Consider the following 57,671-nt stretch of genomic DNA (forward strand, 5'->3'; position numbering starts at 1 on the left):
CCGCATGAACTTCTCCTTCCTACATTCAAGGTGTCTGCGATAACAGACAGAAGTTCAATATAAGAGTGTTCTTCGTCAAATCTTTCTCATTTCCAAGGTTGTCACTAAATGCTCACTCCCTTTATGAAGAATTAAATCAGCACGATTTCTAGTTGGGAGTATGTTTTCATTAAGGTTTGGCTTATTTATAGAATTCCAGATTCCCTCTGCCGTTCTGACAGCTTCATCCTCACTTAAATCAGCGTACATATGGAAATAGGAATTTGGATTTTGAAATGAAGTTTCCCGCAAAAGCTTAAAGCGCTCTACGTACCAAGAAAAGATGTCCTCTTCTTTTGCATCTATATAAATGGAAAAATCAAAGAAATCGGAAACATGAACTTTTCCCAGGTCTTCTTTCGTTGGAGGCTGGAGAACGTTGATTCCCTCAATAATAACAATATCCGGCTGTTTAATTTTTTGTTTTTGAAATGGGACGATATCATAAGTGACATGGGAATACATAGGCGCATCGATTTCGTTTATGCCTGATTTAATGTTAGAAAGAAAGTGAAGAAGCTCACTAACATTATAACTTTCAGGAAAGCCTTTTTTGTTCATTAATCCTTTTTCTATTAACGTAGCATTTGAATATAAAAAACCATCTGTCGTTACTAAATCGACAGTTGGGTGATTTGGCCAAAGGGAAAGCAGTGCTTTTAAAACCCTGGCTATCGTGCTTTTTCCCACAGCAACACTTCCTGCGATTCCGATAATAAAGGGAACTTTCTTTACTTCAGAATGTAAGAATGAGTTCGTGGCTTTATGAAGGTCTTGAGAAGCTGTGGCATGAAGGCTCAGCAGCCTGGAAAGGGGTAAATAGATATCTATCACTTCCTGAGGCGTCATTACCTCATTAAGACCTTGCATATTTTCAATTTCACTTTCCGATAGCGGTAACGTTGCATTATTTTTAAGCTGAGACCATTCTTGTCTGGTAAACGTTGTATAGGGTGTAATCATATGAGGATTCTTTAACATTTTGCACCTCTTTGCTTCATGGGTATCGTTTCTTTTAACTATGTACAATTTTATAACAAACATCATGGAAATGTGAATGGATTTTGACAAACTGTTTGGTTAATTTACCTAATTATCTGTAATTTTACCACTTTTTCACTGTTTTATTTAGTTATTTTGAAATAAATGGAATTGGAATTCAGCGGATAATTGATAGAAAGGTTGGCACACTACAATTATAAACTGCAATAACAAGGAGGAATATTTGAAATGGATAAAAAGATATTAGCAGCTGGTGCATCCGCGTTACTTGCCTTTAGTGTACTTACAGCTTGTGGTCCTGCTGAAGAAGAACCAATGGAGCAAGACCCTGGAATGGAAGAGGGAGAAATGGATCAGGAGATGGAGGAACCAGCTGACGACATGGAAGAAGCAGAAGATGATGAGCTTGACGATGAGGAGTTAGACGAGCTGGAAGATGAAGATGATGATTTAGACGATGAGATGGAAGATATGGAAGATGAAGAAGAAGATGAGGACGAAGAAGAATAATTTACATGAGGACAAGGAACATATTTCCCTTGTCCTTTACCCATGACTATAAAAAGGTGCATTTTTCCTAAGAAAAGAAAACTTCTCATAAAAAAGCCTCTATAGGAGAGGATACTTTACGAACCATTGATTTTATTTTTAAAAGGAGGAACCAACTATGGATGAATTCTCTGAAAAGCAAGTGGAAGCTGTTTCTAAAGCGGTAGCTGACGAGGAAGTTGCAAAAGAAATAGCATCCTTTCAAAGTCAGTTAGGAAATATTCAACAGCAAGTTCAACAGCAGCAGCCTGGACAGCAACAACAGCAGCCAGGGGGTCAACAAGCTGCAATGCAGGGTCAACAAGCGGCACAGCAAACGGAACAACAGTATAACCAGCTGTTAAACCAGATTCAACAGTTTAATCAGCAAGCGAATCAACAGCAGCAGCAGGCTGACCAACAGCTTCAGCAGTCACTGCAGCAAGCGATTCAAAGCTTAAATCAGGGGATGCAGTACATTGAGTCTAACCGTGCATTAAGCCAAATGACTCAAGCTATCAATCAGGCACAGCAGCAGTTAAGCCAAATGGCTTCTCAGCAGTCTCAGCAGCAATCTCCTCAGCAGCAGTCAGGCCAGCAGGGACAACAATATTCATAATGAAAAAGGGCGCCCGATAAGGGTGCCCTTATTTCTTTTTCTTTGATTTTTGTTCTTCAAGCCTGCTTTCCAATAATCTGTACTCTTCCTCTGAAAGTTCGGCGCTTCTTTCGGTAATCACAGCTTCTAATAAGTTTTTATTTTTATAATACTGTTCTTTTTCAGCGTTATAATAGTATTTAACTGCGTCTTCTTCTTTAAAAATTCCTTGCCGATTTTCAACAGAAATGTAACGGGAAAGCCATTTACGTTGAGGTTCTCTTTCGTTCTTACGTTTTGTTCGCTCTTATCTGAAGAGGCAAATTTCTCATAAAAAGCTTTCTTTAATGCTTTTTGCCTCGCTCGCTTTTTCTTCGAGCGTATACTGGATTTTTTTAGCAGCTGTTCTGAGTATTCTTGAAAGGTGACCCCTTTTTGTTCAAGGACTTTTTCAACTTCAGGATAGCGCTGAACTAATTCTTGCTCCATTGATGAAAACTCCAATCTCTATTGTTAATTATGTATACATCTTGCAGCACAAAAAAGCACATACAAAGGATATAGTAACATATTCATTCTTTTTTTGCAGTGGTTGGGAGCTGGAAATAAAGGTGAGCGTGACGTTTACACCCAGGATTAAAAGCTGAATGACAGGATGGGCATCGAGAGCCGCTCGCTAAATACTCATTTGTGCTCATCTCTCTCCCGCAAGCACCGCACATCACTGACTGATGGTCAAACTTTGCTTTTGGCCATCTTTTAAATTGATGATCTTCGTGTTCATGATGACATAGAAAGCAGGAAAAATAGCGAAGGCATTTGAAGCATTTTAAGGCAATGATATCTATTTCTGAACGGTAGTGGGAACACCTTGTTTCGTGGTCAATTCCAGTACCCGTCACATATTTTCCATGGATAAGGCGGTTCACAATCATTCCTCCTTGTGCCTCACACTATTTTACGTGGGGTATTCTTACTTCATATAATTGTGAAAGTTAAGTGAAACAAGTTTATATATTGAGACACCGGGAATAGTTGCTTGTACTTATGAGGCAGAGAAGCCTGATAAGAATGGTGAACAGAAAGGAGCGAAATATTTACAAAAAATTCACGGAAGTGTAATAAGTCTCTGCCTATTTTACACTATTTTTATGTTACCCTGTTAACACATGCTCAGGAGAGTAGCTCTTTGATTTTAATTATAGCAAAGGTTGAAGATATTAAGGGTAAAATCCTTGCTGCAATATACTTGTGTAATAAAGCCTGTTATATCAAAAGACCTATTAAATAAATAGGGAATTGTGACAAAAAGAAGAATTTCCTGCGGGAAGCTCGACACTATGCATCTTCTTGTGCTATAGTGAATAATATAAGATTATTCTGAATTTTCTACATCTTATCAAGGACTGAATCCTGAGTACAATGTAGAGTATCTAATCTAAGGAGGGATATTTCATGCAAGTGAAAGAGAGCATGGAAACGTTAGTTAAACGCAAGGCGCGAGAGCTCTGCAGCTCAATGCAATTAAGAGGTTGGGCGAGTACTCAGTTTATTCCTACAAAGCCTTTGGCCTGACAATGATTAGTACTACAGGCTGCCGAGCATGGTTTGGAAAACGCTGGGGTATGATCTGCGATGATTCTGATACTCACCTTAAGGTCGTATTAGATCTTCCGAAAGGGAAAATTGACCATAATTATGCAGCTGAACGCCTTGGTCTTCCTAAGGTAGAGGAACAGCCGACCAAAGCGGTGTAAGCATGATTGATAATCGTGATCGGGATACCGTTGTATTGTATCTATATGGTCGTGAATTAGAGAATGTTGAGTTTAAGCATTCTGAAATTCTTGATTTTATTAGTGATGTACGCAGATGGTCCTGCTTATAATCATGGACTGTAGTAAAAGCCAAAGAGCGTAACCCTTAGGGGTGCGCTTTATTTTTTTGCTTTTTTTCACTCTAAACAGAACCAGGGAAGGTTGTTTGTGCAAAAAGTTTTGCTGTTAAACCGTTTAGGGAATAAACTATTGGGTTTAGAAAGGGAGGCAGAACGATGTGAATGAATACAGAATGTAAAGATTAACCAGCCAATACAATGAAGAATATATACTTGCTGCAAAACGGCTAGAGTCATTACTCAAAGAAAAAGTTAAACCAATGAGCATTGAACAAATTGGCATCCTCAGTCAGTTGTTTATTCCCGGTCCAATGCTTGCTAATGAAATTGCAAAGGCTCTTGGTGTACATAAAAGCGCATATTCGCCTAAAGGAGACCGATAGATTTTCAATCGGTGGAGTGTCTCGCAAGAAAGATGATATATTTTTCTATATCTTACCAGAATAGGTGAAGAAATTATATACAGGTACAGAAAAAGTAATGACCAAATTTTTTTACGTACTGCTTTCCGGCATTGAACCCAGCTGAAGTGGAAGTATTTCTTAGCGGTTATAGAAAATCTCACTATAAATCAATGAGGGGGAAGGATGATGGAAATGAGAAAAAAATACAGGTGGCTCTACATATTGCCTTTCATTTGGATCGCCTTAAGTATCTTGCTTTTTATTACGGCACCGGATCTGGATCAGCTTGTCAGAGAAGAAGGCCAGGCACCTGTTCCAGAGGCTATCCTTCTTCCATAGCTGATCACATGATTGAACGGAACGAAGGCGGAGCAGGGGAAGAAGTGATTGCCCTTTATTTTGATGAGGACGGGCTTTCTCCTGGTCAAATAAATGAAATACAAGTCACTCTTAATGATGTAGAAGATGAAATAGGAGGAGTGGAGGTGAAACAGCTGATCACTCCTTTTGACTCCCAGGAACAGGAAGAACTTCTTTCCAGCGATGATGGAACAGCCATGATCGCTGTTGTTGAATTAAATATGGAAATGAGTGATACAACGAATATTCGTTCCTCTTTAGAGGAAAGCATGGAAGCCAGTGGCGTTCCTACATTGCTTACAGGATCATCTATTATAGAGGAAGATGTGATCGTCAGTTCGGAACAGGGACTGGCCACGACAGAAATGATTACCGTTATTTTTGTTATGTTCATCTTGCTATTAGTATTTCGATCAATCGCTGCCCCGCTGGTTCCTTTGATCACGGTTGGGGCTTCTTACATCTTGGCAGTGTCACTTGTCGCTTTCCTTGTTGAATATTGGAACTTTCCAGTTTCGAATTTCACACAAATATTTATTGTTGCTGTTTTGTTTGGAATCGGTACAGATTATTGTATATTGCTTCTAACACGATTTAAAGAGGAACTGATTAGACGAAAAGACCGGGTTCTTGCTATGAAGGCAACCTTTAAAGCGGTTGGACCTACTGTTTTTTACAGTGGAATCACTGGTTTTATTGGTTTTGCAGCTATAGGATTTGCTGACTTTTCTCTATACAGATCTGCAGTCGGTGTTTCCGTAGGAATATTGATTCTTCTTGTTGCACTATGGGTGTGGGTACCTGCGCTATGCTGCTTCTTGGCGAAAAGCTGTTTTGGCCAGTGAGAGGAGAATTAAAAATCACCACCTCGCGGACGTGGACCTACTTAGGACGGTTTTCGGTATATAAGCCAGGCTGGACAATTTTAATTCTTGCTCTGATCCTTATCCCTGCAATTTTTACTTATGATAATGAAACTTCTTTTGATTCATTGGATGAAATAAGTGACGAATATGATTCAGTCAGAGCTTTTGATTTGATTGCTGAAAAATTTGGCGAAGGAGAGGCTTTTCCTGCAACAGTTGTGGTCGAACATGACGAGCCGTGGGATGCCCAGAGCTTGGTCCCCTATATTCAACTCATCACCCAGGAAATTGAAAAAATAGAAGGAATCGAGGAAGTAAGAAGTGTAACTCAGCCGGAGGGAAATCTTGTTAATGAATTTAGGATTCCATTCTTGGCAGGGGAAATCGGTGATGGCATAAGGGAAGCTGTTGATGGACTAGAAGAGATTGCCGAAAACCTTTTTGAATTAGAGGAAAGTTTAAGCAGCTATCAAGGGGAATTTGAAGAAGCCGCAATCAATGCGGGAGAGCTTGCTGAAGGGACAGAGTCGATAGAGGAAGGTGCAGTGTCTCTTGAAAATGAGATGGCAGAGGTGAGTGAGGCAGTTGAAGAAACCGCTTCCTCAACAGAACAAATGAGCAGCAGTCTGGGAGAAATCCAAACACAGCTTACCCCTCTAGCAGAAGAAGGAGTCTTGCCGCAAGATACAATCAATGGGTTGAATGAAATTACCATGGGACTTGAGGAAGTAGCAGCCGTCTTGTACGAGATTGCAGGAGGACAGGCAGCCATTGGAGAAGAGACAGGAAATCTTGCAGAGGGAGCAGGTGAAAGTGGAGAAGGACAGGCTGAAATACAAATATCCTTCGAAGAAGTTGCCCTCGTTTTCGGCGACATAGCAAATGGTCTAGGAGAACTTGGTGAAGGGACCGTAGAAGCTGGCGAGGGTCTGGCAGGGGCTGAAGATATAGTAACAGAAATTGAAGAGCAGGAAAGGAATCCGTTGGAAGGGTTTTTCGTTGCAAATGAAATACTAGAAGATGAGGAACTTGAAGAAGCGTGGGATTCCTTTAGCACACCAAACCGTCAAGCTGCTATATTTAATGTTGTTTTTGAAATGAATCCTTATAGTAATGAAGCGATGGATTTGGTAGATGTGATAAACGAGAGAGTAGGGATTGCCCTTGAAGGGACAGAACTCGAGGGGAACGAATATTCTATTGGCGGTTTGTCAAGTATGAACCGGGATTTAGGTGAAGTGTCGGACGAGGACTTTGTCAGAACAGCAGTGATCATGCTTTCAGGGATCTTTCTTGTTCTAGTGTTTCTGCTTCGCTCCTTAGTGATGCCGCTATATATTTTGGCCTCTTTAATTTTAACGTATCTTGTATCCGTGTCTTTAACTGAATTTATATTTGTGACTATTCTTGGGTATTCAGGAATTAGCTGGGCAGTGCCATTTTTTGGTTTTGTTATGCTTATGGCGCTAGGTGTTGACTACTCTATTTTTTTAATGGCTCGATTTGCAGAAGATGTAGAGAAATTGCCTGTAAAAGAAGCATGGTTCATGCGATGGGACAAATTGGCACTGTTATTTTGTCTGCTGCAGTTATCCTTGCGGGCACATTTGGGGCCATGATGCCTTCTGGTGTATTGTCACTTATGCAAATAGGAACCCTCGTTTTGACTGGATTGCTGATGTATGCTGTTATTATGCTGCCGTTGTTTGTTCCTGTTATGGCAAATTTATTTGGAAATCACAACTGGTGGCCATTTAAAAATCGCGGCGGAAGGCAGAAGCAAGAAAAGGTTTAGGGAAATTTGGCCGGGGGAAAAGTTGTTACGAATCTTTACAAAAGTAAGTTATGGAAGGGGAGATTCCAGTGGCTAAGATTTTGATGGTTACTACTAGCAGCTACGAATTAAATGAGTATCAGAAAACAGGGTTATGGGTCTCTGAATTTACAGAGCCATATTTAGAATTTAAGAATGCAGGTCATGAGGTGACCGTTGCGAGTGCTGAGGGAGGGAATGTGCCTCTTGATCCCAATAGTCTGGAAGAGGATGCCCCTGAAGAATGGCGGGAAGTTATGAAGTTGTTAAGTGACACACCGTCTGTAAGTGAATTTAATGCTAAAGATTTTGACGGGGTCTTTCTTCCTGGAGGGCACGGGACAATGCTGGACCTCCCGGATAATGAATCTCTGCAGTCACTGCTTAAGGAAACGGCTGAAGAAGATAAAGCAATCGGTGCTGTGTGCCACGGACTGCAGGATTAGTGGGAGTAACATTATCAGATGGAACTCCGTTAGTGAAAGGCAAACGTGTCACATCTTTTAAAAACGATGAAAGAAAAAGAAATGAAAGTTTATGAAAAGGTACCATTTCTACTTGAAAGCCGGCTTGAAGAGCTAGGGGCGACTTTCACGTCAGGGGAAAACTTCACTGATCATGTGGAAGTGGATGGAAACCTTGTCACAGGCAGAACCCCCAATCAAGCATACAAACTGCGAAAGAATTTTTAAACGTACTGTCGTAAGATAGAGGGGGGAGGGGATGTTTCCCTCCCCCCTTTGTGGTGCGGTGCCTGGCAGCTTTTAGGTGATGTTAGTAGAATAGGCAGTATGTAAAGATTTAATATGACAAATGTTACAAATTTGTAAAGGGTGCCAGGCACCGCAATGCCACAGTAATAATATTGTGAGTTTGTGATAAAAATATAAAGGAGCTTGTTCTAATTCGTTAGAAAAAGTGTAGGCATGCAGTATAGATGATGTTACAATATTTTAAAGTAATCAGACAAAGAGGAAAGACGGGGTGTAGCATGAAATCATATCAGCGCAAATTCTTTTACTTAGGAAGTCATCATGGTATTTTGGAACCGATGACAATGGACAGGGTTCGTGAAGCAGGTTTTGATTTACAGGTTGAAAAAGATGATTTTCCTTACTTTATAAGTTTTTGCAGAGAATGGCATTCATTTTTTGAAGAAAAGGCCAGGGAAGTCAATCCACTGTACCGTCCGTATATTAAAGAAGCAGCCTTGTTTTTTGACGAACAGGTAGAACAAATCACGCTTTGTACTGCTCCTCACTATGATTCAACCTCTTATCAAGTACCATTTACAGATTTAGTGTATTCTTTAATGCTTGCCTACGATGCATTTGACCATGTTTTGGAAGCGTATAACCATATGCCGGCCCATTTTGAGACAGGGCTTAAATATTACCGCACTTTTGCATTTTTATCGGATCCTGTGAAAGCTCAATTTATCCTAAACCACTTACCTGATTTAAGGTTAAGTGTTGAATAATATAATACAGGGAAAAGCCCTTCATTTAAGCAGGGTTTTTCTTTTTTTATGTGCTTTTTTTACTAAAAGTGGGTAAGGTAACAAGAAGACAGATCTTTTCTACGTGTCATCCTTTACATCCAGCTGTTGCTTTGGTAAATTACGAAGGTCTTATTTTTTAGAAGTTGATAAAAAGGAAAATATAAGAAAAGAGTGGTGAATTTAAAATGCTGAATGTATTATGGGGGCTTATGGGGATTGTATTTGTTCTCTTCCTGGCATTTCTCGTTTCAGCAAGAAAACGTGCAATTCGTCCGAGAACAATACTTGGCGGCCTGGCTATTCAAATAGGATTTGCATTTATCGTTTTACAATGGCAGACAGGGCGGGAGTTCCTACAGTGGTTAACAGTTGTTGTTTCAAGTATAGTGGATTATACGAACGAAGGTATTGATTTTCTATTTGGAGGATTGTTTGAGGTGGAAGGGGTAGGTCACGTATTTGCCTTTCAAGTCCTTCCGATTATCATCTTTTTCTCCTCTTTAATTGCAGTACTGTACTACATAGGCGTCATGCAGTGGTTTATTAAGCTGTTAGGAGGAGCCCTTTCTTTCTTATTGGGAACCAGTAAGGCAGAGTCAATGTCGGCTGCAGCCAACATCTTTGTGGGGCAGACAGAAGCACCTCTTGTCGTTCGTCCTTATTTGCCGCGCATGACTAAATCTGAACTCTTTACAGTCATGACCGGAGGACTGGCTTCTGTTGCCGGCTCTGTTTTATTTGGTTATTACGCCTTGGGTGTCAGGCTTGATTATCTCCTGGCGGCAAGCTTTATGGCAGCACCCGCGGGTTTAATTATGGCAAAAATGATTATGCCTGAAACAGAAGTCTCTGAAACCACCGATGAGATAAAAATTGAAAAAGACAAAGAGTCTCAAAATGTTATCGATGCTGCTGCCCGGGGAGCATCTACGGGTCTTCAGCTTGCATTAAATGTAGGGGCAATGCTTCTTGCCTTTATTGCATTGATTGCTCTGGCTAATGGAATCCTTGGATTTATCGGAGGCTTGTTCGGGGCGGAGAACCTGACTCTTGAAATGATACTCGGATTTATATTTGCGCCGGTTGCGTTTATGATAGGTGTACCTTGGGGGGAAGCCTTGCAGGCAGGAAGCTTTATTGGACAAAAGCTTGTTTTGAATGAATTTGTCGCTTACGCTAATTTTGCCCCAGAGATTGAGAATTTTTCTGAAAAAGCAGAAGCGATCATCACCTTTGCTCTTTGTGGATTCGCTAATATTGCCTCACTGGCTATACTGTTAGGTGGAATTGGCGGATTAGCTCCTAACAGGCGCAGTGAAATTGCCCAGCTTGGTGTGCGGGCGATTATTGCTGGTACTCTCGCATCATTATTAAGCGCTTCAATTGCAGGGATGTTTATTTAAGAAGCTCTCTAATTGAGAGCTTTTTCATACCTTATTATAAAATTTCACGTACCGTATTATATATATTAAATAAATATATACTTAAAAGAAATTCTAATCTTGAATTCAGTTTTTGAAAATCTTAATAGCAAAATTTATTAAAAATATTTTGCGGATAGATTGGTATTAAGTAAGATAGTAGTAATTAAGCACTTGATTTTAAAAGCTGATGGAGGTTACCATATGAGCTTAAAAAAAATTATTGAAAATACACCTTCCCCAAGAACAGTGTCAAGCTTAACAGACGACCTTAAGCAACTAGGAGTGAAACGGGGAGATATGATTATAGTCCATTCTGCACTTTCATCCTTAGGGTGGGTTTGCGGCGGAGCTCAAGCTGTAGTAGAGGCTTTAATTAAAACAGTGGGTGAAGAAGGTACCCTTATTATGCCAGCTCAATCACCAGACTGGTCTGATCCAGAAGAGTGGTGTGAGCCGGAAATCCCGCAAGAATGGTGGTCTATTATTAAAAAGGAAATGCCTGCCTTTGATCCAGCTGTCACCCCAACCCAGGAGATGGGGGCCGTTGCTGAATATTTTCGTACTTATCCTGGTGTAATAAGAAGCAGCCACCCTTTAGAATCTTTTTGTGCCTGGGGAAAACATAAAGAGTTCGTTACGAAAGAGCAGCCTCTGGATTTTGCCATGGGAGAGAATTCTCCACTTGAAAAAATTTATTCACAAGACGGCAAGGTTCTATTAATAGGTGTTGGTTATAATTCAAATACCTCCATGCATTTAAGTGAGCATCGGGTCCCCTTTATACCTATCGTGCAAGATGCTGTGCCATGATCATAAATGGAGAAAGAGTTTGGAAAACATACAAAAGCATTGAATATGGGGATGAGTTATTTGATGAAATTGGTGAACATTTTGAAAAAGAATATCCAGCGCTTGTTACACAGGGAAAAGTAGGATCGGCTTTTTCCAGGTTAATGCTTCAGCGAGATATTGTTGACTATGCCGAGAAGTGGTTTAAAAATAACAAAGACAAACTACCGTTTATAAGGGATAGTAATGACGAAAGGTAAGTAAGAAATTTTTAAATTTGATCTTGATCTCCAAAAAAAATAAAAAAATATCTGTGAGCCTACCCAATATTTAATCTCCCACATACATTATTGAGAAAGGTTTTGGGGGAGGTGAGAAAATGGGATACGGATATTCCAGCAGCTTTGCTTTATTAGTTGTTTTGTTTATCCTGCTAGTGATTATCGGAGCTTCCTATGCAGGAAAAGGTTATGGAGGATACGGAGCAGGAGGCTACTGGATGGTAGAGGCAGAAGCTTTATCTGGCCTGAAAATTGCCAGGTGAAGCTTCTTTTCTTTTGTGGAATTGTTGATTCCTTCTTTATAAGAGAGTAATATGGCGTTAGGATACATACGAGGAGGATTGTAAATGATACATCATACATGGCATGAAGCAGAGACAATTAAAGAGCTAAAGTGCGTTCATGCAGATGCAAAAAAGTATAAAGTAAACAATGTATTGACACCTGGTAAAGTTTACTCATTAAAAAATGAAACAGATGAATTTTATTTTGTTATTGATAACACGGGTAAAATCGGTGGTTTCAAAAAAGAATATTTTGAAGAAATATAATTCTGTTATTTGTTTTGGAAGACTGTTGAGAATCTCTCAATAGTCTTTTTTAGAGGAGTGGGACCTCTGCATAAACAACTATGTTAAAAATTTTCACTATAGTGGACAAAAGGGTGAGAATGAGGCAATATAAAGTTATGAAATGATCTCATACCAATTTTATTTAGGAAGAAGGGAAAAAATGAAGAGGATGGTAAGAACGTCATTTGCAATTTTGTTAACGTTTCTTTTCTTTGCCTTCCTGCCGGATAAAGGGCAAGCACAAGCAGTCCTTGAAGAAGGTAGTGAGGGATATGAAGTCACTGTGCTTCAGCAGGACTTACACAGGCTTGGTTATTTGCCAGTTGCAGCAACAGGTTATTTCGGACCTTTAACAACAGAGGCAGTTCGTAATTTTCAATATGACTTTAATCTAACTGTTGACGGCATTGCAGGTCCAGGAACCAAGCATAGAATACAGGAAGTACATAAAATGGCTAGAATCGTTTATGGTGAAGCAAGAGGGGAGTCATTTGAAGGACAGGTAGCTGTAGCAGCAGTAATGAAAAATCGTCTTTATTCCACTCAATTTCCTTCTAGTGTAAGTGAAGTAATCTTTCAAAGAAATGCTTTTACTGCTGTCCAGGATGGCCAGTATTATTTAACCCCTGATGCCACGGCATACCGCGCAGTCGTCGAAGCATGGAGAGGATGGGACCCTTCTGCAGGATCACTTTATTATTTTAACCCGGATATTGCAACTTCTGAATGGATAAAAACCAGAACACCAGAATTTCGTATAGGAAAACATGTATTTGCGTATTAATAAATCCCAGAAAAGAATGCAGGCATTAAGCAGCCTGCATTTTTTTCTATTCTTCTGTGCGTGGAGAAGCCGGGTTACAATCTGGAGCAGAAATGCTGCTTGATTCTGCCAGCTTCATTAAATAGTAGCATTCTTCTCTTGCCATATGGTCTGCCATGAGCGGTGAAAGGTTGAAAGCATCTCATCAGTCAGTCCTAATTCTTCAATTTCATTAAGAAATGCTTTAAACAACGTTATTTCAAGCTCTACTTGATGGTTAAACCTTGATAGAGCGGGGAATTGTGTAACATTGGAACGAAGGTAGCCCGTCATTTCAACGGCTTTAATATAGAATTCTTCAAAGGTTTTCGTGAAGGATTCTGACGTCCGTTTCAGTTTTTTTTCTACCATATCCAATGATCCTGTTATCCCATCGGCATGGCCGGCAGCATCGAGAAGCCAAACTAAATGATGATGAAGCGCATGTGCAGGGGGAGCTTTTTCCCCTTGGATTAAATAACCGAGTATTCGAATATATTCCTCAACCTCATTGACCATGTGATTAAGGAAGGTAGGCGTTAACTCAATCGTTATTTGGCCTACCAAGTGCTCTTTAATTATAGCAAGCTTAAAAGTTCTTATTTTTTGGGAGGCTTCAAACGCTTCTCTTGAAAGAGTGATAAGCTCATCATCAAGCAGTGCTTCTCTGGATCGTTCAAGCAACGCGTCAAATACAGAAACAAATTCACGAGCTTGCTTTACCTTTTCCTCTTCTTCTGGGGATAACGTATCTCTAATAAACCGGGCATGGTCTCCAAGGACCTGAAGCCAGAATTGATGTTCAAATATTGTTTCCTCGTACCAATTTTTCACATCGTGCACCTCCTGCCATAATCAAAACCTTTACTACTTTATGAAAAGAGGTGCCGGATAATTAATTCAGTTCCTTAAAAAAAATGTTTGAAAACCTATTAAATTTGGTATGTTAATTAAGAAAGCAATAAAAACATGCTGCCAATCTTATCCGCTAAATACGAAATATGATAAAGGCAAGTTTAAATAATTTAGAAGGAGAGATCATTTATGGGCCGTTTAATTGGGAATTTCTTTCGCTCCATTTTGTTGGGGATCATCTTAAAATACGTTTCGAGGTTCTTTAGAAGACTTCTTGCTCCAAAATAAACGATATCCACCTAAGGCGGTGGATTCTTTATTGTATGGAAGCTATGATAGAGGGAGGAGCTGAGCTTTCTATAACATTAAGCAGGACAGCCTCTATGATTCATAATTTGCAGCTTTCACAAAGCGTATTTCATCTTCAATTACTCCACAGCTGCCACATTGTACTCGTTTTTCCGGTCCATTGTATGGTAAATGATAAGGCTCAAGGGTTTCAATTAACAGGTATTGATTTGTGTCAGGATTAAATTTAACTGACTTGGCAACTTGTTCAATAACATTGAATCTGCTTTTAGCCTTACAGGAAGGACACCGGTAGGCTTTCAACATCGATCACTCCTTTATCCTTTACTTGTTTGTATATTCTTTTTTTCAAAGTGGCACTGGGGACACTGATAAATTACATTCTGGTTAGATTGGGCGGTAAGGACCTCATTCATAGGCTTTTCATTTTCGCACTTTGGACATTTTACATTGGGAACCATTTTTTCCTCCTTATTACCGGGATTTATCATGCTGGTTTTCCAGCCATTCAAGGATCTCATTTTGACTCTGAAATACTTTGTCTCCTTGTACATAGTTTTCATCCTGGACAGAAAGAAACTTGCCATCAGATTTAAAATCCCATCCAATTTCTTTGGCGTCTTGAGTCAGCAGAATAATTTGTTTGATTTCATCAAAAGTCATAATGACCACCTCCAGCATCCAAGCTTTTTATTTAGTCTCACCAGCTTGGATGCTTGCTATTCCAGGGATTGAAAGAAAGGGGGAGGGAGACTGTGCGTGAAAAAGAATTAGATGGAGACTTATACGATGAGAAATATGAAGATCCTTCTCCTGAAGATTTTCTTACAGACGAGGAAGAAAGGAAAAAGGAATATAACCCCAAAAAGAAAAAAGGAAATAAGCCTTTATAAAAGGGATTGCTGTCTTGATTGCTGCTATGCTTATTTTTCAAGTAACAGCTACTTTTTTTCAAACATTTAATTTAGATGCGCTTCAGTTCCTTCGTACGTCTTACCAGCTCTCTCAACAGGAGGATGTTCAGGAATGGAGACAATCTGTTGTCACTATTCATGGGGAAGGCTTTTTTTGAACGTTCTCAAGGAACTGGGTTTCTGATCTCCTCAGACGGTTTGGTTGTCACGAACCATCACGTTGTTGAACATCATGAAACCATAGGAGTAAGTTTAGAAAATGGAGATGTTTTTGAAGGAGAAGTTCTTACCAGTGACTCCAATGTGGATATTGCACTCATTCAGATAGAAGCAGACGATGATCTCCCGTCGCTTTCCTTACGTGATACACCAATACAAGAAGAGGAAGATATTATTGTGATTGGCAATCCTCTGGCTTTTACTCAAATTGCTAATGAAGGGGAAATCCTTGCTGCAAAAGCTGATGACAATGTGATGCAAATATCTGCTCCTATATACAGTGGAAATAGTGGAAGCCCGGTAATTGATGAGAATGGCGACGTTGCCGGCGTTGTTTTTGCGAGAAGGCAGGTGGATGACCCTGAGAGAAATTCTGTTGGTTTGGCTGTTCCAATTGAAGAAGTAAGGGAAAGACTGTCAGAGCTTGAGAAGCTGAGTTTCCTTTTTACGCTAAATCTGCTAGCCATATATAGGGTCTTTCTTGCAGACACTAACCTTTGTGGAAAGCTCTTTGCAGGCTTTTTCACAATAAAGACAGGGGGGATCATGATGGGCATACTCGGAGGAAATCCTAAAGACGAGCCAATGCACTATGGTGAAATTTTCAGTATGTGGACGTATGTGGCGGGAATTAAAGGAATGGTGGCCAGGTATGAGACATTTATAAATCATTGTGGGGACAACGATTTAATTGACTTTCTTCAAGACCGCATTAAGCAGGGAAAACAGGAGGAAGAACAACTGGAAAACATGCTGAAGGAAGAAGGAATCGGCCTGCCTCCGACACCTCCATCAACACCTAATGCAAATGTAGAAGATATTCCGGTAGGTGCAAAATTTAACGAGCCGGAAATTTCTGCAAACTTAGCAAAAGATATAACAGCAGGCTTAATGGCATGCAGTCAGATCATGGGGGAGAGCACTCGAGAGGACATTGGCATGATGTTTGGACAATTTCATACAGCAAAAGCTGCCCTCGGAGGAAGACTTTTACGAATGAACAAAGAAAAGGGCTGGCTCGTACCACCACCCCTTCATGTGAAAACACCTGAACCTGTCGGCGTATAGTAAAAAATGGCTCTCACAGCAGTGAGAGCCATTTCTGATTGAGTGGGATTGATTACTTACAATCCCACTCGCTAATTAGAGATCTTTTCAAAGTGCATCCTTGGAATAGCGTGAGAAGAACAATTACTTAACCAGCTTCTCACTTTCAAGATACTCATCATACGTCATTTTTTTATCAATCAAGCCATTTGGCGTAAACTCCATGATGCGGTTAGCAATGGATTGAATAAATTGATGGTCGTGAGATGAGAAAATAACAGAGCCTTTGAAATCAATAAGACCATTGTTTAAGGAAGTAATGGATTCAAGATCCAAATGGTTTGTCGGCTCATCCAACAAAAGAACATTAGCTCCGCTTAACATCATTTTAGAAAGCATACAGCGAACTTTTTCCCCTCCGGAAAGGACGCTCGCTTTCTTATGAACCTCGTCTCCTGAAAAGAGCATTCTCCCCAAGAATCCACGTAAAAAGCTTTCTGTTTCATCTTCAGGAGAGTATTGACGAAGCCAATCAACAAGATTTAGATCCTTGCCTTCAAAGTAAGGAGAATTGTCTTTTGGGAAATAGGATTGTGAGGTAGTAAGACCCCATTTAAATGAGCCACTGTCAGGCTCCATTTCTCCCATTAGAATTTTCATTAAGGTTGTTTTTGCAATTTCTTGATCACCAACTAAAGCAACCTTCTCATTACTATTAAGAGTAAAGCTTACATTATCAAGAACTTTCACACCGTCAACCGTCTTGGTCAATCCTTCTACCGTTAATAAATCATTGCCTAATTCACGATTGGGCTTGAAGTTTACGTACGGATACTTCCTGGAGGAAGGCTTGATATCTTCAAGGTTAATTTTTCAAGAGTTTTCTTTCTGGATGTTGCTTGTTTTGATTTAGAGGCATTTGCGCTAAATCGTGCAACGAACTCTTGAAGCTGTTTGATTTGTTCTTCTTTTTTACGGTTTTGATCCTTAGCCATTTGAAGAGCAAGCTGACTGGACTCATACCAGAAATCATAGTTACCAACATACAGTTCAATCTTACCGTAATCCACATCGGCAATATGTGTACAAACCTTGTTAAGGAAGTGACGGTCATGGGAAACCACAATGACTGTGTTTTCGAAGTTAATCAAGAAATCTTCAAGCCACTGAATCGCCTTAACGTCAAGGTGGTTTGTCGGCTCATCCATAAGAAGAATATCTGGTTTACCAAATAAGGTCTGGGCAAGCAGGACTTTTACCTTTTCTGAACCCGTCAGTTCAGCCATTTTTTTGTAATGATATTCTTCCCCTAATCCAAGTCCTCTTAATAACTGGGCAGCTTCCGTTTCGGCTTCATAACCGTCCATTTCAGCAAATTCCCCTTCTAGTTCAGCAGCACGAATCCCATCTTCATCTGAGAAATCTTCTTTCATATAGATCGCATTTTTCTCATTCATTACCTCATACAGACGCTCATGGCCCATGATAACAACATTCAATACTTCTTCTTCTTCATAGGCAAAGTGGTCCTGTTTAAGGACAGCCAGCCGGTTTCCTTTTTTTATATGAACTTCACCAGTCTGTGACTCAATTTCACCAGAAAGGATTTTTAAGAACGTTGATTTTCCGGCACCATTGGCACCAATTAACCCATAGCAATTACCAGGGTTAAATTGAACGTTAACTTCTTCAAAGAGTTTCTTATCGCCATATCGCAGTCCTACGTTATTACAAGTAATCACAGTTATAACATCCTCCAATTCTAATCTCCTTGTATAATAACACTTATTTGGTAAAAGTACATAGGAGAAAGAAAGTTCATAGGAAACAAAACAGAGAGAATTTAAAGATTTCAGGAAAAAAGGACATACTAATAAGAAGGAGGCAGGAAAATGAAAACAGTGGTCCAGCAGCTTTTTGATTTTTTATTTGGTAAGCACCCTTATATCCTCCCTTTATAATGGGGCCCTTTTATTTATCTTCTTCTCAATAATAATAGGAATTGTTACTTCTCGATTTCCTTTTTAACATGTGGCCCTTTATTCGTTTAAGGCAATTCCTCCGAATTTTTCTGTGTTGAAAATATTACAACAAGTGTAAGAGGGAGGATGTATCCCACAAAAGATTGGAGAGTGGCTGCAATTTGCGAGAAACCTACGGGTGTGATATCTCCGTATCCTACAGCGGCCATTGTAATAAAACTAAAATAAATCATTTTCCATATATTAAAAACCGCTTCATGTTCAGGCGTTCTCTGATAATGATCTACAATGAATCCAAGGCTTGTCATATCAAAAATTAAATATAATAAGGCAAATAGTATAGTGATGTTTACATAGACAAGAATCACCCATAAAAAAGCACGAACCCGGTTGTTTTTAAGTAAATTCATCTTTATCCTCCTGATAAAATCCTTCCTTATTCATGTTATGATCACCGAAAATAAACCATGCTCCTTATAAAGCAGATAGTAAGTCAAAGAGATTATAGAAAAGGATGTAACCACGAATACAGTGGCATGAAGATCTCTATTCCCATGCATCTCATTATTGGTACGGTGGAATGGCCAGGCAGATGATCATTAGCTCTAATACTACTTCTTAATCCAATGACCCTTTTTATTGTCCAGTGCTTTTCTTGCAGTGGAATGATGGTTCTTTGTAAAATGATCTTTGTAAAAGAGTCGAACAGCTGAGGTGACAGAATGAAACTAACACAGATAACAGAGATTGATGAAAGGCTTGGGGCGCTGGAACAAGCCGTCAAACCTTTTTCTTTAAGAGCAGCAAAGCACGATAAAGAAAAAAGCTTTCCTGTTCAAAATATTAAAGACCTTATAGGTATAGGCTACACAGCGCTCTCAGTCCCCAGAACGTATGGAGGGCGGGGAATGTCTTTATATGAATTGGTCCGTGCTCAGGAAATTATTGGGAAACATGATGGATCCACAGCTTTATCCATTGGCTGGCATATGGGAATTACAAAACATTTGGGAGAAAATAATATTTGGGATCAAGATACATACCGAGAATTTGCCAACGAGGTGTTGCATTCAGGGGCTCTTATTAATAATGCGGCCACCGAGCCTGCAACAGGCAGTCCAACACGAGGGGGAAAACCAGAAACTACTGCTGCTGAAGCAGGTGGAAAGTGGAGAATAAACGGACGGAAGACCTTTACCACTCTTTCTCCAGTTCTGACGCATTTTGTGGTGAGCGCTGGAATAAAAGGGACAGATAAAACAGCCAATTTCCTCGTGAAGAGAGAAAATAAAGGATTAAATATAGAAGAAACGTGGGATTCGGTTGCAATGAGAGCTACCGGGAGCCATGATATTGTACTTAAGGATGCCGTTGTTGGAAAAAGCGACCTCGTACAGGAGTTACAACCTGGGAACAAAGGCGCTCAAGGATGGCTTCTGCATATCCCTGCTTGTTATCTGGGGATTGCCCGTGCTGCGCAAGAGCATGCTGTCCAATTTGCAGCTACATACTCACCAAATAGCATTGATGGAACCATTTCAGAGCTTCCTAACGTAAAACAGAAAATTGGAGAGATGGAGCTGAAGATTGTCCAAAGCCAACATTTTTTGTACTCAGTTGCACGTCAATGGGATGATATCAGTACTAGTGAACAAGAATCCATGAAAGCTTTGTTAGGGGCAGTCAAGCATTCAGTCGTGAACCAGTCTATGGAAGTAGTTGATTTAGCTATGCGCATAGAAGGAGCAAGAAGTCTATCAGAACAAAATCCTCAACAGCGGTATTACCGTGATGTCAGAGCAGGTCTTCATAACCCACCCATGGACGATATGACTATTATGCAACTTGCCCAGGAAGCAATTACAAAATTAACTACATAGCACTTTCAACTCAAGGGTTAAGCGGGGTTTTTTTTAAAAGTATTAGTGGAAAGGAAGGTAAAGCAAGCCTTATGAAGCGAGCGAGCTTTATAAGTCACAGTTTGTATTTATTATAGAAAAAAGTGTCAATGTTGGTCTATTCTATGATATACATGATAAAAGACGGTCATTGCCTATAAGGGGGAGTACTTATGAAAACGTATAAAAGCAGAGATGAGGTGCCTGTACAGGAAACGTGGGACCTGACAGACATTTATCCGCGTCAGCAGGAATGGGAGAAGGATTATGAAAAAGTTGTGAAGATGGCCGAAGAATTAAAGACTTATGAAGGAGCTATTGCCAGCGCCCAGGATTTATATGATTTTCTCCATTTAGATGAGCAGTGTGATTATGTGTTCAGCAAAGTTTATGTATATGCCATGCTCTTAACTGACATTGATACACGGAGTGCTGAATCCCAGGCCTTGTTAGACAGAGCCAGACAATTAAGTGTCAAGCTCCAGTCTTCTACTTCTTTTTTCATGCCATTCTTGTTGGAACTTGACCGAAAGACTTTAGATTCCTACATTAAGCAAATAAAAGGGCTGAAATATTTCGAAGAAGACTTATATGACTCTTACCGATTTAAAAAGCATGTTCTGAATAAGGACAAAGAAGAAGTTCTTTCTCAGCTCGGGGAAGCACTGAGTTCTCCAGGGAAGACTTTTGGAATGATTAACAATGCTGATATTAAATTTGGGAAAGTCACAAACAAAGACGGAGAAAAAGTTGAACTGACAAGAGGGATGTACTCCCGTTTAATAGAGGATGAAGACAGAGAGGTGCGAAAGGAAGCTTACAAAGCTTACTATGAGCCCTATATCCAGCTCCAGAACACGATTGCTTCCACCCTATCTTCAGCTATTAAAAATAATGCCATGACTTCAACGATGCGTAACTATCCTTCTTCTTTGGAAAAAGCGTTATTTAAAGATAAAGTGCCGGCATCTGTCTATGATAACTTAATTAAAGCAACGAAAGATAATATTGAACCCTTTCATCAGTATATGAGAATGAGAAAAAAGATTCTTAATCTTGATGAGCTGAGAGCATATGACCTGAATGCTCCTCTAGTACCTGGCATGAAACAGGATATTACGTTTGAGGAAGCGTATGAAACAATGGTCAACGCCTTAGCGCCGCTGGGCAATGAATACACTGATTTACTAAAGTATTTAAAGAACACAGGTATATAGATGTAAGAGAAACTCCGGGAAAGAGGTCAGGTGCTTATAATATTGGGTTATATGGAGTTCACCCTTATGTCCTCTTAAATCATCAAGATGATCTGGATAGTCTTTTTACACTAGCTCATGAAATGGGCCATGCTATGCATAGTTACTATTCTTCGAAATACCAGCCGCAAATTACGGCGGGATATACTATTTTTGTAGCTGAAGTGGCATCAACAGTAAATGAAATTCTCCTTATTCATTACTTGTTAAACAATACAAAGGACACGGAGAAGAAAAAACATTTGTTAAACCACTTTATTGATCAGTTCAGGGGAACCTTTTTCACACAGGTGATGTTTGCTGAATTTGAACAGCTTGTTCATGATAAAGCGGAGAATGGGGAGCCGCTTAATGTGACTGCATTTAACAACGTGTATGAAAAATTATTCAGGCAATATAACGGGGAGGAACTTGTATTTGATGAGGAAGTAAAGCATGGCTGGAGCAGGATTCCTCACTTTTATCGTCCTTTTTACGTCTACAAGTATGCTACAGGGTTTGCTTCAGCTATTTTAATTGCAGATCAGCTTCTAGCTGGAAATGAAGAGATGAAGAAATCTTATCTTACTTTTTTAAAGAGTGGAAGTTCTGAAGATCCCCTTGATTTATTGAAGAAGACAGGAGTCGATCTAACCAGTCCAGAGCCTATCAAGCATGCATTAACCTCATTCAAAGGCTTGATTGATGAGTTCGCAGCGATGACTGATGTGTAAAGAAGTAATATAAAGAGAAGGCCGCTCTACTAAAGGGCGGCCTTTTTTATAGATTAAAGCTATTTCCGGTAATGAAATAAAGTGTCCATGACAGCCTGAACGATTTCAATGGATTGAAATGAAATTAGAGATAGGGCAGTGAGTGAAAAGAAGCCTGTTAATAACTTAAGGATAATCACACTATTCCCTCCTAGAGTAGAAGCTCTAAAGAATAAGAAAATTATATCAGGATACTGCTTGTCCCTGGTGTGTAAAAAGATGTGTTTTTCAAATCATACTCGAGCTCCTTCAATAACATGACAAAGGAATTTAAATGTGGACAGCGAAATAGTAAAGAATCTCCAGAGGACCAACCACAATTACTTCCTGACAAGGGAAAACAGTGAAGAGTTCATTCTCAAACATGGGGTGATCAGAATGGAAGCTGAACAGGTAACAAAGAAAGTGTGGGACCGTTTTGTCAAAGAGGGGGCTCTAGATGAATCGCGAATAAATAAACGCATTTTAGAGTCATGGTATATGTGCAAAAAATCCGGGGTGAACCCTTTTAACGGCAGGGGAACCAAAGTGCTCGCCGACAAAGAGCTGGAGCTGCGAAAGAGAGAAAACTCTCTCCTTCTTGAGATTGCTTCTCCATTTATTGAAAATCTCCAAAAGATGTTCAGAAAAACAAACTCCAATCTCTTATTAATTGATAAGGACGGTTATGTCTTAAAAGTAGCCGGAAACAAACAATCTAAACAAAAAGCCTCGGAGATTAATTTTATCGAAGGTGTACAATGGACAGAGGATTTGGTGGGCACAAACGCAATAGGTACAACATTAAGAACAGGTGAACCGATCACAATAATTGGCGCTGAACATTTCTCAATTGCTTCCCAAAATTGGGCATGCTCGGCAGCACCGATACATGATGAAGAAGGTAAACTAATGGGAGTCCTCGATGTTTCCAGCCCGCTGACTTCCTGCCAGCATGAACATATGCTTGGAGGTGTGGTGGCAACAGCTTATGCTATTGAACATCAATGGCAAAAAAAGATGAAAGAAGAGGAAATAGAGCTATTACATTACGCTCTTGATTGTAAGGATGAGAATAAGCCTTATATCCTTTTTAACCGCCGTAATAAAATAATCTATACTTCACCTTTTTTGAGAGACAAAATTTCCATTCACTCTCTGACGATCTCCTCATTACAAGAAGAAGGATACACTCTCTCAAGGAAAGATCCCATTGTAGCATCAACCAATACTTATGAAATTGGTTATTATGCTGAAGTCTCCAAAATCCAAAAGAAAAAACCCTTGAACGAACGAAAGGAACGCTCCTCTTTTCGATTTGAGGGGGTTCAAGGAGAGAGCCAGGTGTTTAAGGATGTGCTGGATCAAATAAAAAAAGCAGCCCCCACTGACATTCCAGTTCATATTTATGGAGAAACAGGAACCGGGAAAGAGCTTGCAGCAAGAACCCTTCATGAAAACAGTGAAAGATCTGATGGACCTTTTGTCCCTATTAACTGCGGTGCAGTACCAGAAGATCTCTTAGAAAGTGAATTATTCGGTTACGGGGCTGGTGCTTTTACAGGAGCAAAGCGTAATGGGTATGAGGGGAAGCTGCTTCAAGCCAACAAAGGAACATTATTTTTGGATGAAATAGGAGAAATTCCTCTCAAAATGCAAATTGCACTCTTGAGAGTCCTGCAGGAAAAAAGGGTCACTCCCCTGGCAAGCAAAGAATCCTGCCCCATTGATATTCGGCTTATTTCTGCAACGAATGAAAACATTCATGACCTCATAGAAAAAGGGCGGTTTAGAAGTGACTTGTACTATCGTATCTTTGTTTATTCTTTATCTCTACCCTCGCTGCAGGAAAGAAAGGAGGATATTCCTGCTTTCATAAGCTCGTTTTGTAAGGAACATAGCTGGAATGTTCAATGGAACGAAGAGCATCTCGAAATTTTCCAGTCACATGATTGGCCAGGGAACATAAGAGAGCTTCACAATACCTTGGAACGGATAAGAATCCATTTTAAGAGCCAGGTCCCCTCTCCTTTAGAGCTTTCTTCCCTCATAAGAGAGGAACGATCATTGCTCCTCCCTCAGAAAAAGAAAGAAGAGAAGGAAGAGAAAACATTATCGTTCCGGGAAACAGTAGAGGCAGAAAGGATTAAGACAGCGTTGGCAACAGCCGGCGGAAATGTCTCGAAAGCATCATCGTTGGCAGGAATTCCCCGCAGCACTTTTTATCGGAAGATTAAAAAATACAAATTATAGCCATTTGGACACACGTGAGATAAAGTGAGACAAAATGAAACAGTGTCTCAAACCGTCTCATCCCCTCTCTCGCAATAAATATAGCCAGCTCTCTAAACGCTTATTTGTAAGCGTTTTCTTTTTGGCATAAAACTTGCAATGTATTAAAAGCAGAAAGAGACTGCTGAGACCCTGCGCCGTAATTCGTACTTATCTTAAAGGAGGAACAAAGATGGAAACTTCTAAAATTGAAACTCAAGGAATTACGTCGGAAAAAGCCAAGAACATGTACCAAAAGATGTGTGAAATCCGTCATTTCGAAGATACGGTCCATGAAGTTTTTGGTAAGGCATTATCCCTGGTTTTGTACATCTTTATGCTGGTGAAGAAGCAGTAGCTGTTGGTGTTTGTTCCCACTTAACAGACAGTGACAGTATTACTAGTACTCACAGAGGCCATGGACATTGTATTGCAAAGGGTTGTGACTTGAACGGTATGATGGCTGAACTGTACGGAAAAGCCACAGGCTTATGTAAAGGTAAAGGAGGCTCTATGCATATTGCCGATGTGGAAAAAGGGATGCTTGGAGCCAATGGAATTGTCGGCGGTGGATTTCCACTTGCTGCAGGAGCAGGTCTTACCGCTAAACTGAAAAAAACAAATGATGTTGCAGTCTGCTTCTTTGGGGATGGAGCCAATAATCATGGAACCTTTCACGAAGGGATTAATTTAGCTGCCATTTGGAATCTGCCTGTAGTATTTGTTGCAGAGAATAATGGTTTTGCAGAAGCCACTCCATTCCATTATGCTTCCAGCTGTAAATCTATCGCCGATCGTGCAGCAGGATATAACATCCCTGGAGTGGTTGTCGATGGAAAAGATACTGTTGCTGTGTATAAGGCAGCCCAAAAGGCTGTAGAAAGAGCAAGAAGGGAGAAGGACCGACTCTCATTGAATGTAAAACCTATAGAAACTACGGTCACTTTGAAGGCGATGCTCAAACGTATAAAGGAGAAGAAGCAGACAAGCATTTGAAAGAAGAAGATGCAATCCTTAAATTCCGCCAATATATGCTTTCAAGCGAGCTTGCGGATGAAAAGCAACTCAATGCTATAGATGAAAGGGCCAGAAAGGCAGTAGAAGAAGCGGTAGCCTTTGCAGAACAAAGCCCCATGCCTGACTCAGAGGACCTGTTAAAAGATGTTTACGTATCTTATAAATAATCTCATTCATTTCTTATATAGAAGAAATGAAGACATCAAGGGATGTACAAACTTTTGCCGGCCCCAATTTACAAAGAATAAATAAGTAAGGAGTGAGTGGAAATGTCTAGAATTATTACTTTTGCCGATGCGATAAATGAAGCTCTTCAGCAAGCGATGAGAAAAGATGAAAACGTTATCTTAATGGGAGAGGATGTAGCAGGTGGGGCAAACGTCGATCACTTGCAGGATGAGGAAGCATGGGGAGGAGTGATGGGAGTCACGAAGGGTCTTGTGCAGGAATTTGGACGTGACCGGATTTTAGACACTCCTATTGCAGAAGCCGGTTATGTAGGGGCAGCTGTCACTTGTGCCGCAACCGGGATGCGTCCCGTAGCTGAGCTGATGTTTAATGATTTCATCGGAAGCTGCCTTGACGAAGTAATGAACCAGGGGGCAAAGCTTCGATATATGTTTGGCGGGAAAGCAAAGGTACCTCTTACAATTCGTACAATGCATGGTGCCGGGTTTAGGGCAGCTGCCCAGCATTCTCAAAGTTTATATGGAATGTTTACGGCAATTCCTGGAGTTAAAGTTGTAGTTCCCTCCACTCCGGCTGAAGCAAAGGGTCTCCTGCTGGCAGCTATTGAAGATGATGACCCTGTCATTTTCTTTGAGGATAAAACTCTATATAACGTTAAAGGCGAAGTTCCTGAAGAATATTTTACGTTGCCGATTGGAGAGGCTGACATAAAAAGACAAGGGACAGACTTGACAATTGTGGCTATAGGGAAACAGGTAAATACAGCTTTAGAGGCTGCTCAAAAACTGTCAAGCAAAGGAATAGAAACGGAAGTTGTCGATCCTAGAAGTCTTTCTCCTTTAGATGAAGAAACTATTTTACAGTCGGTAGCAAAAACAAATCGCTTGATTATTATTGATGAAGCAAACCCTCGGTGCAATGTAGCTACTGATATTTCAGCTATGGTAGCTGACAAAGGGTTTGATTATTTGGATGCACCAATCAAAATGATCACTGCCCCACATTGTCCAGTTCCATTTTCTCCTGCCCTTGAAGATATTTATCTGCCATCATCACAGAAAGTTCTTCAGGTTGTGGCTGATTTGATAGATGATGAATCGGTTGTGGCTCTATAATTTAAATTTCTTCAGATAAGAGTGTGTGCCGGCATGCTCTTATCTCTATACTTACCTACCACAAAAGGGGTGACAATATGGCTGTTGAAATAATAATGCCTAAGCTTGGGATGAGTATGTCTGAAGGTACAATTGTTGAATGGTTAAAAAAAGAAAACGAAGAGGTGAAAAAAGGAGATCCGGTCGTTTCCATTAGTTCAGATAAGCTTGAGAAAGAGCTTGAAGCCCCGGAAGATGGAATTATCCAATATGCAGCTAAAGAGGATGACGTTATCGCTGTTGGGGAAGCGATTGGGTATGTGGGGACAAAAGGGGAAGAAATTACAAAAAAAGACACACAGGCAAACGGTGCGTATGAAGAAGCTGGAGCTGCCCTTGAAAGTCCAGTTGAGGAAGATCATAAAGAAACAAAAAACAAGCAGGAAGCGTTTACTTCTCCAAGCAGACGGGTACGTATTTCCCCTGCTGCAAAGAAATTGGCTAAAACGAAAGGAGTGGATATTGAAACTGTTCAAGGATCAGCCTCAAGGCCGGATAACAAAAGAAGATGTAAATAAAGTTATTGAAGAACTTGAGCAGCATAATAAAAACAGGCAAGCGCCAGCAAAAGAAAACCCGGTAAGGAAAGAGACAGAAGAGAAGCCTTCTGTGGAGGCGAAGCCTATCACCGGGATGAGAAAGATAATTGCACATCGAATGCATGAAAGTCTTCAATCAACGGCTCAGCTAACGATTATGAGAAAAGCAGACATCACTCCATTACTGGATCTGCAAAGCAAGCTGAAAGAAGAGAAAGAACGAGTACCAGGCATGCCAAAGCTTACATTAACAGATTACATTGCAAAAGCGGTTGTTCTCTCCTTGAAAAATCATCAAGAGATGAATAGTGCACTGATTGATGGAAAAATATATGCTCAGAATGACATCCATTTGGGCATCGCAACGTCTCTAGATTCAGGCTTAATGGTTCCTGTTGTTACTAATGCTGGTAACCTGTCACTCGGTCAAATATCAAGTAAAATAAAAGAACTCAGTCAAAAAGCAAGGGATGGCAGTATAGATAATCAGGAACTCCAAGGATCTACTTTTACCATTACAAATTTAGGAGCATCGGGTGTTGAATATTTTACACCTATTTTAAACCCACCTGAAACCGGAATTCTTGGAGTCGGCTCTATGCAGGAAGCTGTAGTTCTTCGTGACAATCAACCCATTACACAAAAGTATCTCCCTTTAAGCTTAACATTTGATCACAGGGTAGTGGATGGTGAACCAGCGAGTCGTTTCCTCGATTCTGTTATTAAGAAACTTTCTAACCCCCATCACCTTCTATTCTCATAAGTATAGGGAAGCAATGAACGTTGCTAACATTAAGGCTGGCTTCAGCCTTATCTTTCTTTCTATTTCAAAGGAAAAATTAGACTGCATGGTATGACGAGGTTCTGCCTTATTTACACAACATACTGAAAAAATCGCCATCATTTTCCCTTTTACATAGAAAGAATGTGGAACTTGAGCAGGAAAGTAGTAAGTTAGTTCAGAAACTACTACACTGAAGAGGAAACAGATTATAAAGGAGTGTGACATTCATGGCAGAAAAAATGTTTACAGCAAGTGCGGTGGCAGAAGGCGGAAGGAATGGACATGTGAAATCAGAAAATGGGTTGATTGATCACAAACTAGTAATGCCTCAAGGAAAAGAGTCTTCATCCGACGGCACGAATCCCGAGCAGCTTTTTGCAGCTGGGTATGCTGCATGCTTTGATGGTGCCCTTAATCTTATTGCTTCAAAAGCAAATAAGGAAATCGATTCAAAGATAGAAGCAGAAGTGAGTTTATTAAAAGATCCAGAGGATGACGGCTTTAAAATTGGTGTCACGTTACATGTATCTGTAAACGGAGTGTCACAAGCTGATGCTGAAGAGTTAGCAGAAAAAGCCCATGAATTCTGCCCGTATTCCAAGGCAACAAGAGGAAACATCGATGTAGACTTAAAGGTTAAAGCTGAATAAAAATAAGAAGGTGGGGTTGTCTTAAAAGTATATCTTTTAAGCACAGCCCCATTTTTATTGTAAACTCTCCAAAACTGGGCAAGATAATGCTAAAAAGCAGGGAGATTAGTTATGACCACCATCCGCCTTGGGTATGTAGCAATGAGCACTCAATTAGTGAATGCTTCTCCATCGCAAACCGTAACGTTTGCCCAATTTAAACAAATAAAAAACAAAGAAGCCGCAATACGAAAACTGGGAAGGGTGGGAGCTTCCAATTTAGATAGCTGTATTCGCATACTGAAGCATAATATCAGCCACGATATTCAATTTTTTCGCTTAAGTTCGAGACTTGTTCCTTTAGTCAATCACCCTGAGATTGGACATTGGGACTATATGACCCCTTTGCGTGAAAAGCTTTCAGAACTAAAAACGCTAATTAAGAAACACCAAATGCGGGTGGGTTTCACCCGGATCACTTTGTCGTTTTAAACAGTGAAGACAAAGAAGTGTTTGTAAACTCGCTTCGTGTTCTCCAGTACCACTTACATTTACTGAAGGGAATGGGAATTCATCCGGTGCACCGCTGTGTTCTCCATGTGGGTGGGAGATACAATGACAAACAACAAGCATTGGAAACATTTATTGAAAACTGGTCTTTCATTCCAAAGCAGATTCAGGAAATGATTATTCTTGAGAACGATGACACAGTCTTTACCGCTGAAGACACGTTGTATTTATGCGAAAAACTGAACATTCCCATGGTGTTTGATTATCACCATCATCTAACAAATGATGGCGGCCGTTCATGGGAGGACCTATGGGACAGAATAGTGAAAACGTGGGAGCATTCCCCGCTCCCAGTAAAAATGCACATATCCAGCCCAAAGACCGAGAAACAACCGAAGGCTCATCATGATTATATTGATTCAAAACCATTTTTTTCTTTTCTCGGACAAATTAATGGATCCGTCAAAAATATTGATTGTATGATAGAAGCTAAAATGAAGGATGAAGCTTTATTTGCATTAATGAGAAATGTGAAAAAAGATGATACGTTTCAGGTTTTAAACGGCAGTACATTTATGGTAAAATAATTTCTTTGCAAAATGCCTGTATGGGTCTTTTCTTTCCTTAGTGACCCGAATATGTTATAAATAGTGGTAATTATTCAATGCTTTCGTCGTTAGGAGTTGGAGACATGACAGATAGTAAAGGCAGCATTACGTCAAACCCTTCCATTGCAGTAAATGACGTTCAATTTAACTGGGATACCAAAGAAGGACGTTTTCAGTTTGCTGGTAATGATGTTGTATTGTTCTGGATAGAGTCAGCTATGAAAAGTTTTCTGGATACAATTCAGGAGGTATCCGGGGATGAAGCAGCCGAGGTTGTACTTGAAACCACAGGCTACAGAATGGGGACGAACGTCAGTGACTTTTTTAAACAAACAAATGTTGAAGAAGTAGTGAAAATGCTTCCTAAAGTATACGGTGCTGCCGGATGGGGAAAGGTGACATTTAAAGAATTTTCGGTTGAGAATAAAACAGCAGTCATTCAAGTAAAAGACAGCTGGGAATACAAAGTAATGAAAGAGCAAGGAAAAAACAGGCCCGGCTTATTTTTACCAGGGCATTGGGCAGGAGTCCTTAGCGGTCTTTTTGAGGATAATATCTGGTATAAGATAAATAAATCACAGATCCTTGGTGATGAATACAGTGAGTACATATACAACGCTTCTTCTATTACTCCTTCCCAAAACATACATGATTTATCTAGAAAAGAAGAACAGTCTCAGATCAGCAAGCTTGAAGAAATGGTTCTGGACAGGACAAAAGAATTATCAAATCTAGTAAAAGAAATTTCCTCTCCTCTTATACCGGTTTTGGATGACATAGTGGTGATTCCCCTATTAGGAAGCTATGATGAAAACCGCTCAAATGAGCTTCTTGAAAAAACACTTTCCAAGCTGCCTGAATTTAAGGCCAGATATTTAATTCTGGATTTAACCGGACTTCATGGTGATGTTAATGAATATACTATAGCACTTATTCATAAGTTAACCGAAACGACATCTTTACTGGGCACGGAAAGTATTCTAGTAGGGATGTCACCTGAATTAAGTATTCAAATGACGAAATTCGGCTTTCGCGTGGAAGAAAAGAAATTGCAATGTTTTTCCACTTTAAAACATGCTATTTTTTATTCATTGTCTCAGCAGGGTAAACAAATTATCTAGGTTTGGAAAACAGGTGATTAAACTCACCTGTTTTTTGTATATAAAGCCGTTATGTTTGGAAGAATGTTCCTGTAGGTGGATTTTATCTATAGGAGGGGTTTACTTGAAGGAACATGAAAAGCAGAATCAGAATACCGAGGAAACACTGACTAATCGTCAGGGCCATCCAGTAACAGATAATCAAAACGTAAGAACCGTGGGGAATAGGGGCCCAACTACTCTTGAAAATTATGATTTTCTTGAAAAAATAAGCCACTTCGACCGTGAAAGAATTCCTGAAAGAGTCGTACATGCCAGAGGTGCAGGTGCTCATGGATATTTTGAGGCATATGGAACTGTAGGCAATGAACCAGCTTCAACATATACACGTGCTAAGCTTTTTCAGGAGAAAGGGAAACAAACTCCTGTATTTGTTAGATTCTCCTCTGTCATTCATGGTGGGCATTCACCTGAAACATTAAGAGATCCAAGAGGTTTTGCAGTGAAATTTTACACAGAGGACGGAAATTGGGATTTAGTCGGCAATAATCTTAAAATATTTTTCATCAGAGACCCTCTGAAATTTCCTGACCTGGTACATGCGTTTAAGCCTGATCCTGTAACTAATATACAAGATGGTGAGAGAATTTTTGATTTTGTTTCGCAATCTCCAGAAGCCACTCATATGGTTACCTTCTTGTTCTCTCCTTGGGGAATACCAGCCAATTATAGACAGATGCAAGGATCCGGGGTAAATACTTATAAATGGGTCAATAATGAAGGAAAAGCTGTTCTTGTGAAATATCACTGGGAGCCCAAGCAAGGGATTCGCAACTTAACACAGGCAGAAGCTGAATCTATCCAATCAAAAAACTTTAATCATGCGACCCAGGACCTTTTTGAAGCGATAGAAGAAGGAAACTTTCCGGAATGGGAGCTGTTGGTGCAAATATTAAGTGATGAGGATCACCCTGAACTGGACTTCGATCCCCTTGATCCTACAAAGCTATGGTATAAAGAAGAGGTACCATGGCAGCCAGTAGGCAAAATGGTATTAAATAAGAATCCTGAGGATTATTTCGCAGAAGTCGAACAGGCTGCTTTTGGAACAGGCGTATTAGTAGATGGATTAGATTTCTCCGATGATAAGCTGTTGCAAGGAAGAACCTTCTCCTATTCTGATACACAGCGGTACCGAGTAGGATCGAACTATTTACAATTACCAATTAACTCACCAAAAAAGGGCGTAGCAACCAACCAGCGAGGCGGCAGATGGAATACAAGGTGGATAAGGGCAAAGCTCAAAATCCTCATGTAAACTATGAACCGTCTATCATTGGGGGACTGCAAGAAGCAGACCAAACAGGGAAAGAACATACTCCTTATGTTGAAGGAGAATTAAAAAGAGAGTCCATTGATCGTACAAATAACTTTGGCCAAGCAGGGGAGACCTACAGACGACTTAGTGACTTTGAAAGAAATGAATTAATATCAAACCTTGTCGATACTTTGAAACCTTGCCGGGAAGAAATCCAAAATCAAATGATAGAAAACTTCAAAAAAGCGGATCCAGAGTATGGAAGAAGAGTAGAAGAGGGTCTTAAAAGGAAGAAGGAAGATGAAAATTCTTCTCATAGAAATCCAATGGGTGCCACCGGTGGAGAGGAAGCAGTAAAACAGGCAGAAGACATTAGCCACCCTTCTGATCCCTATTAATTATAAGATTCCTGTAAAAGTAATAATGCAAGGCTGTTGAAAATTTCTTTCAACAGCCTTTTAATAATGGTCGGTTTTTGAAGAGGTGTATAATTGGTTCCCTTGAGAGGGGATTTTTTGTAAAGAGGAAAATCTTCAATAAGAGAAGAATATAATAGCATTATCTTAACGGAAAGAAAGACGGCAGACATAATGGAGGGATTTGGGCAACATTTCATTCAAGTAACGAGTGAATAAAATGGAAAAGGGGCCAGCAAATTTGAGAGTAACCAGAATAAAAAATGTCTATCAGTTAAGTTTTATGCCGCGCGTATTCCCTGTCAATTGCTATTTAATTGAAGAAGAAGAAGGTCTGACCTTAATTGATGCTGCTCTACCGTTTAGTGCTGATAAGATAATGCAAGTGGCCGCAACAATTGGAAAGCCTATTAAACAAATTCTTTTGACACATGCTCACGGGGATAATGATTGCTAAAAGAGAGGAAAAGATACTTAAAGGCAGCAAAGAATTAGAACCAGGTGAACCTAGCCAGCCCATTAAAGGAGGAGTTCCTAAGAATATTAAAGCTGTACCTGATATTTATCTCAAAGAGGGAGATTACGTAGGCTCCTTAACTGTAATTTCTACGCCTGGCCACACACCTGGTTCTCTTTCCTTTTTAGATAAACGAGACAATATCCTAATTGGCGGGGATTCTTTTCAGACAAGAGGGGGAATGGGTGTAAGCGGTGATTTGCGCCTTTCTTTTCCCTTTCCTGCTTTGGCAACATGGAATAAACAAGAAGCAGTCAAAAGTGCCAAGAAGATTGCTGCCTATAGACCATCTGTACTCGCGGTCGGGCACGGAAAAATGGTGCATACTCCATTAAAAGACATTGAAAGAGCGATATTGAAGGCTGAAAAAAGTATTAAAAAAAGTGGTATCTCAATAGGCTAACTTTTGAGATACCACTTTTTATTACGGGTTTCCAATCCAGTGAAAGATGATAATAACTTGCTTTCAAAACGGTAATGCCTGCTAAATTGAGCATTCTGCAACTGAAGTTCCTAGTTCCCATGCTTGGAGTCAGGTGGCTGAATTTCCAAAGGAATCTTGCCAAACTGCTCTGCATCTTCAAGGCGTCTCATAGCTTCTGCTGTTTGAGATAACGGGAAGACCTGATCAATGACCGGTTTAATTTGGTAACGATTAATAAAATAAAGCATCTCTCTTAACTCATCGCGGCTTCCCATAGTGCTTCCAAGGAGATTAAACTGTCCGTAAAATAATGAGCGGAGATTAAGGGTGACTTCATCTCCTGCCGAAGCACCAAACGTAACCAAAGTTCCTCCTTTTCTTACTTGACTGAGTGTCTTATTAAAGGTAGCCGCTCCGACAGTTTCAATGGCAATATCTGCTTTTTCACCATGCAGTGCTTTATCCCAGTCGCCGCTGCTGTCAATCGCTATATCCGCTCCAAGCTCTAAAGCTTTCCTTCTTTTTTCCTCGGAGCGAGAAGTAACGATCACCCGGGCTCCTATCGCTTTTGCAAATAAGAGTAAAAATGTTACGGCTCCGCTTCCAACACCGGGCAGGAGAATAGTATCTGTTCTTTTAATCTTAGCCCTCGTAAACAGAGCCTGTATGCAGTGAGAGCTGACAAAGCCAGCACCCCGGCTTCTTCCCAGGTCAAGTGCTCTGGTTTTTTTTCGAGATACTCTTGAGAGATCGTAATGGTTTCTGCAAATGTACCGTGATCCGGTAATCCCAGAACCTTGTACCCTTCAGGGGCGCATCACTTTTTGTAAGCCACCCTAAACTTGGTTGATGATGACAGAGTCTCCTTCAGAAAACCTCGTAACTTCCGGCCCTGTTTCTTCAATGACTCCAGCGCCATCTGATCCCAGAATCAGAGGAGGATCCTGTTGGTTATGACGCTCAAGCACGAACAAATCACGGTGGTTTAAACCAGCATATTTCAGTTTCACTTTTACTTCGCCTTTTTTGGGAACAGGGGCCGTATGTTCTGTATATCTTGCCCCCTCTAACCCGGCAGCCCCTTCATGGACAAAAGCTTTCATAGCGGTTCCTCCTTCTTGCCGTTCAAATAGAAGTTTTATTCAAAGTCTGCTATCACTATTTTTCCGATCGTCCGGCCTGACTCAATCATCTTGTGAGCTTTCTGGAGGTTATTTGCATTAATCGGTGAAAGAATAGTTTCTGCAGTAGTTTCGAGCTTTTTATCATCAAGGAATTTGCTCACTTTATTTAAAAGTCTGTATTGTTCAATCATGTCGCCTGTTTTATATAAAGGACGAGTAAACATAAATTCCCACGAAAAGGTTACACTTTTATTTTTTAAAAGAGTTAAGTCTAGATGCTTGTCTGTTTCAACAATTGAACAGATGTTGCCTTGTGGAGCAATGGCATCAGCCATGTTATCCCAATGCTGGTCGGTCGAATGTAAACAAAAAATATAGTTTACTCCGTTATGGATGCCTAACTCTGTAAGCTGTGGCCCAAATGGCTCATGATGGTTAATAATAAAATCAGCTCCGCGATCCATTGCCCACTTGGATGATTCAGGCCTGGAAGCTGTGCCGATCACTTTTAACCCCGCCATCTTTGCAAGTTGAACGGCAATTGAGCCCACTCCTCCAGCCGCTCCAATGATGAGGATGGATTTGCTGGCATTTTTTCTTGGATCCATTTTAACGCCGAGACGCTCAAATAATCCTTCCCAGGCAGTGATTGTAGTTAACGGGAGAGCGGCTGCCTCTGAGTAACTAAGAAGGACTGGTTTGTGGCCGACAATTCTTTCATCCACCAAGTGGTACTCGCTATTCCCGCCTTGTCGATCGATACTCCCGGCATAATACACTTCATCTCCTGGTTCAAATAATGTGCAGTCAGGCCCGACTTCATCAACAACCCCGGCAACATCCCAGCAAGAATGCGTGGCTGTTCTTCAATAGTTTCTTTTGGTGCTCTTACTTTTGTATCTACTGGATTGACAGACACTGCCTCTACCTTTACAAGAATTTCTCTCTCTTTGGGCACTGGTTTGTCAACCTCAATATCAAGGAGGCTTTCTTCATGGTCAATTGGTAAATATTTATATAATCCTACCGCTTTCATGCACTCTCACCCCATCTAATTAAATGATGCCAAGCATTTGTTTCTTCAAAGACTACTACAACACGGTTCATTGCTTCAACAGTTACGCCTTTTCCTCTTACCTTCTTCTACTAAAAAAGTGTTCCACCTGCTTAAAGAGATCATTCCATTTTATAACTTTTTTACGTAATAATTAGCAACATAAATAAATGTAATTCTTTACATAATAGAAAAGTACATTTTACGACAAAGGAGATCACTTATGCTTATTAGATTTGTTAGCTGCGTTCTGCTCTTTTTATGCTGTTTTCCGATTTCAGCAGAGGCTCAAAATGTGCAAACCTATAACGAGCCTCCTTTTGAACACTATCAGGTTAGCCAGGGAGATTCCTTTTGGTTTATTGCTCAGCGGTACGGAGTGGATTACAGAGAGCTAATGAGGTTAAATCCGGAAATAGCGCCGCAAAACATGCACATAGGTGAAGTAATAAGACTTAAACCAGAAGCAGAACATCATAATCAATTTGAAGACCAAGTGGTTGAATTAGTGAACCAAGAAAGAAGCAGAAACGGCCTTCAGCCACTGACACACCGCGCAGATGTAAAAGATGTTGCTCATAAAAAAGCAGAAGATATGATCAATTCAAATTACTTCTCTCATACAAGTCCTAATTACGGATCCCCATTTGATATGCTGCAAACCTTTGGAGTGGATTACCGGACAGCTGGAGAAAACATAGCAAAAGGACAAACCACACCAGAACAAGTGATGAACGATTGGATGGACTCTCCAGGTCACCGGGAGAATATCTTGAAACCTGAATTTGATTCCATTGGAGTGGGCTTTTATCACGGAGCATGGTGTCAAATGTTTACCGGTAACTAAAACACACAGCAGCCTGGTTTGGCTGCTGTGTTTTCATACGTGTCATACTATTTCTAAAAGAAGGTCACTTGAAAAATATATAGGATGGCTTATTTTTAAAACTAATCAAAAATATAAAAGTAAATACAACATTTATAATCGTTAGAATCTTTGGAAATGAGAGTATTTCAAAGGAAAAGGAAGAAAACAAAAGAATTTATGATATGTAAACCGTTTTCATGGAATATGTTTTCGTTTTCATGCTTTATTTTCATTTTTGATATTAATCTCAAAGAAGCGCATAATATCCATATAATCACACGAAAGAAGGGTTAATGAATGAAAAAGTATATCATTAATTACGTAAAAGCCGTTTTCGAACGTCATCAAGAAGAAGGCGCTCGTATGCTTAGACAAGCTCAAAAAAAATCAGCCTAACCCTGTCTAAAATGCACATCTAACACTAATTTTTTGTAAATACATTTCGATAATAGATAAATTAAAAGAAGCAAAAGCCTTCCATGTCATCAACATGGAGGGCTTTTTTTGAAGTTTCACCGTGCTTATGGGGGTGCGGGGGGTAATATCGTAATTATTACTAAATTTTTTCAATAAATGATATGGAAAAGAGATATACTTTTTGCCTCACTAATTTATAGGTAATTACTGGAAATATTACGAATGAAGCGACAAATTTCCTTTAATTCTCTTAAAATTTACAAAGAATTAATTGATTTTTACGTAATTGTCAAATAAAATGGACATTGTTACCCGATATCCGCGTTTTTTAAACATATTTTTCAGACTTTTCTTTTTGTGAAAAAATTAACACGTTCCATATTGGAACTAAGATACATAAATAGTATGACACTTTATTACACAAAGGGAGGCGGCCATTCAGCTCATTTTTTATAAGTACATTAGTTGAGAATTAAACAAATCAAATTTTTGGAGGGTTAAAGATGAAAAAGTGGATGATTGGTGTAACTGTGGCTTCTTCAGTAGGACTTCTGGCAGCCTGTGGAGGCGGGGACAATGGAGATGGAAATGGTGAGGAAGCCGGTGATAATGGTCAAGTAGATCAATTAACAATGGGTTTTGTCCCATCACAGGATGCTGATGAAATTGCTACTACCGTTGAGCCTCTTCAGGAGCGTTTAAGCGAAGAGCTTGGAGTTGAAATTGACGCAGAAGTTATGACAAACTACACTGCATTGGTTGAAGGAATGCGTACCCAAAACATTGACATAGGTTTTCTGCCTCCATTTGGATTTGTACAAGCTGAAGAACGTGCTGAGGTTAACGTGCTGTTGAAAGCTATCCGTCACGGCGATGATTCTTACTTGGCCCAATTTGTTGTCCGTGAAGATTCTGACATTAATGATATTGATGATATTATTAATTCTGATCCAGGAGAGCTTACTTGGTCCTTTGGTGATGTCACATCTACAGCAGGGTATCTATTCCCGGCATCTCACTTGATGGATCTGGGGATTGAAGAAGTTGATGAACACTTTGTTCAGCAGACAGTTGGCGGCCATGACAATGCTTTGCAGTCACTTCTGGACGGACAAGCTGACTTTGCAACTACCTTTGACGATGCTCGTGATAACTTTGCAGACGAGAATCCAGATATCTATGATGAACTCACTGTTATTGAATATACTGACCCTATCCCAAATGATACGATTTCCGTGCGTTCTGAAATGGATGAGGAACTAGCACAAGAAATTAAAGACGTCTTCCTTAGCTTTAATGATGACGAAGAAATGATGGAAGTTATGGATGAAGTATACAACTGGACTGGTGTGACTGAAGCTTCCTCTGAAGACTATGAAATCGTCCGTGAAACCTATGAGCGTTTTGAGGATGTTGTAGAGGAATAATTTATTTTCTTACATGCTATTTTCATAGTGAACAACCTGCTTTCATACGACAAGCAGGTTGTTACTTTGTTCAGAGAATTCCAGGACATAAGTTCGTTTCTTACTCTATGAACTTACGAACCGGGAAAGGTTCTTTCTGTTTTTCTATTTATATACAAAAGAGGTAGTTATGAAATGATTAAATTTGATAATGTATCGTTGACGTACCCTAATGGTCATAAGGGCTTAAAAAATATTAATTTAGAAATCCCTAAGGGTGAGTTTGTTGTTGTTGTAGGACTGTCGGGTGCAGGGAAATCAACGCTTATCCGCAGTATTAATCAAATGGTAAAACCAACAGAAGGAAAACTATTTATAGAAAACACGGATGCTCTTAAGGTAAACAGCAAGGGCCTTCGTCTGCTTCACCGTGATATTGGAATGATATTTCAAAACTATAACCTGGTAAAGCGCTCAAGTGTTCTTAGAAACGTCCTGTCTGGACGATTAGGCCATACTGGTACTCTGCGCAGTATGCTTAACATGTTCTCACAGGAGGATCTTCAGTTTGCCATGCAATGTCTTGACAGGGTAGGGATTCAGGATAAAGCGTATCAACGCGCAGATACTTTAAGCGGCGGTCAGCAGCAAAGAGTAAGTATAGCCCGTTCCTTGTGTCAAAAGCCAAAAGTTATTCTTGCAGATGAGCCTGTTGCCAGTCTTGATCCACCGACAGCTCATGCTGTGATGGAAGACTTGCGTGAAATAAACAAAGAAGACGACATCACAATGGTTATAAATCTTCATGCTATTGACCTTTCCATGGAATACGCAGACCGGATTATTGGATTGCGGGAAGGAGAAGTAGTGTTTGACGGACCGGCTTCTGAAGTAAACGAGCAGACATTTGAAGATATATACGGTCGTCCTATTAAAGAAGATGATTTATTAGGCGAGGTTGAAAAAGAATGACAAAAGATTCTCAACATCAAAAACGCATTCCTGTCATACCTGCCTCTTCAAAACGAAATATAACAATGATCTTATTTGTCGTTGTAGCTTTATATATAGCTGCTGCAATTCAGACTGATGCGTACCCCGACAGAATTATTGAAGGCCTGCCTCATGCAATTAGTTTCTTTATTGATGATATGTGGCCGCCCAATTGGGGTTACTTTGAAAGTGTATTATTTGGCCTGCTGGAATCATGGAATATTGCACTGCTAGCCACCACACTTTCTGCAATTTTCTGTTTACCTATTGCCTTTATAGCAGCAGGAAATATAAATAAAAACTTTTTCTTCTATCATGCAACACGCCTGGCATTAAATGTACTTCGTACGATTCCGGATTTAGTATGGGCTGTTTTATTTGTAGCTATTGTAGGGTTGGGTGCTTTGTCAGGTATGATTGCCCTATTTTTCTTCTCACTCGGGATCTTAGTGAAATTTGTGAGTGAAACGATTGAATCAATTGATGAAGGACCTTTGGATGCTGTAAGGGCTACAGGGGGCAATATCTTTCAAGTCATTTGGTACGGAGCCATTCCGCAAATTCTGCCTCAGTATGTTTCGTATACACTTTATTTGCTTGAAATAAATGTAAGGGCATCTATTGTCCTTGGTTTTGTAGGAGCAGGCGGTATCGGCTTACTTCTAAATCAGCAGCTTGCCGTATTTAATTTTGGTAACGTGTCTATGATTATATTTGTAACGTTCATTGGCGTCACCATTATCGACACAATTAGTACGGTGTTTAGAAAGAGGTTAGTATAATGGCGACCAAATCAACAAAACATTATGATTTAAGAAACCCGAAACGCGCTAAATATTGGATGAATTTTTCTGCAATCGCAATTGTTCTTGTCGCTTTATATATTGTAGCGTTTTTATATACGGACCTTACGTACCGGGGTTCTGGGGCGTCAGCCCCTGAAATGCTAAACAGATTATTCATTCAGCCATTTTTCGATGAATCTACAAGAGCTAATATTCCGACCAATATAGGGTTTATGATTGAAACGGTAGCCATTGCCTTTGCTGGAACGTTAATTGGAAGCATTTTGGCAATCCCAATTGGATTCCTTGCTGCCCAGAACGTATCGGGCCATTTTTCCAATATAGGTAAAGGGATTCTCAATGCTATCCGTGCCTTTCCGGAAATTATGTTTGCGATTATTTTCGTATCAGCTGTGGGAATGGGTCCGTATGCCGGTGTTCTCGCCATTACAATAAACTGTATAGGGATGCTTGGTAAGTTATATGCAGAAGTAATTGAAACCATCGACATGGAGATTGTCCAGACACTTCGCACAACTGGCGCTAATCCCCTTCAAGTCTTTTGGTACGGGGTCATTCCTCAGGTCATTCCTGAATTTTCTTCATATGGGCTTTACCGCTTTGAAATTGATGTACGGGCATCCTCTATTCTTGGGCTGGTTGGAGCAGGCGGTATCGGGGCTCCGCTCATTTTGGCAGCCCAGCAGCGGAACTGGGAAGATGTCGGGATGATCCTATATATAGTCATCATTACAGTAACTATAATTGACTTAATCAGTACAAACATCCGTAAACGTATAGTCTAGGAGGCATTCAAATGACAGTTGCATGGAGCAAAGTGAAACTGGTAATCTTTGACCTTGATGGCACATTGTACGAAGATACCCACCATTTTGAATTTTATGCTGAAGAATTAAGCAAAAAGCTCGAACCGGAAAAAAGAGAGCTCTTCTGGAATGATTACCAATCCATTCTAAAGGGAAATCATCCGGTAGCTGTGGGAAGAATTTATGATGCGAAAAGAGACAGGATCCTTACAGTCAATCCTGAAAACAACAATGTTGTAAAAGTATTTGACTGGGAAGGCACAGAGCTTGACGAACAAAGCTATTACAGTGGTTCGCTTACTTATGACTTTGATCACCTCATTGCAATTGGGGATGGATGGTGGCTTCCAGTTGCTGCAGCGAAGCATTATGGGGTAGGAAGCACTTATGATTCGTACTGCAAAACAAAAGATTATATGCAGACAGACGAATTCACCTTTGCTGATAATCCTGGCTTGCGTGAAGCATTGTTGCACCTTGGAGAAAAAAGGACCTTGTCCTTATAACGAACAGTCAGGCTGACGATGTAGAGCGCCTTCTTCTAACCTTAAAGTTACACGGCGTGTTCCCTGAAGTCATCTCCAGTGCCAAAAAGCCTCAAAACACAAGCAAACACTTTCAGGAACTCCTTTCGCGCTATCATGTTAAGGCTGAGGAAGCTGTCTCCATTGGGGATAATTATTTAAATGAAATTGCCCCTGCAGAGCAAATGAATATGCAAGCTATTTTAATAGATCCGGCAGGAAAGGCAGAAGTTAGAGAAAACACTAAGGTAGTTTCTACTCTCTCTGAGTTGTTTGAAGAAATAAAAGCCTTGTAATATGGTGCCAGCACTCTATCGTAGTGCTGGTTTTGTTTGTCTTTTATATAATGGGTGAATAAGGCAGCAAGAGTATAGTATATAAAAGGGTGAATGAGATGATTGTAAGTATACTTGACCAATCTCCCGTGCTGGAAGGGAGTTCCCAGGCAAAAGCGCTTGAAGAATCAAAAAAACTGGCACTTCTTGGAGAAGAGCTTGGGTATAAGAGATATTGGATTGCTGAGCATCATGATATGAAAGGACTATCCTGCTCTTCTCCTGAGGTTATGATTAGTTATATAGGAGCGTCTACCAAGAAAATCAGGCTGGGAGCAGGAGCAGTGTTACTTCCCCACTATAAGCCCTATAAAGTTGCCGAAACCTATCACATGTTAGAAACATTGTTTCCTGGAAGGATAGATATAGGAATTGGGAGGGCTCCAGGGGGTTCGGCTGAAGCTTCGATGGCTTTGTCAGGAAATTACTTGGATAATGTAAAGAACTTTCCAGACTATTAGATGAACTGCTGCATTTTTTTAGAAACGATTTTCCCGAGGATCATCTATATTCCAGTCTCAAAGCCTCTCCTGTTCCTCCCTCCAAGCCTCAGCCCTGGCTTCTTGGCACGAGTAATAAAAGTGCCTTGTTAGCAGCAGATCATAAACTGCCTTATGTATTTGGTCACTTTATGAGTGATGCAGATGCTAAAGAATGTATAAACACATATAAAACAAATAATATAGAGAAACCTTATGTTATTTTAACGGTAGCAGTCATATGCGGGGAAACGACTGAAGAAGCTGAGGAAATGGCATTAAGTTATGATCTTTGGAAGAAAAAGATGGAAAAGGGAGAAGAACTGCATGGAGTTCCTTCTATTATGGAAGCCAAAGAGTATTTTTTAGGAAGAGCAGAGAAAAGATCTAAAGGGAGAGAAAAAGAGAAAGTAATTATTGGAAGTCCCGAAGAAGCAGGTAAAAAAATAAAAGAAATGCAACTACAAGTTAATGCTGATGAAATCATGGTTGTGACGATTACTCCTACGTATGAAATGAGAAGTAATTCTTATAAAGCAATCGCTAAAGCTATACTCTAATGTGTAGAAGGTATGTGTGAGAGAAACTAGGTATACCAGGAGGTGCAGTTTGTGAATCAGACAGATTTGATAAAAGATTGGCGGCTTCACGCTGTCGTGTTTTTAATTGTTATTTTGACAGAAAGTATTGGAATTCATGAGTTTGCTGTTGGACCGGGAGTGATCATGCTTCTGCCAATGTTATATGCCATAGTGATTGGGCTGGGCTTATACTTTACTCCAATTATTAAGAAAAAGTCAGCCGATCGGGCTGAGCCTTTTATTGTCCTGGGCGTTACATTACTTATTGCTAAAATTGGAGTGATTATCGGACCATCACTGCCTGAAATTATTGAAGCCGGACCTGCGTTATTACTGCAGGAGTTTGGGAATCTGGCGACGATTTTAATAGCTCTGCCGATTGCTATTTTGCTCGGTTTTAAACGAGAAGCAATAGGGATGACACATTCAATTGCTCGTGAACCCAACGTTGGATTGATTATGGACAAATATGGATTCAATAGTCCGGAAGGCCGGGGAGTAATGGCTATTTACATATTTGGAACAGTTTTTGGTGCGGTATTTTTCGGCTTAGCCGCCGGCTACCTCGCAACCTTAACACCGCTCAGCCACTCTCTTTTGCAATGGCATCAGGGTAGGCAGTGGAAGTATGATGGCTGCTGCAAGCGGTTCTTTAATTGCAGCCTTTCCAGAGTTCGAAGGATCCATCGCTGCTTTTGCAGGGGCCAGCAACTTATTGTCCCTATCAACGGGTCTGTATATTAGCATATTCATCGGTTTGCCATTAACGGAGAAACTGTATAACGTAATGATGAAAAGAAAAAAGTGAACAAGAAAAGAAAGGAGAGAGGTCATAATGCTGCGTAATATACAAGAGTGGTCTCTCCTGTTAGGGATTTTTGGCCTTTCTGCATTATTTGGAAATTGGATGGGCTTTGACATTTTACCCTTTGATGCATTGCCTGGTATGCTTACACTTATTGTCATCGCTCTGGCTGGAATGATTGTCCAGAAATTACTTCCCTTTCAGCTTCCTAGTGTTGCCTACATAGGTCTTATAGGAGTACTCGTTTCTATGCCTTGGATTCCAGGGTCATCTTATGTGGTTGCTTGGACTGAACAAGTGGAGCTCCTCGCCCTCACCACCCCAATTCTAGCCTACGCGGGAATTTCCATTGGCAGAAATTGGACAGACTTTCTCAGTCTTGGATGGCGAAGTATTGTAGTAGCTGTATTTGTTTTTCTTGGTACATTTATCGGTTCTGCTTTAATTGCTGAAGTGGTTCTTCGAATGCAGGGCATCATATAACATGTAAATAAGCTCAGATCCTTTTGCGGGATTTGAGCTTATTTTTTATCCCAGGGATCAGTCAGTAGAGAGTAACTGAAAAGTATTCTGGCTGGATTTTCATATCGCGTTAGGCTATAGTGCAAAATAGTTTATCTTTCCATTCTTTTATTAGAAAATAATAGACAAGCTTGTATTAAAGGAGGAATCAGCATGGCGTCAAGTCTTCAAGATACTGTCACACTACATAATGGGGTGCGCATGCCCTGGTTTGGGTTAGGAGTATTCAAAGTAGAAGAAGGAAAAGAAGTAATCGACTCCGTAAAGAACGCAATACAAACAGGTTACAAGAGCATTGATACAGCGGCTGTTTATGGAAATGAAGATGGGGTAGGACAAGGGATCAGAGAATCAGGAGCAGCACGTGAAGATTTATTTATCACCTCCAAAGTCTGGAACGCAGATCAAGGATACAACTCTACCCTGGAAGCTTTTCAAACAAGCTTAAATAAACTTGGGTTAGATTATTTGGATTTATATCTTATCCACTGGCCCGTTGAGGGAAAATATAAAGAAACCTGGAAGGCATTAGAAAAGCTATATAAAGAGGGCCGTGTTCGTGCAATCGGAGTAAGTAACTTTCATATTCATCACTTAAAAGATTTACTGGAACACGCAGAAATTAAACCTATGGTAAATCAGGTCGAATATCACCCTCATCTGACCCAGGAAGAACTTCTTGCTTTTTGCGAGGGAGAAAGCATTCAGCTGGAGGCTTGGTCCCCGCTTAAACAAGGAGAACTCCTCCGAGATGAAACCATAAAAGACATAGGAAAGAAATACGGAAAATCGCCAGCTCAAATCATATTGCGCTGGGACCTCCAAAATAAAGTAGTAACCATACCAAAATCTGTGAATGAAGAGCGAATTAAAGCGAATGCAGATGTGTTTGATTTTCAGCTTACTGACCAAGAGATGAATCAAATCTCTTCTCTTAATAAAAATGAACGAGTTGGCCCAGATCCAGATGATTTTGACTTTTAACAGCTTTTCTTATTCGCGTGAATGGTTTGGTTTCTTATTACTATCTTTCTCCAAAGGACAAAGGAACAAATAGGGAAGAGGATGCCTGAGCATGTTAAAGGAAAACCGCAGCTGAATAATGGACTTTTTGGCTGACACTGAGAAAGAGATGGAGTGTGCAAATGGAAAGAAGAGTAATGTTGAATGATATGGAATTTCTCGTTTCCGAATTTTACAAAACAGAGACGACTTCATACTCTCCAACAAAAGTATCCTTTCGATTTCCTGTACATGGTGGAGAGGAGTATCATAATGTGACTAAAATGCTGTACAATCCATCATTTACCGTAAAAGTCCCTGAAGATAATTTACAATTTACAGGAAATATTACTAAATACGCTACCACCTTGGCAGATTTTTCGGATGAGCAGCAAGTATCAATATTTCATCTTGAGCTTACAGAAATCAGCAGCTCAAAAAAAGGGGGGATGAAAGTGGATTCTAATCTGAATAAGCGTCTTAGTGATATTAAATTTTCGGTACTTGACCTTGCTCCAATTGTTGAGGGAAGTAATGCTTCTGAAGCCGTCCAAAACAGCCTAAACTTAGCCAGGCACACCGAAAAGCTGGGCTTTCACCGTTACTGGGTTGCTGAACATCATAATATGCCTGGAATAGCAAGTTCTGCAACATCAGTATTAATAGGCTATATTGCCGGCGGCACAAAAAACATTCGTGTCGGATCCGGCGGCATTATGCTGCCTAATCACGCTCCTCTGGTGATAGCCGAGCAGTTTGGCACCCTGGAAAGTATGTACCCAGGAGGATAGATTTAGGACTGGGAAGGGCCCCGGGCAGTGACCAGGTTACTGCTCAGGCTCTTCGCAGGGACCTTTCCAGTAATGGAGAAGATTTTCCGGAGGCACTTGAAGAGCTTCGTTCTTATTTCGATTCTTCTCTAGGCAAAGGATATAATCCAGTACGTGCTATACCTGGAGAAGGCTTGGATATCCCTATCTGGCTGTTAGGCTCAAGTGGCTACAATGCTCAATTGGCTGGAAGACTAGGACTCCCATTTGCTTTTGCAAGCCATTTTTCTCCTGCGTATACTCTGCCTGCCTTACGGTTATACCGACAGTCGTTTATTCCTTCTGACACACGTAAAGAACCATATGCAATGGTGGGGGTGAATGTAATCGTAGCTGAAGATGATGAGAAAGCAGAATGGCTTTCCACCTCTCAGCAGCAGGCTTTTTTAAGCTTAACAAAGGGAAATCCTACAAAGCTGAAGCCACCAGTAGAGAATATGGATGAATTGTGGTCTGAGTTTGAAAAAGCTTCTATCTCCCAGCAGTTAAGTTCAACGATTGCTGGCAGCCCGGAACGTGTAAAAAGGGAGCTTCAGGATTTTCTGGACAAAACACAAGCTGATGAAATGATTATAAACACTTCTGTTTACGCCCATAAGGAACGTATAAAATCCTACGGCCTGTTAAAAGACCTTATTCACGATGCTTAGCAAGATAACGACTAGCACTTTCTAAAAGTGCTAGTTTTTCTAATTTTTAAAAGGAAAAGGCTGGACTTTGTCGAAGCTTGATTAAAGCAGAAACAGTCATACACACTCAAGGATAGTTGTTTTATTATCTCAGCTGCCAGGTACTGATGAACTTGCATGGGAGGGATAAGATGAAAATGTTTTTTGAGTTGTATAACCAGGAACTGGAAAAAATGACAAAGAAGCAGGCAGTAGCTTCAGCTGCCAAAATGTTTGAAGACGCCAAGCTGGATCTTAATGAAATAAAACGGTACACCAATCTTTCCTTTGAAGAACTAAAAGAGCTCCAACAAACGGTCCAGAAAAGATCCTGAAAAGTTTTCAGGGTCTTTTTACATCTACCTAACAAGTAGTTATAATAAATCATATATCTTTTGTATATGGATTTTATTGCAGAAAGAGGTAGAAGCATGCCAAATTTTACTCCAGGTCAAATTGAAACAATGAAAGTCGCAGCTTTGCATCCTAATGGCTATACGATGACAAATGGTTCAAACGAAGTGTATCTTCAAGAGAACGAAACACAGGAAGAGCTTCAGGAAGGTGATGTTGCTCAAGTGTTTCTTTATGAAAATAAACAAGGAAAGACCCAAGCAACAATGAACCTGCCAAAAGCTACATTACAATCATACGGGTGGGCTAAAGTAGTCAAGGTTGTAAAAAACCTGGGAGTGTTCGTAGATATAGGAATTTCAAGAGACTTTCTAGTGTTTGAGGATGATCTTCCTGTTTTAACAGAGGTATGGCCTTCCCCAGGGGATTATCTGTATGTCACCCTGGGACATGACAAAGAAGGAAGACTTACAGCAAAGCCCATTACAGAACAAGAGGTAGAGGAAATAAGAAAGGATGCCCCTGTTCATCTCAGGCAGCAAACATTGCAGGGCTGGGTGTATCAGACAGGGAAAGTGGGTTCTTTTGTGCTAACGGAAGAGGGATACCGTGGATTTATTCATTATACAGAACGGAAAACAGAGCCCCGTTTAGGTCAACAAGTAGAAGGAAGAGTGATTGCAGTCAAAGAGGATGGGACCGTTAATTTATCTTTGCGGCCACACAGGCTAGAGAGTATGGATGAGGATGCAGAAAAGATTTTGAACTATTTAATTCAACAGGGAGGCAAAATGCCTTTTGGGGATAAAAGCGATCCAGAAGACATTCGTTCTCTCTTTAATCTTAGTAAGGCAGCATTTAAGAGATCACTTGGTAAATTAATGAAAGAAGGAAAAATCGAACAGAAAGATGGGTTTACCTTTCTAAAAGAATAACTGTTTTCTTACAGCTTAAATATTTATATAAAAACCATGTTATGTTTCCTTACACAAACCCTTTTGTTGGCCAGAGTATGTGTTATCTTATTTATAACACATACTCACTTTCACAATTGGAGGGGTTTAAATGACAAGTACGAATAAGAAAAATCCTAATATTTTTACGATGATAGCTCTTACGTTTACTGTTATGTTTCAATAAAAGATATTTCATGAAAAACTGAACCTAATAGTCGTTTAGGTTCAGTTTTTTCTTTGAATACACAGGTAGACATCAAAGGAAACATAAGTCAGGTATAATAAGGGTACAACCATAGAGAGAAAAGGTGTGAACAGAAATGGGTAAAGGGTTAACAGGCAAGCGTGTTGCTTTGGCAGCATCAAGAAAAACAGAGGAAATGACCAGTTTAATAGAAAAACAGGGAGGTACATGTATTGTCCGGCCTCTGCAGGGAACAGTCTTTCTTGCCGATAAACAAATTGAACCCGCTTTACAAACGTTTGTTAAGCAAGGAGCAGATTGGGCGTTATTTACGACAGGGATTGGTACAAACACTCTTTTGGATACAGCAAGAAACCTGGATATTGAAGAACAGTTTTTACAAGTATTGCAGGATGCCAGTATTGCCACTCGCGGTTATAAAACAGTAGCAGCTTTAAAAAAAATTGGTATTAAGCCTGATGCAGTTGATGAAGATGGGACCACTCAAGGTTTAATTCAGGCTTTAAAAAAGGAAGATTTTTCGGGAAAGAAAGTGATGGTACAGCTTCACGGGATAAGTGCGCCTCCATTGATTGATTTTTTAGAAGAAAAAGGCGCTGACGTATTGCAGATTTTACCATATCAGCACATTCCGCCAGAGGAGGAGACCGTTCATACATTAACACTGGAAATTATAAACCGAGAAGTGGATGCCGTATGCTTTACTACTGCCATTCAAGTGCATTCGTTGTTTCAATATGCGAAGGAAAATGAGTACTTAGAACAGCTGTTAGATTCTTTTGAGCAGGACGTTCTTGCGGTTGCTGTTGGAAAAGTAACTGCAGAAGGAATGAAAGAAAATGAAATGACCAGGCTTCTCAGTCCTGATCTGGAACGAATGGGGGCTATGATCATAGAGCTATCCCGCTACTATGAGGCCGGTAGAATAATTTTACGAGCCTGCAGACTGGTGAGAGGAACCTCTTACCAGTCTGTTTTTTAGCAATATAGTAACTACATGCAGGCGTATACCATATAGGAAAGGTCTATGTAAAGCATGAATAAGAAACGGAAAGTGGGAAAAGAACACGATAAATGAATAAAATAAAAATACTTCTTGTCCTCCTTTCATAGTTATAAGAACTGTGGGGGGATGGAAGTACGATGAATACATTTTTGAAAGGTTCTTTACTGCTGATCGCAGCAGCTTTTATAAGTGAGTGTTTGGAGTTTGTCATTAATGTAGTGCTTGCCAGGGAGCTTGGGGAAGAGGGCCTTGGTCTTTATATGTCTATTTTACCCACGATTGTATTTCTTGTCGTGATAGCCAGCATGGAGCTTCCCGTTTCCATTTCAAAGGCCATTGCAGAAAAGGAGAAAATTTATCATAAAAGCATCCTTGAGCATACTATTCGTTTTACCGCTGCCTTTACGGTAGCATTCTTAGCCATTTCTATTATCGTTTTTCCGTTGATTCCCGTCTTTAACGCGTACCATCCACTTCTTCCTTGGCTGCTGCTTACCCTCATTCCTATTATAGCGCTGTCCTCTATTGCCAGGGGTTATTTTATGGGAGCCCACCATATGGGAAAGATAGCAGCTGCTAACTTTTTAAGGCGGGCCGTACAGCTCGTTTTGTTAATTGCCGTCTTTCAATTATTCCATTTTGACACTGACCTTGCTATCTTGATTGCTTTGTGTACTTTAATAGGGACAGAATTGGTAGTACTCGTTTATTTGGTCATTATGTTTGTTAAAGAAATAAAAGTCATGGATGAAAAGCCTTCGACCCCGGTGAAAAAAAGTTCTGTCTTACAAACTCTTTTATCGGTTTCTTTGCCTACTACGGGTCTTAGAATTTTTCATGCAGCGTCGTTTGCTATAAAGCCGTTTCTCATTAAAGCTGCTCTTGTTCGAGGGGGGATGGTAGAAGAAATGGCAATGGTGCAGTATGGAAAACTTGCGGGAGTAGCTTTTACTATAGGTTTCTTTCCAGCATTTATTGCTCATTCTCTCTTAATAGTCTTAATACCCACTGTTTCAGAGGCTTATGCTAAACGGGAAATACACGAGCTTAACCATCTGCTTAGAAAGATCATTGCTGCGACACTTCTATATTCTGTTCCGTCCGTGGCAGTATTTTATTTTTTTCAGATCAATTAACCAGTTTATTCTTTGAGGATTCGCCAGCCTCAGTATATTTACAGCTGCTTGTTCCCTATTTCTTTTTTCACTTCTTTGTTATTCCCATGCAAGCGTTTCTCATTGGTTTAGGACTTGTGAAAGATGCTTTTCTTCATTCAATCTGGTCCACGACTGTATATTTTGTTCTTATGTTTGTACTCGGATCAATGCCAAATCTTCAAATGGATGGAATCATTATAGGAATGAACACAGGCATTGTTATTCTTACCATCATGCATTTCTTAACAATTCGTCATAGAATTCAACTCACCCACGGAGCACGAAAAATATAAATAAAAAGAGATGTTATGTAACCTGCCTTTATCACAAGAAACCGTCTCACACCTGTGTTATTTTTAAAGGAAAACCTCTATATGAAATTCTAAAAGGGCTGCTCTCCGAGGTTGTCCTCAGCTTCCAAAGGAAGCATTTTGAGCTTTCAGAGCGATATGACATTTTTCAATTGCCGAGTCTTACCTAAAGGCTTGGCATATTTCTGTTTGTTTTACTCCCTAAGAGTAAACATTTATAATGAGAAAAGATGAAACAGAGGTAAAATTCTAGCCCGCGCTATGTTACCCTAAAAGGGAGACTACATTATACGGAGGACAAATATGAAACATTGGATTGCGTTCGCGCAAGCAGTAGATAACAAAGCAACGCTGCGAGTTAAAAGAACATTAAGTGAAGAAGAACTACATACTATTAATGCATGTAAAGATAAAATTTCCTTGTTTCAAGGGATCAAGTCCTTGTTTCAAATTACTGTAGGAAATTATTCCAGTTTGAAAAACAGCATTGGTAATCTTGAAAAGAAGATGAAAGAAGAGTCGTCCTGGAATAAGGATACGGTGTACTTGGAAATTAACCGGATGCTAGTTAATTATATTTCTACGGCAGCCATGTTTGAAAACCATGCAGAAAAGAGCATCCATGAAGAATACGGAGATGCAGCTCCACAGCTGATCTCATTTAATGAGCAAAGAGATAAGGAATTTAATAATCATTTTGCTTATCGTTTTTTCTCTGAACTTCAGGCCTTTATTCAAGAGAAAGGACTTCCTAAAGGAAGAATCAAACCTAGCGGGGAAAGTGAAGAAAGTCTTCCAAAAATGATCTATATTAAAGATTCCCTGTTGGTACCTGATTTTGAATGGGATGAAAAAGTAATAGAAGATTTTCGGGATAAGCCAAAAGCCTTTGATATTTACCCTGATTTAGATCAAAATTATCATAGCTTAATCAGGGTTTATCAGCGTGTGCTTGCTATTTTGGCAAAAGAAACGATCAAAGCTATTGGAACGTATAACAAGCTCATTGGTGAATTTCATCAAGAGTTCGAAGAAGAAGGGGTTCTCGTTGTCGTTGAAGGTGAGTTAAAAGGTGACGGAACAGAAAAGCTTATTAACTTGCCTGGAAGAGAAATTAAAGACACAATTGATGAACTGAAGCGATTTAAAATATTAAAGGAGAAAGACTCCTAAAACAATAAGAAGGGCCCTCACATCGGTGAGAGCCTTTTCTTGTATTTAGTTAGTTGCTTGTTGCTTGTTCAAGAATACACTCGCTTGCCGCGGGCAAGGCTTCAGCTAGCCGGGTTAGACCGCCCCGGCGGATCTTCAGCTCTTGCTTTTCCCGCAGGCGTCTCGTGATTTTTGAACCATCAATGAATAGGTACACAAAAAGGATACCTTCTGATTAGGTTAAATCACCACAACATAACAGAATCGGAGATAGCCTTATTTAAAATACCGGATAAAGCAGGGTTTGAACGCACGTTTAAGGTTAAAAACGACATAGGATTTGCCTGATGGCGGTAAACTGGAGAAAATTCTCTGCCCGAGAGGCTCATCAACCTATTTTAGATCAACAAAACTGTCCCAACTATCGAAAAGCGATAATTGGCACCATTTTTACTTTTCAGAGGCTGGTTTGTCCCAGCCCCTTCTCTTGGCGGAAAAATATTTATTTTCGGGAACTGGGTGTAGGGTAAAGAAGATGCTGTAATCAGCGCTTGTTCTTTAGCTCCCTTCAAGGTTCGTAACCGGCAGTAGCGAAGACCGTGGAGTTGTTTTGCCTTCACAAAGCTTCTTTCAATGGTTTCTTTTCTCTTTTTGTAAAGAAGCTTTCTTTCCGGAGAAAGCCTACTTTCTCTGACGGTCTAAATGTGACAAATACGGCCGTGAGTCATGAACATTGCCAGTCGTGACATGGACATCCGTAATAATGTTATGTTTCATGCCTGTAGTGCGGTGATTCTTTATGTTCACAGTAAAAAGGCTTTACTTTCTCAGAAGATCAATCTTCTTGTCTACTTTTCGTAGTAAGTGATCTTCTTACACTAATTGATCGGTGAAGACCAACTTTAATTCTCCTTGTCTTTCTGAGTAGACGTTACATGATATTCATCAATATGGAAAAAACTCCCATATATTTTCAGGCGATTTAGAGAAGCGAAAGGCGGCGACTCCTGCGGGAAAAGCAACAGGTGAAGATCCCGCAGGGCGATGTGCCCGAGGAAGCTGAAGCGTTGCCCGCGGAAAGCGCCCGTCTGTAGCGAATGAAACGTGGCTTGAACGGATGTTGCACTTGTGCTACAGGTAAAAGAGACCGTCTGTAGCGAATGAAAAGTGTGGATTGTTTTTCTAGTGGATTAGTTATCTTAATTATACTTAATTAATCTGAATAATCGGGGTTATTCACTCAAAAAATGGCTGTTGAGAAGGCTTTCTCGACAATCTGACCGCCATAGCTGGCGGTTTTTTTATTTCTAACCTTTCCAAACTTTAGTAGAAAGGTTAGAAGAATGAATCTTTGTATTGCCGAATAGGCTGGTAAAAGTAACATGACCAGAGCAAGGGGGACAAGCAAATGCAGATTCATGTAGTTTCTCCAGGAGAGAGCCTTTGGCAGGTAGCCCAAACATATAACATCCCATTTGAAACGATTGTGGAAGTAAATCAGCTGCCTAATCCGGATCAGTTAGTTGTAGGCCAGGCAATTGTGATTCCTGTTGAGGGAAGATATCATATGGTTCAGCCGGGGGAAAGCGTATGGCATATTAGTCAGCAATACGGGATACCCGTAGAGGAAATAGTACGAGGAAATAATATACAGTTTCCACACCTTGTACCACCAGGCTCTGTGCTGTATATTAATGATCATTCGCGCCAGCTGCCGACAGTTGATGTTGGGGCTTACGTGGATCTTCAAATCACAGGGGAAGATTCCCCAGCAGTAGTCGATGAGGTTGGTGAACATTTATCTTTTTTACAAATTTTCAGTTATGAATTAAATGCAGATGGGTCGCTTACACCAATAGACGATCAAGCAATCATACAAACAGCTTATGAAAATCAAATTGTCCCATTGATGGTGATTACAAATATTGAGGAAGGCCAATTCAGCCGGAAGTAGCTACAGCGGTCCTTCAAAATGAGCAGCTTCAGGATCGCCTGCTTGAAGAAGCTGTCTCGATAATGGAGGAGAGAGGCTATCTGGGACTGGATTTTGACCTGGAATACTTAGGGGAAGAAAACAGAGAACAATATAATGAACTCATGAGAAAAGCAAGGGTATTGATGGACGAACGAGGCTTTTTCCTGTCTAGTGCACTGGCTCCTCAGGTGGAACCAGGTATGGAAGGTATTCTTTATGAAGGACATGATTATGCGGCTCACGGTGAAATTGCCGATTTTGTCTTTTTAATGACATATGAGTGGGGGTGGACCGGTGGACCTCCTATGGCTGTCGCACCCATTAATGAAGTGCGCCGGGTGATTGAGTATGCAGCTTCTGTAATGCCCAATGATAAAATTATGATGGGAATTCCTCTTTACGGATATGACTGGACACTGCCTTTTGAAGAAGGGGTTACGAGGGCGACTGCAATTGATCATCAGGAAGCTATAGAACTAGCGGTCACATACAATGCGGCTATCGAGTATGATGAAGAAGCTCAGTCACCGTTTTTTACGTATTATGATGAAGAAGGCAACCTGCATGAAGTCTGGTTTGAAGACGCACGAAGCATACAAGCTAAATTTGATTTAGTGAAAGAGTTTGGGCTGAGAGGGTTTTATTACTGGGTGTTAGGATGGGAATTTCCTCAAAACTGGCTTCTCTTAGAAGCAAACTTTGAAGTAAATAAATATGTGTAACCACTTTTTGCCGGCTGCTAAAAAAGTTATTTACATTCTCCATTGAGAGTGGCAAAAGGTTTTCGTATGAAGTGAATAAAAAGGCAACATGAGTTATGAGACGACTACACGTTAAAATAGTATATAAATGTTGACACCTTTCCAAATTAATGATTTAATAAAATTAATCTTGAATTCAAGATATAATTTTTAAGGATATGGTCTTATGAACACTAACAACGAGATTCAGGAAAGAGATCCATCACTTAAAGCACTTATTGTATTATCAAGAACTCAGCATGCTGTTGAAGAGAAGATTAAAGAAGATATAAAAACATATGGGTTAAATCCAACAGAATTTGGAGTACTGGAGCTTCTTTATCACAAAGGTCGCCAACCAATTCAACGAATTGGCGAGAAAATTTTGCTATCAAGCGGAAGTATTACGTATGTGGTTGATAAGCTGGAGACCAAAAACTATCTTATTCGGAAACCATGTCCAAAAGACCGAAGAGTCACATATACCGAGATAACAAAAGAAGGCACGGAGCTAATGGACAAAATTTTTCCGGCTCATAAAAAGGTGATACAAGAAATCTTTTCCACTCTTGATCAAAAGGAAAAAGAGCTGCTGATTAACTTGTTAAAACGAGTCGGACTTCCGCTAAGACCCTAAATCAATTTATAAAGAGAGCAGGAAATTTTGACCACCTGCTCCTCCTAATGATACAAGGAACCAGGCATTTTTCACTGTTCATAGTTTAATAAAAAAATGAAGTTTAAAAAATTTTACCCTGAAATCTTGAAATTAAGATAAATGAATTTGTGATTTATTTTTGTGAGTTAAGGGTAACTATGAACTGTGTGGTTATTTTTGATAATCCGGCAAGAACCTCTACATGTTTTTGCTGATTATATAAATGTTCTCCCCATAAGCAAAATACAGCGGACACTCATCCATTTCTATTGCATTTTGCTTTCTCTTATCAATGAAACGTATTAGGTAAGGGGAGAGGAAAGATTTCAAATTATTTGAGTGGCAGGTGTGAAAATGGGGATATTAGACTTATTTAAATCAAAAAGGAGAGATTCAGAAATGGCAAAAGCAAATGTTGCAGTTATTTATTACAGTTCCACAGGCACTAACTATAAGCTTGCACAATGGGCAGAGGAAGGTGCAAAAGAAGCAGGGCTGAAGTAAAACTATTCAAAGTATCTGAAGTTGCACCAAAGGAAGCAATTGAATCTAATCAGGCTTGGAAGGACCATTATGAAGCAACTAAAGATGTACCGGAAGCTTCCCTGGAAGATCTGGAATGGGCGGATGCAATTATATTCAGTATGCCGACACGCTTTGGGAATGTTCCGTCTCAGCTTAAGCAGTTCCTGGATTCTACTGGACCTCTTTGGGCTAATGGAAAGCTTGTAAATAAGGTAGTGAGCGGAATGTCTTCTGCGCAAAACCCTCACGGCGGGCAAGAAGCGACTATTAAAGCCTTGTACACAACGATGATGCACTGGGGTGCCATTATTGCAGCGCCAGGATACAGCGATCCCGTTACATTCGCAGCCGGCGGTAACCCTTACGGCACAAGTGTAACAGTTGACCAAAATGGTGAAATGAAAGAGGACGTAAAAGATGCTGTGAAACACCAGGCAAAACGTACAGCAACAGTTGCAGAATGGGTTAAGCAAGGACAGCAGTAATATTGTATACCAACAAGTTATCTTAAGCAGGGATATTCCCTGCTTTTTCTATTTTTTGCTTGATAAGGCCCTTCAAATGCTTCTATGGTATACTATTCAAAGTATTGCTATTCTTGGATTTGGAGGCCTTTAATGGTTAAATCAGTAGACAGAGCATTGCGGATTATTTCTCTAATCAGCAAGCAAAAAGAAGGAATGGGAGTTACTGAACTTGGAGAACGGCTTGGAATAGGCAAAAGCTCTACTTATAAATTATTATCGACACTTACTGAGCACGGATATATTGAACAGGATGAAGGAACGAAAAAGTACCGTTTAGGATACAAGTATCTGGAATTAAGTGCACTTCTACTAGAGTCTATGGATATTCGATCACTGGCAGCTCCATTTTTAAAGGAAGTAGAGGCAATAACCAATGAAGTTGTACATTTGGTTGTCTACGATCAAGGAGAAATTGTCTATATCGAGAAGCTTGAAGGAAACGAAATTCTGCGTACCCATTCAAAGGTGGGAAGAAGAGCACCTGTTCATTGTACAAGCGTGGGAAAAGTAATTCTTTCTCACTTGGAAGACCGTGAAGTAAGAAATATATTAACGAAACAAGGCATGGCAGTTCACACAGAAAACACGATTACATCCATTGATGAATTTCTTAAAGAAATACATAAAGTGAATAAACAGGGGTTTGCCGTGGAAAAGGAAGAAAATGAAGTAGGGATTACTTGCATTGCAGCGCCCATTTTTGATAACAGAGGTAAGATTGCTGCAGCGGTCAGTATATCAGGACCCTCGATAAGAATGTCCGATAAGCGCTTGCAAGAGTTAAAGCCATTAATTATGAAAACAGGAAAGCAGATATCCAACCGGTTAGGTTACGTAGAATAATAACCAGAAAAGCCAGTCTTTCATTTTGACTGGCTTTTTTTGTATTTAAAAAACATGTCGAAAGTTGTTTATTTTTTGCCTTGATTAGAAATTTTCAAAAAATATATTGCGTTGGCAAACTATCAATGATTTAATAAAACTATACTTAACATATATCAGACATCTGATGACTGACCGGAGAGGTGGTGGAAGGGTGAACATTGAAAAGATTTCAAAGAAGAAGGTCTCGGCTATCGTAGTGGAGCAAATTGAAGATATGATTACGTCTGGCAAGCTGCAACCAGGTGAGAAGCTTCCTTCTAATCGTGAATTATGTGAGTTGTTTGATGTAGGACGTTCGGCCGTGAGGGATGCTATAAATACTCTAGCCGGAAAGGGTGCCGTGTACGTTAAACAAGGAGAAGGTACATTTATATGTGAATTTGATTCTACTAAAGTCTTCAAGCAGACCGCCCTTATTGCTAGCTCAAAGAATATAA

At 40.1% G+C, this 57,671-nt stretch carries 52 protein-coding genes and 18 pseudogenes (1 of these 70 running past the window's edge); 58 read left to right on the forward strand and 12 right to left on the reverse strand.

The features are described from left to right. Window positions 1-75: 75 nt before the first annotated feature. On the reverse strand, window positions 76-1,020 hold the full coding sequence (gene coaA, locus JCM19033_RS08615; RefSeq protein WP_054636016.1) for a type I pantothenate kinase: 945 nt from the start codon (window positions 1,018-1,020) through the stop codon (window positions 76-78). A 249-nt stretch (window positions 1,021-1,269) separates the two neighbouring features. Here coaA and JCM19033_RS24190 point away from each other — a divergent pair, with 249 nt between their 5' ends. After that, entirely contained in the window at window positions 1,270-1,551 is a 282-nt protein-coding gene (locus JCM19033_RS24190) for a hypothetical protein (RefSeq protein ID WP_054636017.1), read from the forward strand. Window positions 1,552-1,708: 157 nt separating this feature from the next. Next, window positions 1,709-2,188 carry a hypothetical protein gene (locus tag JCM19033_RS08625; RefSeq protein ID WP_054636018.1) on the forward strand — a complete coding sequence of 160 codons (480 nt, stop codon included), beginning with the start codon at window positions 1,709-1,711 and terminating at the stop codon, window positions 2,186-2,188. 126 nt (window positions 2,189-2,314) lie between these two features. Here the strand turns inward: JCM19033_RS08625 and JCM19033_RS08630 are convergent, their stop codons facing one another. Next, the gene (locus JCM19033_RS08630; RefSeq protein WP_054636019.1) at window positions 2,315-2,656 is read right to left on the reverse strand and encodes a hypothetical protein; all 342 of its coding nucleotides are present in this window, start codon (window positions 2,654-2,656) and stop codon (window positions 2,315-2,317) included. Window positions 2,657-2,739: 83 nt separating this feature from the next. Then, entirely contained in the window at window positions 2,740-3,102 is a 363-nt protein-coding gene (locus JCM19033_RS08635) for a CHY zinc finger protein (RefSeq protein ID WP_054636020.1), read from the reverse strand. A 597-nt stretch (window positions 3,103-3,699) separates the two neighbouring features. Here JCM19033_RS08635 and JCM19033_RS23350 point away from each other — a divergent pair. The 15 genes and pseudogenes from JCM19033_RS23350 to JCM19033_RS08680 all read left to right on the forward strand — a co-directional run bounded on the left by JCM19033_RS23350 (window position 3,700) and on the right by JCM19033_RS08680 (window position 12,858). Then, a complete protein-coding gene (locus tag JCM19033_RS23350; protein WP_157049810.1) occupies window positions 3,700-3,924 on the forward strand; it encodes a hypothetical protein in 225 nt (74 codons plus the stop codon). A 2-nt stretch (window positions 3,925-3,926) separates the two neighbouring features. Next, window positions 3,927-4,055 carry a hypothetical protein gene (locus JCM19033_RS25415; protein ID WP_269758085.1) on the forward strand — a complete coding sequence of 43 codons (129 nt, stop codon included), beginning with the start codon at window positions 3,927-3,929 and terminating at the stop codon, window positions 4,053-4,055. Between the two features lie 269 nt (window positions 4,056-4,324). Next, complete coding sequence (locus JCM19033_RS25420; RefSeq protein ID WP_269758086.1) at window positions 4,325-4,447, forward strand: hypothetical protein; 123 nt, start codon at window positions 4,325-4,327, stop codon at window positions 4,445-4,447. Between the two features lie 204 nt (window positions 4,448-4,651). Further along, a complete protein-coding gene (locus JCM19033_RS24195; RefSeq protein ID WP_269758087.1) occupies window positions 4,652-4,807 on the forward strand; it encodes a hypothetical protein in 156 nt (51 codons plus the stop codon). Between the two features lie 8 nt (window positions 4,808-4,815). Further along, a complete protein-coding gene (locus tag JCM19033_RS08640; protein ID WP_054636021.1) occupies window positions 4,816-5,673 on the forward strand; it encodes an MMPL family transporter in 858 nt (285 codons plus the stop codon). Beyond that, the gene (locus JCM19033_RS08645; RefSeq protein WP_054636022.1) at window positions 5,637-7,313 is read left to right on the forward strand and encodes an MMPL family transporter; all 1,677 of its coding nucleotides are present in this window, start codon (window positions 5,637-5,639) and stop codon (window positions 7,311-7,313) included. Before JCM19033_RS08640 ends, JCM19033_RS08645 begins: the two co-directional genes overlap by 37 nt. After that, a complete protein-coding gene (locus JCM19033_RS08650; RefSeq protein WP_198153456.1) occupies window positions 7,247-7,489 on the forward strand; it encodes an MMPL family transporter in 243 nt (80 codons plus the stop codon). Before JCM19033_RS08645 ends, JCM19033_RS08650 begins: the two co-directional genes overlap by 67 nt. Window positions 7,490-7,557: 68 nt before the next feature. Next, window positions 7,558-7,953, forward strand: a complete 396-nt coding sequence (locus JCM19033_RS27330; RefSeq protein WP_306301281.1) for a type 1 glutamine amidotransferase domain-containing protein — start codon at window positions 7,558-7,560, stop codon at window positions 7,951-7,953. An 81-nt stretch (window positions 7,954-8,034) separates the two neighbouring features. After that, the gene (locus JCM19033_RS27335; protein ID WP_306301282.1) at window positions 8,035-8,199 is read left to right on the forward strand and encodes a hypothetical protein; all 165 of its coding nucleotides are present in this window, start codon (window positions 8,035-8,037) and stop codon (window positions 8,197-8,199) included. A 299-nt stretch (window positions 8,200-8,498) separates the two neighbouring features. Next, the gene (locus tag JCM19033_RS08660) at window positions 8,499-8,987 is read left to right on the forward strand and encodes a hypothetical protein (RefSeq protein ID WP_054636024.1); all 489 of its coding nucleotides are present in this window, start codon (window positions 8,499-8,501) and stop codon (window positions 8,985-8,987) included. Between the two features lie 209 nt (window positions 8,988-9,196). Next, on the forward strand, window positions 9,197-10,411 hold the full coding sequence (locus tag JCM19033_RS08665; RefSeq protein ID WP_054636123.1) for a NupC/NupG family nucleoside CNT transporter: 1,215 nt from the start codon (window positions 9,197-9,199) through the stop codon (window positions 10,409-10,411). 222 nt (window positions 10,412-10,633) lie between these two features. Beyond that, window positions 10,634-11,481 (forward strand): annotated as a pseudogene (locus JCM19033_RS08670) (aminoglycoside N(3)-acetyltransferase). A 119-nt stretch (window positions 11,482-11,600) separates the two neighbouring features. Continuing rightward, a pseudogene (locus tag JCM19033_RS25425) lies at window positions 11,601-11,702 on the forward strand (YjcZ family sporulation protein); the annotation flags it as partial. A gap of 147 nt (window positions 11,703-11,849) precedes the next feature. Beyond that, window positions 11,850-12,053, forward strand: coding sequence for a DUF6501 family protein (locus tag JCM19033_RS08675; RefSeq protein WP_054636025.1), 204 nt, complete (start codon window positions 11,850-11,852; stop codon window positions 12,051-12,053). Window positions 12,054-12,234: 181 nt separating this feature from the next. Then, the gene (locus tag JCM19033_RS08680) at window positions 12,235-12,858 is read left to right on the forward strand and encodes a cell wall hydrolase (RefSeq protein ID WP_054636026.1); all 624 of its coding nucleotides are present in this window, start codon (window positions 12,235-12,237) and stop codon (window positions 12,856-12,858) included. A gap of 46 nt (window positions 12,859-12,904) precedes the next feature. On the opposite strand, the pseudogene JCM19033_RS08685 reads toward JCM19033_RS08680, so the two are convergent. The 3 genes and pseudogenes from JCM19033_RS08685 to JCM19033_RS08695 all read right to left on the reverse strand — a co-directional run bounded on the left by JCM19033_RS08685 (window position 12,905) and on the right by JCM19033_RS08695 (window position 14,703). Beyond that, a pseudogene (locus tag JCM19033_RS08685) lies at window positions 12,905-13,710 on the reverse strand (DUF2935 domain-containing protein). Between the two features lie 402 nt (window positions 13,711-14,112). After that, the gene (locus JCM19033_RS08690; RefSeq protein WP_054636027.1) at window positions 14,113-14,346 is read right to left on the reverse strand and encodes a hypothetical protein; all 234 of its coding nucleotides are present in this window, start codon (window positions 14,344-14,346) and stop codon (window positions 14,113-14,115) included. Window positions 14,347-14,514: 168 nt separating this feature from the next. Continuing rightward, the gene (locus tag JCM19033_RS08695) at window positions 14,515-14,703 is read right to left on the reverse strand and encodes a hypothetical protein (protein ID WP_054636028.1); all 189 of its coding nucleotides are present in this window, start codon (window positions 14,701-14,703) and stop codon (window positions 14,515-14,517) included. A gap of 92 nt (window positions 14,704-14,795) precedes the next feature. On the opposite strand from JCM19033_RS08695, the gene JCM19033_RS23355 reads away from it, so the two are divergent. The 4 genes and pseudogenes from JCM19033_RS23355 to JCM19033_RS25435 all read left to right on the forward strand — a co-directional run bounded on the left by JCM19033_RS23355 (window position 14,796) and on the right by JCM19033_RS25435 (window position 16,241). Further along, on the forward strand, window positions 14,796-14,933 hold the full coding sequence (locus tag JCM19033_RS23355; protein WP_157049812.1) for a hypothetical protein: 138 nt from the start codon (window positions 14,796-14,798) through the stop codon (window positions 14,931-14,933). 14 nt (window positions 14,934-14,947) lie between these two features. Beyond that, the gene (locus JCM19033_RS24200; RefSeq protein ID WP_198153457.1) at window positions 14,948-15,112 is read left to right on the forward strand and encodes a hypothetical protein; all 165 of its coding nucleotides are present in this window, start codon (window positions 14,948-14,950) and stop codon (window positions 15,110-15,112) included. After that, a pseudogene (locus JCM19033_RS25430) lies at window positions 15,093-15,557 on the forward strand (S1C family serine protease); the annotation flags it as partial. The gene JCM19033_RS24200 and the pseudogene JCM19033_RS25430, both read left to right, overlap by 20 nt. Window positions 15,558-15,722: 165 nt before the next feature. Next, window positions 15,723-16,241: a DUF3231 family protein gene (locus JCM19033_RS25435; protein WP_054636124.1), complete on the forward strand. Its 519-nt coding sequence runs from the start codon at window positions 15,723-15,725 to the stop codon at window positions 16,239-16,241. Window positions 16,242-16,364: 123 nt separating this feature from the next. Here JCM19033_RS25435 and JCM19033_RS08705 read toward each other — a convergent pair. After that, a pseudogene (locus tag JCM19033_RS08705) lies at window positions 16,365-17,962 on the reverse strand (ABC-F family ATP-binding cassette domain-containing protein). Window positions 17,963-18,267: 305 nt separating this feature from the next. Continuing rightward, window positions 18,268-18,612, reverse strand: coding sequence for an ion channel (locus tag JCM19033_RS08710; protein WP_054636029.1), 345 nt, complete (start codon window positions 18,610-18,612; stop codon window positions 18,268-18,270). 312 nt (window positions 18,613-18,924) lie between these two features. Between JCM19033_RS08710 and JCM19033_RS08715 the strand changes: the two genes are divergently transcribed. From JCM19033_RS08715 to JCM19033_RS08775, 12 genes and pseudogenes are all read left to right on the forward strand, one after another. Next, a complete protein-coding gene (locus JCM19033_RS08715) occupies window positions 18,925-20,082 on the forward strand; it encodes an acyl-CoA dehydrogenase family protein (protein ID WP_054636030.1) in 1,158 nt (385 codons plus the stop codon). A gap of 191 nt (window positions 20,083-20,273) precedes the next feature. After that, a pseudogene (pepF, locus tag JCM19033_RS08720) lies at window positions 20,274-22,069 on the forward strand (oligoendopeptidase F). A 315-nt stretch (window positions 22,070-22,384) separates the two neighbouring features. Beyond that, window positions 22,385-24,340, forward strand: coding sequence for a sigma-54-dependent Fis family transcriptional regulator (locus JCM19033_RS08725; RefSeq protein WP_054636031.1), 1,956 nt, complete (start codon window positions 22,385-22,387; stop codon window positions 24,338-24,340). Between the two features lie 211 nt (window positions 24,341-24,551). Next, window positions 24,552-25,542, forward strand: a pseudogene (locus JCM19033_RS08730) (thiamine pyrophosphate-dependent dehydrogenase E1 component subunit alpha). Window positions 25,543-25,644: 102 nt separating this feature from the next. After that, window positions 25,645-26,679, forward strand: coding sequence for an alpha-ketoacid dehydrogenase subunit beta (locus JCM19033_RS08735; protein ID WP_054636032.1), 1,035 nt, complete (start codon window positions 25,645-25,647; stop codon window positions 26,677-26,679). Window positions 26,680-26,756: 77 nt separating this feature from the next. After that, window positions 26,757-27,236: a biotin/lipoyl-containing protein gene (locus JCM19033_RS25440; protein ID WP_054636033.1), complete on the forward strand. Its 480-nt coding sequence runs from the start codon at window positions 26,757-26,759 to the stop codon at window positions 27,234-27,236. Continuing rightward, complete coding sequence (locus tag JCM19033_RS08745; protein WP_054636034.1) at window positions 27,181-28,020, forward strand: dihydrolipoamide acetyltransferase family protein; 840 nt, start codon at window positions 27,181-27,183, stop codon at window positions 28,018-28,020. The genes JCM19033_RS25440 and JCM19033_RS08745 overlap by 56 nt, the downstream gene beginning before the upstream one ends. Window positions 28,021-28,268: 248 nt before the next feature. Next, on the forward strand, window positions 28,269-28,691 hold the full coding sequence (locus tag JCM19033_RS08750; protein ID WP_054636035.1) for an organic hydroperoxide resistance protein: 423 nt from the start codon (window positions 28,269-28,271) through the stop codon (window positions 28,689-28,691). A gap of 111 nt (window positions 28,692-28,802) precedes the next feature. Next, window positions 28,803-29,767 (forward strand): annotated as a pseudogene (uvsE, locus tag JCM19033_RS08755) (UV DNA damage repair endonuclease UvsE). Window positions 29,768-29,871: 104 nt separating this feature from the next. Continuing rightward, the gene (locus JCM19033_RS08760; RefSeq protein ID WP_054636036.1) at window positions 29,872-30,909 is read left to right on the forward strand and encodes an STAS domain-containing protein; all 1,038 of its coding nucleotides are present in this window, start codon (window positions 29,872-29,874) and stop codon (window positions 30,907-30,909) included. Between the two features lie 79 nt (window positions 30,910-30,988). Then, a pseudogene (gene katX, locus JCM19033_RS08765) lies at window positions 30,989-32,604 on the forward strand (catalase KatX). Between the two features lie 259 nt (window positions 32,605-32,863). After that, window positions 32,864-33,542 (forward strand): annotated as a pseudogene (locus tag JCM19033_RS08775) (MBL fold metallo-hydrolase). A 110-nt stretch (window positions 33,543-33,652) separates the two neighbouring features. Here the strand turns inward: JCM19033_RS08775 and JCM19033_RS08780 are convergent. Next, window positions 33,653-34,666, reverse strand: a pseudogene (locus JCM19033_RS08780) (zinc-binding dehydrogenase). Window positions 34,667-34,701: 35 nt separating this feature from the next. Beyond that, window positions 34,702-35,723 (reverse strand): annotated as a pseudogene (locus tag JCM19033_RS08785) (zinc-binding alcohol dehydrogenase family protein). A 241-nt stretch (window positions 35,724-35,964) separates the two neighbouring features. On the opposite strand from JCM19033_RS08785, the gene JCM19033_RS08790 reads away from it, so the two are divergent. From JCM19033_RS08790 to JCM19033_RS08870, 19 genes and pseudogenes are all read left to right on the forward strand, one after another. After that, window positions 35,965-36,588 (forward strand): CAP domain-containing protein, encoded by a 624-nt coding sequence (locus JCM19033_RS08790; RefSeq protein ID WP_083465350.1) that lies wholly within the window; start codon window positions 35,965-35,967, stop codon window positions 36,586-36,588. 941 nt (window positions 36,589-37,529) lie between these two features. Further along, complete coding sequence (locus JCM19033_RS08795) at window positions 37,530-38,453, forward strand: phosphate/phosphite/phosphonate ABC transporter substrate-binding protein (RefSeq protein WP_054636038.1); 924 nt, start codon at window positions 37,530-37,532, stop codon at window positions 38,451-38,453. A gap of 174 nt (window positions 38,454-38,627) precedes the next feature. Next, window positions 38,628-39,404, forward strand: a complete 777-nt coding sequence (gene phnC, locus JCM19033_RS08800) for a phosphonate ABC transporter ATP-binding protein (protein WP_054636039.1) — start codon at window positions 38,628-38,630, stop codon at window positions 39,402-39,404. Continuing rightward, the gene (phnE, locus tag JCM19033_RS08805) at window positions 39,401-40,207 is read left to right on the forward strand and encodes a phosphonate ABC transporter, permease protein PhnE (protein ID WP_054636040.1); all 807 of its coding nucleotides are present in this window, start codon (window positions 39,401-39,403) and stop codon (window positions 40,205-40,207) included. Before phnC ends, phnE (JCM19033_RS08805) begins: the two co-directional genes overlap by 4 nt. Continuing rightward, window positions 40,207-41,016, forward strand: a complete 810-nt coding sequence (gene phnE, locus JCM19033_RS08810; RefSeq protein WP_054636041.1) for a phosphonate ABC transporter, permease protein PhnE — start codon at window positions 40,207-40,209, stop codon at window positions 41,014-41,016. The genes phnE (JCM19033_RS08805) and phnE (JCM19033_RS08810) overlap by 1 nt, the downstream gene beginning before the upstream one ends. 11 nt (window positions 41,017-41,027) lie before the next feature. After that, window positions 41,028-41,543, forward strand: coding sequence for an uL29 family ribosomal protein (locus JCM19033_RS25445; RefSeq protein ID WP_054636042.1), 516 nt, complete (start codon window positions 41,028-41,030; stop codon window positions 41,541-41,543). Further along, the gene (locus JCM19033_RS25450) at window positions 41,540-41,857 is read left to right on the forward strand and encodes an HAD family hydrolase (RefSeq protein ID WP_269758095.1); all 318 of its coding nucleotides are present in this window, start codon (window positions 41,540-41,542) and stop codon (window positions 41,855-41,857) included. Before JCM19033_RS25445 ends, JCM19033_RS25450 begins: the two co-directional genes overlap by 4 nt. Window positions 41,858-41,955: 98 nt before the next feature. Next, window positions 41,956-42,935, forward strand: a pseudogene (locus JCM19033_RS08825) (LLM class flavin-dependent oxidoreductase). Window positions 42,936-42,986: 51 nt separating this feature from the next. Then, window positions 42,987-43,764: pseudogene (locus JCM19033_RS08830) on the forward strand (DUF3100 domain-containing protein). Between the two features lie 27 nt (window positions 43,765-43,791). Next, window positions 43,792-44,244: a hypothetical protein gene (locus tag JCM19033_RS08835; protein ID WP_054636044.1), complete on the forward strand. Its 453-nt coding sequence runs from the start codon at window positions 43,792-43,794 to the stop codon at window positions 44,242-44,244. Window positions 44,245-44,436: 192 nt separating this feature from the next. Further along, window positions 44,437-45,267: an aldo/keto reductase gene (locus JCM19033_RS08840; RefSeq protein WP_054636045.1), complete on the forward strand. Its 831-nt coding sequence runs from the start codon at window positions 44,437-44,439 to the stop codon at window positions 45,265-45,267. A gap of 188 nt (window positions 45,268-45,455) precedes the next feature. Beyond that, window positions 45,456-45,659: pseudogene (locus JCM19033_RS23360) on the forward strand (DUF3219 family protein); the annotation flags it as partial. A gap of 75 nt (window positions 45,660-45,734) precedes the next feature. Further along, window positions 45,735-46,765, forward strand: a pseudogene (locus JCM19033_RS08845) (LLM class flavin-dependent oxidoreductase). Window positions 46,766-46,935: 170 nt separating this feature from the next. Next, on the forward strand, window positions 46,936-47,118 hold the full coding sequence (locus JCM19033_RS08850; RefSeq protein ID WP_054636046.1) for a hypothetical protein: 183 nt from the start codon (window positions 46,936-46,938) through the stop codon (window positions 47,116-47,118). Window positions 47,119-47,214: 96 nt separating this feature from the next. Next, window positions 47,215-48,072, forward strand: a complete 858-nt coding sequence (locus JCM19033_RS08855) for a S1 RNA-binding domain-containing protein (RefSeq protein WP_054636047.1) — start codon at window positions 47,215-47,217, stop codon at window positions 48,070-48,072. A 341-nt stretch (window positions 48,073-48,413) separates the two neighbouring features. Next, entirely contained in the window at window positions 48,414-49,280 is an 867-nt protein-coding gene (locus JCM19033_RS08860) for a uroporphyrinogen-III synthase (protein ID WP_054636048.1), read from the forward strand. Between the two features lie 161 nt (window positions 49,281-49,441). Beyond that, window positions 49,442-50,440, forward strand: coding sequence for an oligosaccharide flippase family protein (locus tag JCM19033_RS08865; protein ID WP_306301283.1), 999 nt, complete (start codon window positions 49,442-49,444; stop codon window positions 50,438-50,440). An 86-nt stretch (window positions 50,441-50,526) separates the two neighbouring features. Then, window positions 50,527-50,754: a hypothetical protein gene (locus JCM19033_RS27340; RefSeq protein ID WP_306301284.1), complete on the forward strand. Its 228-nt coding sequence runs from the start codon at window positions 50,527-50,529 to the stop codon at window positions 50,752-50,754. Between the two features lie 321 nt (window positions 50,755-51,075). Continuing rightward, the gene (locus JCM19033_RS08870) at window positions 51,076-51,945 is read left to right on the forward strand and encodes a hypothetical protein (RefSeq protein WP_054636049.1); all 870 of its coding nucleotides are present in this window, start codon (window positions 51,076-51,078) and stop codon (window positions 51,943-51,945) included. Window positions 51,946-51,994: 49 nt separating this feature from the next. Here JCM19033_RS08870 and JCM19033_RS23365 read toward each other — a convergent pair whose 3' ends face one another. Continuing rightward, window positions 51,995-52,141, reverse strand: a complete 147-nt coding sequence (locus tag JCM19033_RS23365; protein ID WP_157049814.1) for a hypothetical protein — start codon at window positions 52,139-52,141, stop codon at window positions 51,995-51,997. 181 nt (window positions 52,142-52,322) lie between these two features. Then, a pseudogene (locus tag JCM19033_RS25455) lies at window positions 52,323-52,619 on the reverse strand (transposase); the annotation flags it as partial. Window positions 52,620-53,332: 713 nt separating this feature from the next. Here JCM19033_RS25455 and JCM19033_RS27345 point away from each other — a divergent pair. The 6 genes and pseudogenes from JCM19033_RS27345 to JCM19033_RS08900 form a co-directional block, all read left to right on the forward strand. Then, entirely contained in the window at window positions 53,333-53,878 is a 546-nt protein-coding gene (locus tag JCM19033_RS27345; protein ID WP_306301285.1) for a LysM peptidoglycan-binding domain-containing protein, read from the forward strand. Between the two features lie 62 nt (window positions 53,879-53,940). Continuing rightward, a complete protein-coding gene (locus JCM19033_RS27350) occupies window positions 53,941-54,621 on the forward strand; it encodes a glycosyl hydrolase family 18 protein (RefSeq protein ID WP_306301286.1) in 681 nt (226 codons plus the stop codon). 205 nt (window positions 54,622-54,826) lie between these two features. Continuing rightward, a complete protein-coding gene (locus tag JCM19033_RS08885; protein WP_054636051.1) occupies window positions 54,827-55,276 on the forward strand; it encodes a MarR family winged helix-turn-helix transcriptional regulator in 450 nt (149 codons plus the stop codon). A 420-nt stretch (window positions 55,277-55,696) separates the two neighbouring features. Further along, window positions 55,697-56,307 (forward strand): annotated as a pseudogene (gene wrbA, locus JCM19033_RS08890) (NAD(P)H:quinone oxidoreductase). 132 nt (window positions 56,308-56,439) lie between these two features. Continuing rightward, window positions 56,440-57,192, forward strand: a complete 753-nt coding sequence (locus JCM19033_RS08895) for an IclR family transcriptional regulator (protein ID WP_198153459.1) — start codon at window positions 56,440-56,442, stop codon at window positions 57,190-57,192. A gap of 193 nt (window positions 57,193-57,385) precedes the next feature. Continuing rightward, window positions 57,386-57,671, forward strand: the start of a protein-coding gene (locus tag JCM19033_RS08900) for a FadR/GntR family transcriptional regulator (protein ID WP_054636052.1). It continues 416 nt past the right edge of the window; the window shows 286 of its 702 coding nt (coding positions 1-286); the start codon lies at window positions 57,386-57,388; its stop codon lies beyond the right edge, outside the window.

It is taken from the genome of Thalassobacillus sp. C254 (assembly GCF_001310615.1).

Excerpts from the sequence above, each read along its gene's own strand:
- coaA (WP_054636016.1), bottom strand. The coding sequence starts at position 1,020 with ATGTTAAAGAATCCTCATATGATTACACCCTATACAACGTTTACCAGA.
- JCM19033_RS24190 (WP_054636017.1), top strand. The coding sequence starts at position 1,270 with ATGGATAAAAAGATATTAGCAGCTGGTGCATCCGCGTTACTTGCCTTT.
- JCM19033_RS08625 (WP_054636018.1), top strand. The coding sequence starts at position 1,709 with ATGGATGAATTCTCTGAAAAGCAAGTGGAAGCTGTTTCTAAAGCGGTA.
- JCM19033_RS08630 (WP_054636019.1), bottom strand. The coding sequence starts at position 2,656 with ATGGAGCAAGAATTAGTTCAGCGCTATCCTGAAGTTGAAAAAGTCCTT.
- JCM19033_RS08635 (WP_054636020.1), bottom strand. The coding sequence starts at position 3,102 with ATGATTGTGAACCGCCTTATCCATGGAAAATATGTGACGGGTACTGGA.
- JCM19033_RS25415 (WP_269758085.1), top strand. The coding sequence starts at position 3,927 with ATGATTGATAATCGTGATCGGGATACCGTTGTATTGTATCTATATGGT.
- JCM19033_RS25420 (WP_269758086.1), top strand. The coding sequence starts at position 4,325 with ATGAGCATTGAACAAATTGGCATCCTCAGTCAGTTGTTTATTCCCGGT.
- JCM19033_RS24195 (WP_269758087.1), top strand. The coding sequence starts at position 4,652 with ATGATGGAAATGAGAAAAAAATACAGGTGGCTCTACATATTGCCTTTC.
- JCM19033_RS08640 (WP_054636021.1), top strand. The coding sequence starts at position 4,816 with ATGATTGAACGGAACGAAGGCGGAGCAGGGGAAGAAGTGATTGCCCTT.
- JCM19033_RS08645 (WP_054636022.1), top strand. The coding sequence starts at position 5,637 with ATGCTGCTTCTTGGCGAAAAGCTGTTTTGGCCAGTGAGAGGAGAATTA.
- JCM19033_RS08650 (WP_198153456.1), top strand. The coding sequence starts at position 7,247 with ATGGGACAAATTGGCACTGTTATTTTGTCTGCTGCAGTTATCCTTGCG.
- JCM19033_RS27335 (WP_306301282.1), top strand. The coding sequence starts at position 8,035 with ATGAAAGTTTATGAAAAGGTACCATTTCTACTTGAAAGCCGGCTTGAA.
- JCM19033_RS08660 (WP_054636024.1), top strand. The coding sequence starts at position 8,499 with ATGAAATCATATCAGCGCAAATTCTTTTACTTAGGAAGTCATCATGGT.
- JCM19033_RS08675 (WP_054636025.1), top strand. The coding sequence starts at position 11,850 with ATGATACATCATACATGGCATGAAGCAGAGACAATTAAAGAGCTAAAG.
- JCM19033_RS08680 (WP_054636026.1), top strand. The coding sequence starts at position 12,235 with ATGAAGAGGATGGTAAGAACGTCATTTGCAATTTTGTTAACGTTTCTT.
- JCM19033_RS08690 (WP_054636027.1), bottom strand. The coding sequence starts at position 14,346 with ATGTTGAAAGCCTACCGGTGTCCTTCCTGTAAGGCTAAAAGCAGATTC.
- JCM19033_RS08695 (WP_054636028.1), bottom strand. The coding sequence starts at position 14,703 with ATGACTTTTGATGAAATCAAACAAATTATTCTGCTGACTCAAGACGCC.
- JCM19033_RS25435 (WP_054636124.1), top strand. The coding sequence starts at position 15,723 with ATGGGCATACTCGGAGGAAATCCTAAAGACGAGCCAATGCACTATGGT.
- JCM19033_RS08710 (WP_054636029.1), bottom strand. The coding sequence starts at position 18,612 with ATGAATTTACTTAAAAACAACCGGGTTCGTGCTTTTTTATGGGTGATT.
- JCM19033_RS08715 (WP_054636030.1), top strand. The coding sequence starts at position 18,925 with ATGAAACTAACACAGATAACAGAGATTGATGAAAGGCTTGGGGCGCTG.
- JCM19033_RS08735 (WP_054636032.1), top strand. The coding sequence starts at position 25,645 with ATGTCTAGAATTATTACTTTTGCCGATGCGATAAATGAAGCTCTTCAG.
- JCM19033_RS25440 (WP_054636033.1), top strand. The coding sequence starts at position 26,757 with ATGGCTGTTGAAATAATAATGCCTAAGCTTGGGATGAGTATGTCTGAA.
- JCM19033_RS08750 (WP_054636035.1), top strand. The coding sequence starts at position 28,269 with ATGGCAGAAAAAATGTTTACAGCAAGTGCGGTGGCAGAAGGCGGAAGG.
- JCM19033_RS08760 (WP_054636036.1), top strand. The coding sequence starts at position 29,872 with ATGACAGATAGTAAAGGCAGCATTACGTCAAACCCTTCCATTGCAGTA.
- JCM19033_RS08790 (WP_083465350.1), top strand. The coding sequence starts at position 35,965 with ATGCTTATTAGATTTGTTAGCTGCGTTCTGCTCTTTTTATGCTGTTTT.
- JCM19033_RS08795 (WP_054636038.1), top strand. The coding sequence starts at position 37,530 with ATGAAAAAGTGGATGATTGGTGTAACTGTGGCTTCTTCAGTAGGACTT.
- phnC (WP_054636039.1), top strand. The coding sequence starts at position 38,628 with ATGATTAAATTTGATAATGTATCGTTGACGTACCCTAATGGTCATAAG.
- phnE (WP_054636040.1), top strand. The coding sequence starts at position 39,401 with ATGACAAAAGATTCTCAACATCAAAAACGCATTCCTGTCATACCTGCC.
- phnE (WP_054636041.1), top strand. The coding sequence starts at position 40,207 with ATGGCGACCAAATCAACAAAACATTATGATTTAAGAAACCCGAAACGC.
- JCM19033_RS25445 (WP_054636042.1), top strand. The coding sequence starts at position 41,028 with ATGACAGTTGCATGGAGCAAAGTGAAACTGGTAATCTTTGACCTTGAT.
- JCM19033_RS08835 (WP_054636044.1), top strand. The coding sequence starts at position 43,792 with ATGCTGCGTAATATACAAGAGTGGTCTCTCCTGTTAGGGATTTTTGGC.
- JCM19033_RS08840 (WP_054636045.1), top strand. The coding sequence starts at position 44,437 with ATGGCGTCAAGTCTTCAAGATACTGTCACACTACATAATGGGGTGCGC.
- JCM19033_RS08850 (WP_054636046.1), top strand. The coding sequence starts at position 46,936 with ATGAAAATGTTTTTTGAGTTGTATAACCAGGAACTGGAAAAAATGACA.
- JCM19033_RS08855 (WP_054636047.1), top strand. The coding sequence starts at position 47,215 with ATGCCAAATTTTACTCCAGGTCAAATTGAAACAATGAAAGTCGCAGCT.
- JCM19033_RS08860 (WP_054636048.1), top strand. The coding sequence starts at position 48,414 with ATGGGTAAAGGGTTAACAGGCAAGCGTGTTGCTTTGGCAGCATCAAGA.
- JCM19033_RS08865 (WP_306301283.1), top strand. The coding sequence starts at position 49,442 with ATGAATACATTTTTGAAAGGTTCTTTACTGCTGATCGCAGCAGCTTTT.
- JCM19033_RS27340 (WP_306301284.1), top strand. The coding sequence starts at position 50,527 with ATGCAAGCGTTTCTCATTGGTTTAGGACTTGTGAAAGATGCTTTTCTT.
- JCM19033_RS08870 (WP_054636049.1), top strand. The coding sequence starts at position 51,076 with ATGAAACATTGGATTGCGTTCGCGCAAGCAGTAGATAACAAAGCAACG.
- JCM19033_RS27345 (WP_306301285.1), top strand. The coding sequence starts at position 53,333 with ATGCAGATTCATGTAGTTTCTCCAGGAGAGAGCCTTTGGCAGGTAGCC.
- JCM19033_RS27350 (WP_306301286.1), top strand. The coding sequence starts at position 53,941 with ATGGAGGAGAGAGGCTATCTGGGACTGGATTTTGACCTGGAATACTTA.
- JCM19033_RS08885 (WP_054636051.1), top strand. The coding sequence starts at position 54,827 with ATGAACACTAACAACGAGATTCAGGAAAGAGATCCATCACTTAAAGCA.
- JCM19033_RS08895 (WP_198153459.1), top strand. The coding sequence starts at position 56,440 with ATGGTTAAATCAGTAGACAGAGCATTGCGGATTATTTCTCTAATCAGC.